Origin of the sequence: Larsenimonas rhizosphaerae (assembly GCF_023700005.1) — a bacterium.
In the GTDB taxonomy this organism is placed as follows: Bacteria; Pseudomonadota; Gammaproteobacteria; order Pseudomonadales; family Halomonadaceae; genus Larsenimonas; species Larsenimonas rhizosphaerae.
The window spans coordinates 1-57,671 of record NZ_JAMLJK010000005.1; the positions used below are offsets into that span (position 1 = coordinate 1).

Consider the following 57,671-nt stretch of genomic DNA (forward strand, 5'->3'; position numbering starts at 1 on the left):
CCTGTCAATGTTTTTCTTTTCGATCAATCCTGAAAATCAAAACCAAATCAGTAGGTTGCGCTACTTCAGCTGCCTGGCCGTTTGCGACGTCCCCGGCAGCGGATGCGTACTTTACGCTCGCACCGCCTTGAACACAACCCCTTCGATGAAAATTAATTACCCGAAAAGCAGGACCCCCGCTGTGAGTGGCTCACAGCGGGGGTCGGGCCCTACATATCGCCGTAAAAAGATTCAGATACTGTCTCTACGCCGAGAAATAGGCTCCATCTTCTGCTCGGCACGCTCAAGCGTCATGGCATAACGCTCAGCCACCAACTGCCGGGAAGCGGTAATGTGACGACGCATCAGGGTTTCGGCGAGCTCTTCATCACCTGCGGCAATCGCATCCACAATGCGGTGGTGCTCGACAAAGGCGCGCTGCGGCCTTGTTCCGGTAGCGCTGTACTGCGTGCGATAAAGACGAACCAGGTAATAAAGGTCATCACATAATGTTGTCATCAACATTCGGTTGTGACTGCCTCTGACAATATGGAAATGAAAGTCCAGATCCCCTTCTCGCTGCATGTAGGCTTCATCAGGCGGAAGGTCCTGCTGGCGTTCGTGTGTATCCAAAAGGCGGCGCAAGGCTTCAAGCTCTTCCTGCGTCATATGCCGCGCAGCAAGGCGTGCTGCCATGCTTTCAAGTGCTTCACGAATATCAAATAATTCCAGCAGCTCACGCATCGATAACTTGACGACACGTGCCCCTACATGCGGTACGCGCTCGATCAATCGATGCGTTTCCAGGCGACGCATCGCCTCACGCAGTGGCCCACGAGAAATACCATAGCTTTTGGCAAGCCCGGGCTCGGTAATACGACTGCCTGCAGGCAGATGACCACGCACGATGTCGTCCTGCAGTTTCTGGAAAACGCGTTCAGCGATCGTACGAACTTCAGTAGCGGACGAAGTAGTCATGGAAGCGTGAGTTCAACCTGCTTGAGTAACAACATGGCTCTAAAGTGACAAGCCTTCATGGAGACACCATAGCATCAAGGATTGTCGGCTGATATACGCCGCTCAATCAGCCCGGCCAGAAACCGTGGCTTCTGAAACGGCAGAGAGTGATCGGTATCAGGTAACTCATGAAAGGACCATCCAGTTCGAGTCTCAGCCAGATGATGGTGATAATCCTTCATGCTTTGAGGACTATTCCCCCCCACCACACTGATGACATCGTGCTGGCAGGACAGCAGCGTCTCCCGGCAGGTTGTTGAGATGGCGGCCGTCACACAGTCAAGCGCATGTGCAAAGCCTTCATGGCGGCGTGCAAGGCGGCGCACGGCAACCTCTTCCACACGCGAATCACGTGTTCGATGGGGTGAAATCAAATCAAGAAAATGCCCTACCCCTTCTACTGGCGACTCGCCTTCCCGGATAATCCGTGCCGCGGCGCTGTATTCATCACGAACCCTGATGGTCAAAGCCCGGTCCATCCGCTCAAGCAACGCTGGCTCGAGCAGGGTCATGTGATGTATTCGCTCACCTAGACGCGCTTTCAAAAGCATGGCCGCCAGCCCACCAAAGGAGTAACCCGCTATATCCATATCTGCTATCTGCTGCTGATCAAGCAGCTCGCTGATATCATCAATCACATCCGCCATAGAGAAGGGAACATCACGCCCCCCGGGATGCACTGTACGCCCTGCCCCGCGAAGATCGGGAATCAGCACGTCCCGGTAGCGGGAAAGATGAGGCAGCAGGCCACCCCAGCAGACAGCACCCGAGAGCCCGGCCCCATGAAGCAGCAACAGCGGCCGTGTCAGGTCACCTTCCGCTCTCACCAAGCGCTGCCAGTAAACGCATTGGTCTACGCGCGCCATCCTGCCATGTAATTGCTGCCAGCCTTTTGCCATACGGAGCGCTCTTCCAGTCCATGTTCGATACGCCAGGATGGTACCATCCAGCACTCGTTTCAAGCCCAGTGCGCCCGTTCAAAACGAAGACTGCCATGACACGCCAGATATTGACTACGCTGCCCTACGCAGAAACACCGCTTGATTACTTTGCAACCATCAAGGAATGCCCTGGTGCAATATTGCTCGATTCGGGAAGGCCCAAGGCTACCTCGGGGCGCTTTGACATTCTATCAAGCGACCCACGCTGCATCCTGACAGTAGACGATAGCGGCATTCACTGGAGCGGTGACGTTCCGGACGCGCTGCTGCAGGAAACAGATCCTCTGGTAGCCCAACAGGCCCTGCTGAAGCAGTTCGATATCACTACGCCGATAACCGACCTGCCCTTTACGGCGGGCCTGCTTGGCTTCTGGAGCTACGACGCCTCTCGCCTCGTCCAGCAGTCTCCTCGTCAGCAGACTCTCCCCGCCACTCCGCCCTGGGTTCGTGTGGGCTTCTATGACTGGGCACTTGTACTGGATCATGATCTGAAAAGCGCCACACTTGTCTGCAGTACAGAAGAAACCCCGGCGCGCGTTGCACAACTGACCAGAACAACGCCCCCACCTTCAGGCCCCTTTTATTGCCGAACCCCCTTTCAGGCACAGTGGCACCGAGAGCAATACGGGGAAGCCTTTCGACGCGTACAGGACTACCTTCGCGCCGGCGATTGCTACCAGATCAATCTGACCCAGCGGTTCAGCGCCCACGTGGAAGGAGACAGCTGGCGCGCCTACTGCCAACTTCGACATGCCACGCCCACTCCCTTTGCAGGCTATACAACATGGGAAAATGGCGCGCTGCTGTCCCTGTCCCCGGAGCGTTTTCTACAGTGCCATCACGGAGAGTTGATGGCACAGCCCATCAAGGGTACCCGCCCTCGCGGTGAGAGCCCCACCGATGATACGGCTCAGGCCAGCGCACTCATGGAAAGCCTCAAGGACCGGGCCGAGAATGTCATGATCGTGGACCTGCTTCGAAATGATCTAGGCCGGGTATGCACACCCGGTAGCGTGATGGTGCCTGAACTGATGGCACTACACTCGTTCCCGAATGTTCATCATCTTGTAAGCACCGTCACTGGCACCCTGGCCCCTGAACACACTCCACTGGACGCTCTGATGGCCGCCTTTCCCGGCGGCTCGATCACCGGCGCGCCAAAGCATCGGGCCGTCGAAATCATTGATGAACTCGAACCCGTGGCACGAACGCTCTACTGCGGATCGCTGGGTTATGTCGATGTACGGGGATCGATGGATACCTCCATCATGATTCGAACAGCCGTGATTGATGGCCAGCAGATGCACTTGTGGGGCGGCGGTGGCATTGTGGCGGACTCCGATGAACAGGAGGAGTTTGATGAATCGATCGCCAAGATCCGTCACTTGATGGCAGCCGTGGAAACATGTGCCATGGATGGAAAGCAATAAGCTTTGAACAGATCGATATTGGGAGAGGCCACACTGACTTTGATAGGCTCTATGCCATCAATGGGCGCTGCACGTGGCGGCGGGCAATCACTACCGTGAGGAAAACATGGATATAGACACTATCAACGAACGCTACGGCCAGGACGCTCAGGCGCTGGTCAAATGGGCCCTCGAACAAGGTGGCACCCCCATCGTGACCACCAATTTTCGCCCGTTCGAAGCCGTCATTCTGCACATGGTGGCGCAGGTCAAGCCAGATATCCCGGTAGTCTGGATGGATTCCGGCTACAACACCCCGGCGACCTATCAGTTTGCCGATGAAGTAACCACGGCTCTGAACCTGAACCGCGTTGTTTTTCAGCCTCGCCGCACCCGAGCGCACAGAGAAGCCATCGATGGCACTGTACCGGCGCTGGACGACCCGGCTCATGAAGCGTTCACTCATGAAGTAAAGCTGGAACCGTTCGAGCGCGCACTGCGTGAGATGGCACCCACCGTCTGGTTTACCGCTCTGCGGGCTTCAGATACCCAGCACCGAGCCAGCATGCAGCCGGTAAGCATCAACAGCGATGGCCTGATAAAGGTTGCCCCCCTGCTACACTGGTCATCAAAGGATCTCTACGAATACCTTGTGGCGCACGACCTGCCCAACAACTTTGATTATTTCGACCCGACCAAGGGCGAGGAGACAAGGGAGTGTGGCCTGCACCTCTCACATTGATATCCTGATCATGAGACACGAAAAAGCCCGGCTGCCAAGCCGGGCTTTTTCGTGAAGCTCAGACACGCTACCTGACGGGCAGTACCACTTGGTCAAACAGTGAAGCCTCGTGTCTCGGGCCGGCTTCCAGGGCGGCATCCACGCAGTCGCGGTCCAGATGACCGGCAAAGCGCTGAAGAAAGTCGTACATGTATCCACGCATGAACGTTCCACGTCGAATGCCAATGCGTGTAATCGAGCTTTCAAACAGATGCCCTGCATCAATCGGCACCAGATCGTGATCAGCAACCGGATCAACCGCCATGTGCGCCACGATTCCAACCCCCAAACCAAGGCGAACATACGTCTTGATCACATCAGCATCCGAAGCCGTCAGCACCACATTGGGCGACAGCCCCTTGCGCTTGAAGGCCTCGTCGAGTTGCGAGCGCCCGGTAAATCCAAAGGTATACGTGACAAGTGGATGTTCCGCCAGGGCATCAAGCGTCAGCGGCTGGCCAGCCAGCGGATGATCTCGTGGCACCAGCACACACCGGTTCCAGCGATAACACGGCAGCAGAATCAGATCGGAGAAATGCTCCAGCGCTTCGGTACAGATGGCAAAGTCAGCCTGCCCGTCAGACACCATCTGCGAAATCTGCCTGGGTGTGCCCTGCTGGATGTGCAGTGCCACATCCGGATAATGCTGACGAAATTCCTGAATGATCGAAGGCAGGGCATACCGCGCCTGCGTATGCGTTGTCGCCAGCGAAAGATGACCACGCTGCTCATCGCTGTGCTCCTGTGCCACCTGCTTGATATTGCCTACGGTGCACAACACCTGCCCGGCCAGATCAATGATGGCACGGCCGGCCGGAGTCACACGGGTCAGGTGCTTCCCACTACGTGCAAATATCTCGACGCCCAGCTCATCCTCAAGCAGGCGTATCTGCTTCGAAATACCTGGTTGCGATGTAAAAAGACTCTGCGCCGTGGCAGATACATTGAGGTTATGGCGGGAGACTTCCCATATATAGCGCAGCTGTTGGAGTTTCACGTAGCCCCCGGGCCCTGCGTAAAAGGATTTTTTTAATGCTATCAGGGAATAAAATAATGAACAATCATTCCTTTAAGGAATAAACGAGGCAGAGTAGGATACTCGGCTCGTATTGAATCCATGCCTGTTCCGGAGCCCGTTCCATGGATGTAATGGACCTGTTGATGTATATACTCGCCGGCGCTGGCGTTGGCTTTGCCGTGGGGTTGTCCGGAATTGGCGGCGGGTCATTGATGACACCGTTACTGCTGCTGTTCGGTTTTCCACCCAATGTGGCTGTTGGCACGGACCTCCTTTATGCTGCCCTGACAAAGTGCAGCGGCGCCTTCAGCCACCAGAAGCAGGGACATATTGACTGGAAGGTCGTAAAACGGCTGGCCATTTCAAGTCTGCCATCGGCCGTTCTGACGGTATGGATGCTGGATTACTTTTTCGACGGCAGCCACGCCTACGGCGACCTGATTACCAGCATGCTGGGCATCATGCTGATCGTGACGGCCGGTATCCTGATCTTCAAGACGCCCCTGCAACGCTTTGCCTCACGCCAGGATGGCTGGATACAACGTCACATTCCGGGACTGACGATTGCCTCGGGACTGATCCTTGGCGTTTGCGTAACCCTGTCCTCGGTAGGAGCCGGGGTATTCGGAACGGCCATCCTGATGCTGCTTTATCCGGGGTTTCGCTCCGGCCGCATCGTGGGCACGGACATTGCTCACGCGGTACCGCTGACCCTGATTGCCGGTACGGGACACCTCTTTCTGGGGAACGTGGACTTTGCACTGCTGGGCGCCCTGCTCATAGGGTCCATCCCGGCCATTCATCTCGGGGCACGTATGACACGCTTTCTTCCGGAAATGCTACTGCGCACCCTGTTGACCGGATTACTGCTGCTGCTGGGCATTCGTTACGCCTTTTTCTGAGCAGTAACCCTTGGGTTTTTGTTTAAAGCGCCCATTTACTACCTCCACAAGGGGATGTCATTTGCCACATTATCAGGCAACCGCTACCATCCCATGCAATACTGCGACGCAGTTGACTGATCTGGAGAATCTTATGAGTAATAATGTGGATGTAACTTCCGCCAACTTCGAGCAGGAAGTACTGAAATCCGACAAGCCTGTCATGCTGAAATTCTGGGCGCCGTGGTGCGGCCCCTGCAAGATGATGGCACCGGTCGTTGAAGAAGTCGCCGAAGAGAAATCCGACAGCGTCAAGGTGGTCAGCATCAATGTTGATGACGCACCCGATATTGCTGCAGAACAGGGTGTTCGCGGCGTACCGACGGTTGTCATGTTCAAGGAAGGCAATAAGGTTGCCTCTCTTGTAGGTGCTCAGTCCAAGCCGCAGCTGGTACAGTTCATCGAACAGAACGTGTAAGCCAGACGGTCGTTATAAAAAAACCCACCTTCCGGTGGGTTTTTTCATGGGCGCCCTATTCTGTCTGCGCTTCTCGTATTTTTTTTCGGCGCCGTCGCGTTGGCCCGATCATGACAGACAGCCACCGGGTATCCGGATGACTATCAAGGGCAATCTTGAGCGACATGGTCAGCGGTACTGACAGGAACATGCCTACCGGCCCCAGTATCCACCCCCAGACGACCAGAGACAGAAAGGCGACCAGCGTAGACATGCCCAGTGTCTGGCCCATCACTCGTGGCTCGACAAAGTTGCCCAGAATAAAGTTGATGCAGGCATAAGCTCCTCCCAGCATCGCCGCCTTGATAACCCCGCCTTCAGGCATCACCAGCGTCAGCAGTACCGCTGGAATCGCCGCCAGAATCGAGCCAATGTTGGGGATGTAGTTCAGCAGAAACGCCATGACTCCCCAAAGGAAAGCAAACTGAACCCCCAGTAACACACAAGCCAGTGAGACCAGCAGGCCGGTGACCAGGCTGATTACCGTCTTCACAACCAGATACCGCTGAAGTGTCAGTGAAAATTGCGTAAATCGCCGCATGCTTGCTTCAGGCTGGTCAAGTGCCAGCTCAAGCTTTTTGGGAAAATCGAGGGTTTCATAAAGCACAAAGACAATCAGCAGAAAAACGATCAATGTCTGTGAAAGCGCGCTGCCTACCCCACCCAGCAGCATGGGCATCAACCCGGTAATCTTGTCCGGATCAAAGAAGTTTTCAGCCGAATGTCTGCTGACCGGAAGTCCCACACCTGCAAGCCAGTCAAGCGTTGAACCATAATAGGACTTGAGCTTGACCTCCATGTCCGGCAACTGATCAATAAAGGCATTGAGGTGGGAGGCAATCAAGGTACCAAAGGCCGCCATCAGGATAGCCAGACAGGCCAGAACCAAACACACGGAAGGCGTTACCGGTAGCCCCTTGCCATGCAGCCAGCTGACAGGGCGAGAGCACAAAACGGCAATGAATACCGATAGCAGGACGGGAACAACAAGGTCAGCCCCCACCTTCAGGCCGGTGATGATGATCACCAGCGAGGCCAGTGTCACTACCAGGTGATAGGGATAGTGGCGTTCGGAGTGTTCTCTGTCTTCCATGACAAGGTCCTTGAAAGTATAAAAAGCAGGCGAAGGGTATCAGATGCCCAGGCTGCGCAAGGCGCCAACGAGCCGACAGGCCTTGTCATCGAAAAAAAAGTGGAGGGACGGCACCGCTTGCCGATTACTCAGCGAGAATAGCCTGCATCGAATCGTTGCAGTTCAAGAAGATCCACCAGAGGCTGAAACTCGTCGCGGTTACGGTCATTCATGTCCATTAACGTGCGGTGAGCATCAAGTATACGCTCACGAAGCCCCTCTTCGTCCACCTTCACAACCGGCAGATCATACAGCGGGCCAACATTGGGAGGCGGTGCCTCACTGAGCGTAACGTACTGCCCGAACCCCATGACCTCGAACATGCGAAGCACATCAGGATGGCTGGCAATGACCACCGGCTGACGGTTCAGGCGCGCCTTTATGGCAAGCGCGATCTTGGCCAGAAACCCGAGCGATGTCGAATCAAGATTAACGACATCGCGCAGATCGATAATCACATCCTCAAGATCCGTCAATCCCGCAAGCGCCGACACCTGCTGATCCAGAGTAGCGCACAGGGTCAGCCGAACGTCACCGGCCAGCTTGAGGATAAAGACATGATCTACATAGGCGGCTTGAATGCGTGCCTCAGTCATCGTGAAAACCACTCAGCATCATGATCGTCAAATCGTCAGGAAGAGCATCCCCGAGCACCAGTGACCCCTTGAGGTCGGCAATGGTCGCGGACTGTGCCACTCGCTGACGCAGCATTTCAACCTTTTCATCAAGAGTATCGGCATGAAGACAATCAAATACACCATCAGAGCATAACCAGAGACTGAACTCGCCTGCCAACTGGCGCTTGAAAACCGGGAAGTTGACACCGGGGAACAAACCGATGGGCGGCCCTTCTCCCTCCAGTACGCTGACCGATGCCTCTTCCTTTAGAAAGGGCATGGGCATCTGGGCACCAAGCGCGTAATACAGGGCATGATCTCGCCGGTCAATCATACCGACCAGCACGGAAGCATGCTTGCCAACCCCGGTCTCAAGGAGGTTGAAGTTCAGACTATCAAGCATCGCAGGCAGCAGGGCTTCAGGACGCTCACCATCCCAGGCAGCGATCGAACGCTGAATGAGCGACTTGATCAATACGGTCACAAACGCTGACGAGGCACCATGCCCAGAAACATCGATAAAGCTGAACAGACTGTAATGCTCACCCAGACGCCGATAATCAAGGAAGTCGCCGGACAGGTACAGTGACGGCGCCAGCCAGTAGCTGGCTGACACGCTATTGAGCTGCGCAGGCGACAACGGCAACAGTTTACGCTGGATCTGGCCGCCGGCGTACAGGTCTTCACGCAACAGGGTCAGGTGAGTCTGAAGCTGCTCGTTCAGTGTCTCAAGCCGGTCCCGATCGCGAACGCTGGCACGGCGAAGCTCGAGGTTATCCAGCGCACGCTGCACCAGACGCAGAAAAAGCGTCTGATTGGCCATGGGGTCAATCAGATAATCCTCCACGCCTGCATCAATGGCGGTCACCACATCGACGTGATCGTAATACCGCTCACTGACGGCAAGCGTTGGATAAAGCTGTGCAACTTCATCCCACTGACGCCCCTCCAGTGCCGTGACATGCACCACGATCAGGGACAGTCGTCGACTCAGGCCTGCCACATCATCCAGCGGAAGGGGCTCGAATCCCTCACGTATCAGCAACTCCACGAGCTGGTTACGCAAGGGGCCTGGACGGTCCACAACGCCGATCAACGGGCGGGATGCCATCATGAGTGTCCGGTACCGATGAACATGCGCAGCAACACTGAATTATTGAGAGAAATCATCATCACTGATATCCATGTTCCCGGAAGCAAACGGGTCTTCCGTCGCCTTGCCGTCATTGATGAGGAACTGACGGCGTTGCAGGTAGGCATCACGAATGAAGCTGTAGCGATCACCCTGCATCAGTTTTTCCTGCTCGAGGAGTGCCGCCCTGCCATTGACGACATCCACGGCTCGCAGGGAATAACGCACCTTGTCTTCCTCGACATGAGTCACAGGATCAAGATACCAGTTGACCGGGAAGCCGGCCGAATCACGCACCGTACTGGGCCCCAGAAATGGCCATACAATGTAGGGCCCCTGACCGACGCCCCAGGTGGCGAGCGTCTGACCGAAATCCTCGGGCTGCTGGTTCAGCCCCATTCGTGCGGCAGGATCCAGTATGCCGCCCAGTCCCAGCGTGGTATTCAACAGAAAACGTGATCCGGCCACGCCGGCATCGGTCAGCTTCCACTGCAGGACACTGTTGAACAGATTGCCCAGCTCGCCAAGGTTGGAAAAGAAGTTGCCCACACCATCACGCACCGGCTCGGGGGTCACATACTTGTACCCCTGAGCGACAGGCTTGAGCGCATACCGGTCGAGCGTGTCATTGAAGGAGAACACGGCCCGGTTGTAGCCCTCCCAGGGGTCAGCCGGGTTCGACTGACCACCGGTACCGGCACATCCGGTCATGACGGCACCGGCCATGACAACGGCAATAACTGCGTTACTGGATCCCATAATTATTCCTTCCACGTTGGTCCCGAGCAGGACCTGTCCCTTGTTCCCTGCGAAAATGCCAGGCGACACCCTCGAGGGCGACTACCTTACACCGCTCACCCGTCTGCTGCAGCATCGAGCTTGCACGATTTATCCTGCCTGACCTTCGGTAATCTCCTTCCAGCGCCGTTCAAGACGCTTCGCGGAGACCGGCTCAAGAGTGCCAAGCTGTTGCGCAAACAGCGAAACGCGCAATTCCTCGATCCACCAACCAAAGTCTACTAGCTCTGTATCCGGTACGCCCTGCTGGAGTGCGCGAGACTGGCGATTGGCCAGGCGCTGTTCAAACGCATTGATCTCGTCCATCGCCAGCTGATCACGACGCAGTTCACGCGGCGCTTTCTCGAGGCGAATCAAGGTCGCCTCCATATACCGAGGATAGTGTCGGAGCCATTCGCCTGAGTCGGTTATAAACCCACGGTAGACCAGTCGCGACATTTGCGCCTTGATATCGGCATACGTACGCGCCAGTTGAAGATTGACCTGGCCCTTTAGCTGCTTGCTGACCTGCAGGTGTCCCTTGAGCGCCGGCTCGAGCTCACGAAGCAGTGTTTCCGCGACAGGCACCACCTCACTACGGCCTGCCTCGATTCGCTCCCGCATGGCCTCGGCATCACGAGGCAGCGGATCGTATGCAAAAGCCTTGAGGAAGCTGGCATCGACCACATCGTTGATCAAATCCCGCCGTGAGCCGACATTGGCAAACAGCAACACACACCGCTCAAGTCCGGTCAGCGATTTTGACAGGTAACGCACCTGCTCCGGCAAGGCCAGCATGGCCGCACGCTTTATGCCATGACGATGATGATAATCGGCCTTGGCCGGATGATCGTAAAGACTGACGCCCAGACTCGCCTGCTCATCCACCAGCGCCGGATAAGCCTCCACGCGGATACCAGCCTGGTCCCGCACAAATGAAGCAGGCAGCGATTGCAGAGGGAAGGCATCGAGGCCGGTCTGTTCAAGATTATCACTGGCCAGTGCCCGGGTACTGAGCCGCGCCTGCTCGCTGAAACGACTTTCCAGCTCATCCGCGTCACGTCCCTCGCCCAGAAAGGAGCCATCGTGGGCTACTACCCGGATATTCATGATCAGGTGCGGTGGAAGCTGATCAGGCTGCCAGACATCCAGTGGCAGACGTACCCCGGTCTTTTGGCGCATGAATTCAGCCAGAGCGGCTGAAAGTGGCACATCCGCCGGCACCAGCGCTTCAAGCGCTGCATCTACCCAGTCGGGAATCGGTACAACCTGACGACGGTACTGCTTGGGGAGGGACTTCATCAGCGCGATCGCGCGATCCCGCAACAACCCAGGCACCAGCCACTCAAGCTGGGCTCGCGGCAACTGGGACAGCATGCTGGCCGGTACGGTAATGCTGACACCATCATCCACGGCACCAGGTTCGAAATGATAACTCAGCGGGTAACGTACGCCGCCCAGATTCAGCTCGTCCGGATAGCGCTGTTCGGTCACTTCCTCGGCGTTGCGCGCCAGCAGGTAGGCCTTGTCCAGCATCAGAACCTGCGGGTCCTGCTGTTCGGCGTGGCGGCGCCACTTCTCGAAACTCTTGCCGTCCACGACCTCCTCTGGCAGGCGGGCTTCGTAGAACTCGGCCAGTGTATCTTCGTCAACGAGAATATCGCGCTTGCGCGCTCGGTCCTCAAGGGCCTCCACTTCATCAATCAGGGCTCGATTGTGTTCGAAGAAAAGACCCCGCGTCTGATACTGCCCTTCCACCAGTGCATGGCGAATGAAAATGGCGCGGCACTCTTCCGGAGCGATGGGGCCGTAATTGATACGACGACGACTGACCACCGGCAGGCCAAACAGTGTGACCTGCTCCAGAGCAATCACCTGCGCCCGCTTCATTTCCCAGTGCGGGTCGCTGTAGCTTCGCTTGACCAGATGACCGGCCATGGGCTCAACCCATTCCGGCTTGATTGCGGCCACTTCACGTGCATAAAGGCGCGACGTTTCCATCAGTTCGCCAGCCATTACCCATTTCGGCGTCCGTTTGCCCAAACCGGAGCCTGGATGAATCACAAAACGCCGGTTGCGAGTTCCCTGGTACTCCCGCTGTTCATGCTTGAGACCAATATTGGACAGAAGGCCTGCCAATAGCGCCCGGTGCAGCTGCTCCCCCTCGGCAGGCGTCGCATCAAGCTCAAGCCCCATCTCACCGATCAGCTGACGCAGCTGTCGGAACGTATCGTGCCACTCGCGCAGCCGGATGTAATTCAGGTAGTTATCACGACACCATCGGCGCAATCCGCTGCCCGACCGCTCGGAACGCGCCTCGTCAAATCCCTTCCACAGATTGAGCCAGGCAACAAAGTCCGAGTCCGGGTCCTGCCACTGGCGGTGCTTTTGATCTGCCGCCTCACGCTTGTCAGCCGGGCGCTCCCGCGGGTCCTGCACGCTCAGGGCACTGACCACAATCAATGTTTCACGCACGCTACCCAGCGGGCCGGCCGCCACGATCATCGCAGCCAGACGCGGATCGATCGGCAGCCTGGCCAGTTGACGTCCCTGATCGGTCAATCGGTGACGTTCATCGACAGCCCCCAGCTCGAACAGCAGGCGAAAGCCATCGCTGATGAATCGCTGGCCGGGTGGATCCACAAACGGAAACTCGGCAATGTCTCCAAGTTTCAGGGCCAGCATCGACAGGATGACCGAGGCCAGGTTGGTTCGCTGGATTTCAGGCTCGGTAAATGCCGGCCGCGATAGAAAGTCCTCTTCACTGTAAAGACGTATGCATACACCATCGGCGATTCGGCCGCAGCGTCCCTTGCGCTGGTTGGCACTGGCCTGACTGACCGGCTCCACCGGCAGCCGCTGCACCTTGGCCCGGTAACTGTAGCGACTGATACGCACCAGCCCCGGATCAATGACATATCGGATGCCGGGTACGGTCAGTGACGTTTCGGCCACGTTGGTCGATAGCACAATGCGGCGGCCGGTATGCGAGGAAAAAACCCGGTTCTGCTCGCTGTTGGACAGCCGCGCATACAGCGGCAGGACTTCAGTATCACGCAGTCCGGCCCGCCTCAGCGTATCTGCGGTTTCCCGAATCTCTCGCTCCCCCGGCAGGAAGATCAGTATATCCCGGGGGCCGGTATACCAGTGGTTTGCCCGCTCGATGGTATCGATTTCTTCCACCGCCCGAACAATGCCCTGCTGAAGTGTCAGGTCATCCTCCCCCTCTTCATCACGTACCAGTGGCCTATACAGCGTCTCGACCGGGTAGGTTCGACCGGAGACTTCTACCACGGGAGCATCGTTGAAATGGCTGGAAAACCTTTCTACATCGATGGTCGCGGAGGTAATGATGACTTTCAGGTCCGGCCGGCGCGCGGTCAGACGCTTTAAATACCCCAGCAGGAAATCAATATTGAGGCTGCGTTCATGAGCTTCATCAATGATGATGGCCTCGTAACGGGACAACCAGGGGTCATGCCGGGTTTCTGCCAGCAGTATCCCATCGGTCATCAACTTGACCAGCGTGGTATCGGTGGTCGTATCCGTAAAGCGCACCTGATAGCCGACAGCACCGCCCAGCGGCACCTGAAGCTCTTCAGCCAGACGCGTCGCGACCGAGCGGGCTGCCAGCCGACGCGGCTGGGTATGACCGATCAGACCTCGCTGCCCAAGCCCGAGCTCAAGACACATCTTGGGCAGCTGCGTGGTCTTGCCGGAACCGGTTTCACCGGCAATCACCACCACCTGATGGTCGGCAATCGCCTGCCGAATGGTGTCCCGCTTTTCTGCCACCGGGAGCTCCGGCGGATAGTCGAGGACAAGGGGCTGTGCCTGACGACGCGCACGTTGCGAGGCGGACGCGTCTATCCGGCGCTCGATATCGTCAAGCGCCTGATCAATCGGCTTGCCTTCGGCCAGCCGGCGCTTGAGCCTATCGAGCCGACGCGCGAGGGCGCCGGCATCACTGCGCATGCAGTCATCGAGTTGACGAAGCAGAGCCTTCCGGCGTGCGGAGGCATCCTGTACAGGTGTAGTCAAAGGAGGTACCACGTATTGGGTAAGTCATGATGGCGCCTTCACCGGCACTCAGGTCGGAAGCGGCCAGAATAATGGGCGTATTGTAGCGGCTGTCAGGGCAGCGTCCACCCTGGCGGCAGACGCTACCCCAGGTCAGGCAGCCTGATCGTCGCGCAATTTGCGACGCAGCACCTTGCCGACGTTGCTCTTCGGAAGCTCATCGCGGAACTCGATCTGCCGCGGCGTCTTGTAGCTGGTGAGGTGCTTCTTGCACCATGCACGCAATGTGTCCTGATCAAGGGCGGGATTGCTGCTGACCACAAAGGCCTTGAGCATTTCGCCACTGTCTTCATGAGCCACGCCCACCACAGCGGCTTCCACGACATCGGGATGTGAGGCCAGTACTTCCTCCACTTCCGTCGGGTACACATTGAAACCGGATACGATCACCATATCCTTCTTGCGATCGACAATACGTACCACACCATCCTCTTCCAGTACGGCAATGTCGCCTGTCAGCACCCAGCCATCGCAGATGGTGCCGTCAGTCGCCTCGGCATTCTTCCAGTACCCCTTCATCACCTGCGGCCCTCTGACGCACAGCTCCCCCGGTGACTTGCGAGGCTGCGGCTGCCCCTCATCGTCAATCACCTTCAGGGAAGTACCGGCCACCGGCCGGCCAATGGAGCCCAATCGAACATCATCCGGAGGATTGACGCATACCACCGGGGACGTTTCCGTCATGCCATAGCCTTCCAGCACATCACAGCCGGTTATCTGCTTCCATTGGCCGGCTGTTTCCCGGGAAAGCGCCATGCCACCTGAAATGGTCAGTTTCAATGCTGAAAAATCCAGCGACCTGAATGCATCCTGTTTCAGCAGGCCTGAAAACAGGGTATTCAGCCCGACAAAAACACTGAATCGATGGCGCTTGAGCGTGGCGATGAACCCCTTCATGTCCCGCGGATTGGGAATAAACACACTGTGATTACCGGTCCAGCAACAGAACATGCAATTCACGGTAAAGGTGTAGATATGGTAGACCGGCAAGGGAGCAATCACGATCTCATTGCCTCGCCCGATCGCTCCCTTGAGCACTTGAGCCGTCTGCAGCATGTTGGCGATCAGATTGGTATGGGTCAGCATCGCGCCCTTGGGCTTGCCGGTCGTGCCTCCTGTATACTGCAGTACGGCCAGCTCATCTAGTGCGGGCTTGTGCCGCTCATAGGCAGGCGAGGTCGCCAGCACGTCACGCATCGATACGGCCTCCGGCAGGTGATAGTCAGGCACCAGCCGCTTCAGATAACGCGCCCCCAGATTATAAACCCATCGTCTGGGCGCATCATGCAGGTCAGCCACATCCGTTATCACGACCCGTGTAATACCGGTATGAGGCAGGGCCACGGCCACCCGATCAGCCATGTGAGACAGCACCAGCACCCCTTTCACACCGGCGTCATTGAACTGACTGACCATCTCCTCGGCGGTGTAGAGGGGGTTGGTATTGACCACGACCATCCCCGCCCGCATCGCCCCGAATACCGCCACCGGATACTGAAGCAGGTTGGGCAATACAATGGCAAAGCGATCACCGCGGTCCAGGCCACTGTGATGCACAAGCCAGGCGGCAAAGCGGTCAGCATATTCATCCAGCGCCTTGTAGCTGAGCGTTTGCCCCATGCAGGAAAAGGCTGTGCGGTCATGGTAACGCTCGCAGGCTTCATCAATGACGGCCAGCACCGAGTCATAACGTTCAAGGTGCTCCAGCGGCTCACCTTCCAGTAACCACGAGGGAGTATTCATGAATAGTTCCTTGTTCTGACCCGGGCCCGGTCATACGCGCCGGCGAATAAAAGGTATGCCATGCTATCACTATCGGTCGGCAGGCCTCGATATTTGCCTGCAAAAACACCACCTTGGTCGAGTACGCTGTCGTAGACAAGGCAGCGCAGCCCGGCATAGCAATCGCCTTCACCGCAGATTAGTCTGTGCTTACATTGATACGCCATAGGACACCCCTTGATGAGTGCTGTATATACGGACAACTCCCGGACCATCGGTCAGACACCCCTGGTCAAAATCAACCGGCTGACCAGCCACCCCAGACTGTTCGCCAAGATCGAAGCCAGAAATCCGGCCATGTCCGTCAAATGCCGTATTGGTGCCAGCATGGTGTGGGACGCCGAAAAACGTGGCGTACTACGCCCCGGCATGGAAATCATCGAGCCCACCTCGGGCAATACCGGTATTGCACTGGCCTTCGTCGGCGCGTCTCGTGGCTACCCGGTGACACTGACCATGCCCTCCTCGATGAGCATGGAACGTCGTCAGGTCCTGATGGCCCTGGGCGCCACCCTTGTGCTGACCGAGCCCGCCAAAGGCATGAAGGGCGCGGTGGATCGGGCAAGGGAAATTCACGATGCCGATCCCGAGCGCTACTTCATGCCGCAGCAGTTCAATAACCCGGCCAACCCGGCCATACATATCGAAACCACCGGGCCGGAACTCTGGGATGCCCTTGATGGCAACATTGACGCGCTTGTTGCTGGTGTTGGCACCGGCGGCACCCTGAGCGGCATTTCGCAATACTTCGAACACCATCGTCAGCATCCCCTGCACAGTGTAGCCGTGGAACCGGCCGAATCACCGATCATCACCCAGCACATGAACAGTGAGACCATCTCGCCGGCACCACACAAGATTCAGGGTATCGGGGCAAACTTTATTCCCGGCAATCTGGACATGTCGATTGTCGATCAGGTAGCAACCGTCAGCAGTGAAGATGCCATGGCCATGGCACGGCGCATCATGAAAGAGGAAGGTATTCTCTGCGGCATTTCCTGTGGGGCAGCCATGGTGGCTGCCCTGAGGCTCGCCGATGATCCGGCCTGGGCTGATCGCACCATCGTCGTCATCCTGCCGGACAGCGGGGAACGCTACCTTTCGAGCCCGATGTTTGAAGGCATGTTTGACGACGCCTGATACCTGACAGCCCCTTCAGATGACACAACGCGGCCCACGGGCCGCGTTGTGTCATCCAGCATCAGGCATCAGCTGTCTTCATCAGACCCCAGATGCGGCTCACGCCGCTGCGTCCGGCGACGGCGATTTACCGCAGCCCTGCGCCACAACAGCAACAGCAGTGCAGCAGCAGCCACTGCCCAGACCCAGGGCATGGCGGCATAATGCTTCAACACCGGTGCCAGGGTCTGCCATTTCTGCCCCGCCAGGGCCAGCCAGCCCTGCAGATTATCCGGAGTACCTGCATCGGCCTCGGGAGCACGCTCAGGCATGTCACTGGCCGTGATGTCCCCGCGAGACTGCGCATCGTTCAACGCGGAATCAGAATCCGGATTGAGCAGCACATCCGGCAAGTCAATGGTGCGCTGCGCATTGCCAATATCCACGGTTGCCTGCAGGTGTACCGGTACGGTCTGCGGCGGAATATCAGCCGGCAGCGTAACGCGCCATTCACGTGGAGCTGCAGGTGTTACCGTCAGGGGCTCACCCTGCAGACTGGCCATGACGCGCGCCGTATCATGATTCAGATCGGCCTTGACGGCCTGGACGCGAATAACCCCTTCACGCGCATCAAGTGAAGCGCTCAGGGCCGGCACGACATTGACACTCTTTACTCGCAGGCGTTGCAGGTCTTCCCCCTCTGCCAGCAGTCTCAGCCGGGCATTTCCCAGCTGACTCACACCGTCCAGTCGCCCCTGGTAGTGGCCATTATCATCGCGACTTTCGAGTTCGGTATTTGCCAGTACCTTGCCCTGATTACTGACCAGACTGGCACGCATCGACAGAGGAGCCACGCCGACATCACCGGCGCGTACCGTGTCACCGTTGCTTTCAAGCCAGGCATCCAGTGACCGCGGAAAATACTGGTACAGCGTAGGAGTCCCGGTATCGACCTGCAGTCGCAACCCGGAATCGATCATGATACGGCTGCCCGGGGCCAGACTACCCTCCACCTTCCACATACCGGGCATGGGAGATGGCAGAGTGACCAGGTCGAACCGGTCACTGGTCTGCCAAAGCGCCTCCCCGGGCGCATCCGCCGTCAACTGCTGCCCATCAGGGCCCACCAGCCGCAAGGGCGAAGCCCCTTCCTCATGAAAAAGCAGGGCGCGGACGCTATCCACGCGATTATCCAGCCGGAAGCGACCCTGCGTCAGCGGCACCTGCTGAAACGGAGCTACCTGGGAAAGTACATCAAGAAAGGAGCGGGTCAGAGCCGCCGAGGTATCTGCAACGCTTGCCAGCCCACCCGTCTGCTGGGACAGCGTGGTCAGCAGTGCTCGGTCGGTGTGATCCGACAGGGCAATGGTATCCACCACAATGCCACGACGCACGAATTCCGGTACAAGCTCGTTCAACAGCCGATCCCGGGACGCCTGGTCGCGGGCAGTCTTGTCACCGGTAGAAGGCGATGGCAGATCCACCATGCCGTCGGTCAGCAGAATCACGTGAACGGGCCCCTGCCCGGAGCGGGCGCCCTGCAGGGCATGGGAAAGCCCCTGCTCGATATCGGTAAACTGCTGATAGCGTGTCAGTGCGGGCAGCGCATCAATGACGGAAGCCCGCCATGCACTGTCGGCTGACGCCATCGGCACCGGATTGTCCACCCGGCTGCCGAAGGTCCAGAGCCCGCCGCGGGCATCAGCGGGCAGCAAGGCACTCCAGAGCATGATACCGCTGGCCCGAAGGTTACGCGGATCATTGGCCTTCATGCTGCCTGATACATCGACCAGCAACCGAACGGAGGGGGGACCGGGCGTGGAATCAGCCATCGCCGCCGGCCCCACGGTCAGCAGAAGCATCATCCCCAGCAGGACCATCGTCAATATGCCGGGGCTGCGCCTGTCTCGACGAATATTCATACATTCTCCCTGCATGGGTGGCGAGCTCTCACGTCTGACGAACAGTCGGCTCGCGCCGAGCCTCGGCCGTTCCTGTCGCTCGCCGTTTTGCCGGTGTGTCATTGTCATCGTCATTGCTGCGTGATGAGCCGACGCGGCGTGCCAGCAGCAGCGCCAATCCAAGCCCTGCCACCATCCCGATCACCATGACAAGGCCGGCACCGGACACCTGACCGCCGTCATGCTGCAGGATACCCACGACAAAAACGATCAGCGCAGGCGCCCAGCCGGAGTAGCCCAGCTGCTCCTCGGGCCCTGGAATGGAAAACATGCAGGGCGTCAAAAGCGCACCGGCCACCAGCCCGGTCACCACCAGACGCGGCAGGCGCGCCATGAAGCCGATGGCAAGGTAGCCTGTCACCAGCACCACCAGTGACAGGCCAAGATAGGTAAGCCACAACAGCGGCTGTGAATCTGAAATCAGCACAATGAAACCCCGGTTTACTCGATCTGCAACGGATCAGAGCGCACCCGACCCACGGGTATTCATACCGCGTCAGATACGGTCGCTCTGTGCTATGGTCGCGTTACTTGCACCACTCACGGCATGTTACACGACCTATTATGAAAGCACAGCCAGCGACTCGTTCCCCTGCACAGCTCTTTTATCGCTCCGACGACCCGGATTGGCACTGGCTTGAACAGCGCGATCACCCGGACGTGGAAGCCTTCCTTGTGGCCACCAACGCTGAAAGCGATGCCTGGTTCGAGCCGCTGGAAGCCACCGTCGATCACCTCTATCGGGGTCACCTTGCGCGCCGCGAACTGGCGGTCAAGGGCGTTCCCTCGCCTCTTGATACCCATGTCTACTGGAGCGATACGGCAGCAGATGCGGAGTATCCTGTCTGGTGGCGCCATCCCATCGGCGAACCGGATGCCTCCCAATGCCTGCTGGATCTGCCGGCGCTGGCACAGGGAGAAGACTTCATAGAACTCGGAGACATGGCCGTTTCCCCCAGCGAGCGTTACCTTGCCTGGACACTGGATACGCAGGGCAACGAGTACTTTGATCTGTATCTGCGCGATCTGGAAAGCGGAGAAACCCGCAGGCTCACAACGGATATCGGTCCCGAGGTGGTCTGGGCCGAAGATGATGACACGCTACTGTTTACCCGCTATGACGAAACCCAGCGGCCGGCAACGGTCTGGTGGCTAAGTCATGCCCGCAATGAAGAGCAGTGTCTGTTCGAGGAAAGTGATCCGGAATTCTGGGTAGGTATCGACAAGCTCCGTTCACGTCAGTGGCTGCTCATCGACACTGCGTCCAAGACGTCTTCGGAAACGTATCTGGTACCGGCAGGCGCACCGACCACCGCGCCGCGCTGCGTCAGACCACGCAGGCCAGGCGTCGAATACAGCCTCGATCATCGTCCCGGCCGGTTCTACATTCTTCACAACGAAGCCGCGCCCCACTTCGAGCTTGCCGTCGCCCCGGAAGCCGACCCGGCCGCCTGGACACCATTTATCGCTCACCGCGACGGTGTCACCCTTGACGGCATGGACTGCTTTGACTGGGGCATCATGCTGGCCGAACGTGACCATTCACAGGCTCAGGTCTATCTGCGGCGCATTGAACTGGATGACACGCATCAGACGCATCACGACAGCTACCTGGCCCTGCCCTCACCCCTGTGCCATCAATCACTGGCCGACATGCCCCACTTTGACAGCCGTGTGCTGCGCCTCAGGGAAGAGTCATTCACCATTGCGCCGCGCTGGATCAGTCTGGATCTGGACAGTGGTAAGCGTACCGTTCTGAAGACACAGACAGTACATGGCGACCTGCAACCGGACGACCTTCACTGCGAACGTGTCTGGGCCGAAGGCCACGACGGCGAACAGATTCCGGTGTCGGTCGTGATACGCAAGGACCTCGTCGGCAAGGGGCCTCTTCCTACCCTGCTGTACGGTTATGGTGCCTACGGTGAAGTACTGGACCCCTGGTTCTCGATTGCCCGACTGGAACTGCTGTCCCGTGGCATGGCCTTTGCCGTGGCCCATGTTCGTGGTGGCGGAGACCGGGGTGAACCCTGGTATCTGGCCGGCAAGCTCGAGCACAAGCAAAACAGTTTTCACGACTTCCTTGCCGCGCGCCATGCCCTCGTCAATCAAGGCATCAGCGACCCAACCCGCATCGCAGCCTATGGCGCCAGTGCCGGCGGGTTGCTGGTGGGTGCGAGTCTCAATATGGAACCGGAAGCATTCAGCGCTGCCGTGCTGGACGTGCCCTTTGTCGATGTGCTGAGGACCATGGAAAACCCGGCCCTGCCACTGACCACGGCAGAGTACAGTGAATGGGGCAATCCGGATGAGCCGGACGTCAGACAGCGCATTGAAGCCTACTCCCCGCTGGATAACATCGAGGATCTGCCGTACCCGCCGGTTTTCCTGCAGGGAAGCTGGCACGATACCCGAGTCCCCTACTGGGAACCGGCCAAGCTGTATGGCCGCCTCAATCATTTGAGCGCCCTGCGTGGCCCGGTCCTGCTGCGAACCGACATGACCTCGGGTCACGGCGGCGCGTCCGGCCGTTTTGCGGCATGGAAGGATGGTGCGCGCCAGGATGCCTTCATCCTGTGGGCACTCGGAATGGCCTCACGTCATGTGAGCGAATAACGTATCACGCAGGAAACAACAGCCACGGCGCCTGACGCCGCCGTGGCTATTCAATCGGCAGGATCTGAATGATGTGCTCGTCCAGTGCCTCTTCAGGCACATCCCGCTCGGACACGGCCCAGTCGCGGACACTTTTCCCCGTACGGTGCATACGCCGGTCGTTGCCGCTGATCAGTGGATGCCAGCCTGCCAGACGTCGCCCCTCCGCAAGGCGGCGATAGGCACAGCTGTGGGGCAGCCAGTTGAAGCGATCAATGGCATCACGCGTCAACCGGGTGCAGGCCGGTACGCGCTCGAATCGGTTGGGATAATCACTGCAACGGCAGCTGCCGATATTCAGAAGCTCGCAGGCCACGTTCAGCACGGCCACTTCCCCGGCATCCTCCAGCTTGATCAGGCAGCACTGACCACAGCCGTCACACAGGGCTTCCCATTCGGGGTCGGTCATCTCCTCGAGCGGGACGGTTTCCCAGAAACGCTCACGAAGCATCAGTACCGGCCTTCCGTCGGTGCCCGATACATGTCCAGCATGCCGGGCTCTTTCGCCGGCGGCATCTGCAGGTAAAAGCCCTGCTGACGTACTGATGTCATGACCTTGACTGCCGTTGTTCGTGCCATCGGCTTGTCAGGTATCAGCATGATCGGCATCACCATGATGGGCGGGCCGAATACCTCTCTCAATGCATCCGGCAGATCCTTGAGGGAGTCGCCCCTCACGACGTAGAGATACATCTCATCACGCCGTGAGCTTTTATAGATATCGCACAACAACCGATCAATCATGTCCGTGCTCCGTGTAGTACGTCTCCGCGACCGACTGAATGTCTTCCGCAAGCAACGTCTGGCGCCATCGGGTGACAATCTCGACAGGCTGACCGGCCAGAATCGACATGACCCACCCTTCAATGTCACGGCGGCTGCCCAGCAGTTCTGACGAGATGTTCAGCGCCTCGGCCCTGGCCGTAACCACAGCCTTGAGCGACTTGAACAACGGCTTGAAGGGCGGAACCTGTGGTGCCGGCAGCGATGGGGAAAGAGCCTCCGGCTCAATGGCCAGCACGTCCTTGATCATCGCAAGCAGGGTATCACCTTCCCGTTTCACAAACGGTGGGCGCACCTCATTGATCTGGGACAGTTCAAACCGATTCTTCGGCAGCGCCACGGCCAGATCAAACAGCAGCGTATCGGATGCCAGCCGCTTGCGCGGCATATCCCTCAGGCGAACTTCCTGCTCCCGCCACAGACAAAGGCGGCGAAACGCCTCCAGCTGCCGCGGCTCCAGCCGCCATGCCTGACGGTGACGAAGGTAACGATGCTCGTCATCGCGAGGCTGTTCTGCCCGACTGACCAGTGCATCACACTCCTCACGGAACCAGGACAGGCGCTGCGATGCTTCAAGAGATGCCTGCTGGCGCCGCCAGATGGGTTCCAGATACAGCACATCCACGGTGGCATAACGCTGCTGCGCCTCACTCAATGGCCGCATCAGCCAATCCGAGCGGGTCGCATCCTTGGGCACATGAACGTCCAGATAATGCTCTACCAGACGCTGATAGCTCATGGAGGTTTCACCTCCGGTAAAGGCTTCGGCCAGCTGGGTATCCGCCAGGGGCGCCGGAACGATTCCCAGCCACTGGCGCAGTACTTCCAGATCCTCGGAGCAGGCATGCAGAAGCTTCAACGGGCCATCGCGGCCCATCAACGAGACCAGCGCCTCATGGGTACCGTCAAGTGCCGCCATATCCACCAGAAATATCCGATCCGGTGTTCCCATCTGCAGCAGAGCCGGTACAGGATGAAAGGTGGTTTCCCGAAAGAATTCGGTGTCGATCGATAATACGTCGCAGGCCGCCAGACATTCACAGGCCGCAGCAAGGGCATCAGGCGTATCGACCCACTGGCCGGGCATCACTTCAGGAAGGGCATTAGTCATTGAAAGGTTGTCGTCCCATAAAGGCGCGGCTCAGCGTCCCGCCGTCCACGTATTCCAGTTCCCCGCCCATGGGTACACCATAGGCCAGCCGTGACAGTGTCACGCCCCGGGGCTTGAGTTGCTGCGCGAGGTAGTGGGCCGTGGCCTCTCCCTCGACGGTCGGGTTGGTGGCCAGAATCACCTCGTCCACCCCGGCCTGTTCCATCACGGCGTCCAGCGCATCAAGTCCGAGGTCATCCGGCCCGATGCCGTCCAGTGGTGAAAGGTGGCCATGCAGGACAAAATAGCGCCCCCGGAAGCCGCCGGCCTCTTCAATGGCCAGCATATCTCCCGGAGACTCGACGATGCACAGCAGCCGGTCTTCTCGACGCGGGCTTTCGCACAGCTCACAAAGCGGCTGTTCGGTCAGGGTTCGACAACGCTGGCAATACCCCACGTCTTCAGCGGCCTGCATCAGTACACGCGCCAGTTGACGACCGCCGTCCCTGTCGCGCTCCAGCAGATGCATGGCCATGCGCTGAGCCGTCTTGGGCCCGACACCCGGCAATACGCGCAAGGCATCCAGCAACTGGTCTACCAGCGGAGAAAACGCCATTAGAACGGCATCTTGAAACCGGGTGGCAGATTCATGCCCTCGGTGACTTCGGACATGCGTTTCTGAGAGGTTGTCTCGACCTTGCGTACCGCATCATTGACCGCAGCAGCCAGCAGGTCTTCCAGAAACTCCTTTTCCTCGGTCATGACTGACGGGTCAAGTTCGATACGCGTCACGTCATGACGGCCATTCATGGTGACCTTGACCATGCCGGCGCCGGACTCGCCATGCACTTCTTCCTTGGCGATGTCGTCCTTGGCTGCCTGCATCTTTTCCTGCATTTCCTGCGCCTGTTTCATCAGGCCACCCATGCCACCTTTAAACATGCCGACACTCCTTGTAATGATTGAAAGTAATCGCCGGTTCAAATATTCCGGCTGTTGGATCAGGCATCAGGCTCGAACGATACCACGGAGGTCTCGATCAAACGGCCTTCAAAAGCCTGCTCCAGTGATTGAATATGGGGATCACGACGCAGTGCATCAACGGCTCGGGCCTGGCGCTCTGCGGCCAATCGGTCCCGAAGGCGTTTGGGCGTTTCAATCGCGTTATCCACCGCCTCGACGTCAAAGATGACCCGGCGCGGCGTATTGACCGCGCTCAGGGCTCGCTCAAGTCGGTCGCGATGTACCTCCGACAGCATGGCGCTCTGGGAGGGATCGAGCAAGAGCGTCAGTGTATGGCCATCGTCCTGCCCCAGGGCACAGTGCGCGACCAGATTGGCTGTCAACCCACTCAGGGAGAGGTGCCGGAACAGCGCCAGCCAGGCAGCATGGTCCAGCACATTGCCCGATACCGTGGACACCTCATCAGATGATGGCGCCTCGTCGAGGGGGGCCGGACGCGGATCGGTAATCGGCGCCGGCTCAGGCGACGGCACCAGTGTCGCGTCGGCCACTGTGGCATCATCTTCCGACACTGCGGCATCATGCGCCGATGACGGGACGTCCTGCCAGTCCGGCGTATCATCATCAAGCGACCAGGGGGGCGGCTCGGGCACCTCACCGGCCGAAACGTCAGTCGTCTCGGCCGGGGGCGTAAAAGGGGAAGAAGTGCCTTCGGCCGCCTCCCGAGTGTCGGGTTCATCGAGCGGCGGAGCATTATCAAGGGCCGCGGCAGGCTCAGGGACATGCGATAAACGCCCGGCTTCACTGTGCTCTACCGGGGCCTGCGACGGTGCCGTGATCGGCAACGGCGTCTCTGCCGGGCGCGGCACTCCCTGCGGGCGAAATGCGAGCATGCGAAGCAGCGTCATTTCAAGAGCGGCACGCGGCTCAGGCGCCTGATTCATGTCAACACGGCCCTGCAGCGCCATCTGGTAATAAAGCTGCACATCCTCGGCAGTAAAACGCGTCGCCAGATCAATTACAGCCTCGCGATCACCATGGGCATTATCCACGGCATCCGGCACCATCTGAGCGATGGCCAGCCGGTGAAACAGCCCGGTCATTTCATCAAGCACACCACTGAAATCAGGGCCCTGCTCTGCCAGCTCGGCAATTTCAGCCAGCAGGCGGCGAGCATCCATGGCAGCCAGCGCTTCTGCCAAAGCCATGACGTGATGGTGGTCCAGCGTGCCGAGCATGGTCGCTACATCATGACCTTCTACCCGGCCGTGACCAAAGGCAATGGCCTGATCCGTCAATGACAGCGCATCGCGCATCGACCCGTTGGCAGCGCGGCCCAGCAGCCACAGGGCGCGCTCGTCAAAGCTCACCCCTTCCTGCCCGAGCACGTAAGTCAGGTGAGAGACGACCTTTTCCGGCGGCATGTGCTTGAGCGAAAACTGCAGACAGCGCGACAGTACCGTAACAGGCAGTTTCTGGGGGTCGGTGGTGGCGAGCAGGAACTTGACGTGGGGAGGCGGCTCTTCGAGGGTCTTGAGCAGCGCATTGAAACTGTGTGTCGACAACATGTGAACCTCGTCGACCAGGTAGACCTTGTAACGACCCTGGGTCGGCGCGTACTGGACGTTGTCGAGTAATTCACGGGTGTCTTCCACCCGGGTACGGGACGCAGCATCGACTTCGATCAGATCGACAAAGCGGCCCTCGTCGATCTCGCGGCAGGTTTCGCACACGCCACAGGGCGTGGAGGATACGCCCTGTTCGCAGTTGAGACACTTCGCCAGAATGCGCGCCAGCGTGGTCTTGCCGACGCCACGGGTACCGGTAAACAGATAGGCGTGGTGCAGCCGCTCCTGATCCAGGGCATTGATCAATGCACGCGATACATGTTCCTGTCCGACCAGTTCGTGAAAAGTGCGCGGCCGCCATTTACGGGCCAGAACCTGATAACTCATGAAGCACGCCTATCCTTGGGCAGAACCCGACACGAAACTCGGACGTTCATCGGGCAAAGCCGCTGTACGCCACCTGGGCCGTTCATTCTATAGAGTGCAGACGTTGAGGCAAGACAGAAGGCAAACGCGGCAGGTTTTACCCCGCAGAAATGGAGGCGGCCCCTCTCAGCCACATCCCGGCACACGACTCCATCACTACCGTTGCTCCCTTCCGGGCCTGGCGGGGTTCGCGATTTCACGTTGCGGGAGGACCAAAAGGAGCCACCATAACGCAGCAGGTAAAGGCGCAGTAAAATGCGTCTCTGCTGAATTGGGCGGCATCATAACAGCGCCCTGAACAGATCACAAGGCGCATTTCCCTGGCGCCGGCGCATCGACTCATTACGGCAATGATCGGCCCATTGCATATCGCAGGATGCGAGCACTCGCACAATGCGCGAAGATACTCTTCTCTGACGCAGGAGACCTGCCCGATGCCCATTTTACTTGTCGAAGATGATGTTCTGCTGGCCGAAACGCTGGTTGCCCTGCTGAAGCAGGCCGGCAACGCGGTGGAACATATTGCCGATGGCGCCCGCGCGCTGGACAGGGTCAGTTGTGATCCCCTGCCGGACTGGCAACTGGTGCTACTGGACCTGAACCTGCCAGGTGCCGGTGGACTTGACATACTGGCCCGCTTTCGCTGCCACAATACACACACACCTGTCATTATTCTGACCGCCCGCGGGGCCATTGCCGACAGGGTCAAGGGACTTGATCTCGGTGCGGACGACTATATTGCCAAGCCCTTTGCGCTGGATGAGCTGGAAGCCCGCATTCGTGTTCAGCTTCGTCGTCATGACAGCCGCAATGAGCTGTACCGGCTGGGGCCACTGGCCTTTGATGGCATCACCCAGCAGATCACCGTGGAAGATACTCCCCTGCCCCTGCCCCCCCGCGAACTGCGCTTGCTGGGATGTTTCCTGCGGCACGCCGGCAAGGTGGTGGACAAGGCCACCTTGCTGAAAGAGGCATTCGGTGATGACGAAGCCATCGCCGACAGTGCGCTGGATGTGTATATCCACCGCCTGCGACGTCGCCTGCCTGACGATGTCGTGTCACTTCGCACGGTACGCGGGCTGGGCTATATACTGGACAGGGCATGATGACCTCCACAAGCCTTGCACGGCGCTTGAGCCTGTGGCTGCTGATTCCGCTGGCCCTGTGCGGTGCGGTACTGCTTGTCACTGCCTGGAACAGCGCACGCCATACCGCTGATCGGTCCTATGACCGATTGCTGGACGCGGCGTCGCGCGCCATGGCAGAACAGGTAAGGTGGCAACATGGTCATCTCTGGTTTGACCTGCCGGCCTCGGCACTGGACATCCTGGCCCCGAGCGGGCAGGAACGAGTGTTTTATACGCTGGTGGACCGCACAGGCACTGCCCTCAGCGGCAATGCCCATTTGCCCACGATGGCCGGCCACGACCATCCGTCGGCTGACTTTTCGACCGCCACCCTGCCCTGGCACGGCATGATGATCAGGCTGGGAGTACGTCAGGTCACGCCGTCAGGCTGGGGCGAACCGTCACCGTTTGAAATCCGCGTTGCCCATACCCTGGAAGCCCGTGACCATCTGGCCAGAGAGCTGTTCATGGCCTCGGCATGGCGTCTGCTGGCCATGCTGATACTGGCGGCGCTGGTGGTGGTCTGGCTGATCCGACGCTCCCTGTCGCCCCTGAGGGTGATTCGTCGGGAGCTTCGACGCCGCAGTGCCAATGACCTGTCGCCACTGGCTCTGCCCACACCCCGTGAACTCAAGGAGCTGGTCAATGCCCTGAACGACCTGCTGGCACGCCAGCGTGGCGCTCATGCCGAACAGCAGCGATTCATCGGTGATGCGTCACACCAGCTGCGTACCCCTCTGGCCGGCTTGAGCGCCCGCGCCGAACTGGCGTTGCGTCAGGAAGATCCGGCCCAGTGGCACGCGGCGCTCAAGGTGCTGCACGTGACCAGTACGGATGCGGCACGCCTGGCCTCGCAACTCCTGTCCTGGACGCGCCTGCATCATCCCGAGTCAGGCCTTGAAAACGAGGCCCTGACCCTGTCGACCATCGCCAGACACGGCGTGGTGCGCGCCATGGAGCAGACCGGCTTTCGCCATATTGATGTAGGCCTTGATACCGAGCAGGGGGATGCCACGATTACCGGTGCCGGCTGGCAACTGGAAGAAGCCCTGGCCAACCTGCTGGATAATGCACGCCGCTACGGAGCAAGCTGCATTACCGTCGGCACCCGGGCAGACCCACCATCCCTGTGGGTTGAAGATGATGGCCCTGGCATCGAAGCACACGAACGTGCCGAGCTGATGAAGCCTTTCAGACGAGGCGGCCAGAACGGGCCGACCGGCAGCGGCCTTGGTCTGGCCATTGTCGATGGCATTGCCCGGGCGCATGGCGCCGACCTGACACTGACCACCCCTTCCCGGGGCGGGCTGCGTGTCACGCTAACCTTTCGGACACCATCATGAGCTTTCATTTGAAACACCGCCTGACTCACCGCGGACTGCAGACCGTCGCCCTGATCATTCTACTGGTCGGCAGTACCGCTCACGCCAGCGCTGCTCGTCCGCAAACGACCCTGACACTTGAGGCACAAACGCCTCAGCATGCTCAACTGCGGATTGATGGTGCGGTAGACGAACACATCATTGCTCCGGTACTGACCGCCTTTCAGGCCGCCAACCCGCATGTACGGGTGGTGTATCGCAACTTTTCCACTGAAGCGCTTTACCACCATTACGATCACCTGCCAGATCAGGACAGTGCGGATCTGGTCATTTCATCCGCCATGTCACGGCAATATGCCCTGGTCAACGAGGGGCATGCCCAGCCTCTGGGGGCCAGCATCAGTGATCACTGGCCACGCGACGCCCTGTGGCGCAATGAGCTGGTGGGACTGAGCTTCGAGCCGATCGTCATGGTGTTCCGCCAGGACCTGCTGAAGGATGCCCTGCCCCGCAGCCATGAAGCCCTGCTTGAGTATCTGACGACCCACAGGGAGGCCCTGCAGGACAAGGTCGTTACGTATAACCCTGCCAAAAGCGACACCGGATTCACGTTCACCGCTCAGGATGCCCAGCAGTCGCCGGGATACTGGTCACTGATCAATGCCCTTGGCGGGGTGCATGCCGTACAGCTTGACTCGACGCGCCCCATGCTTGAAGGGCTGGCTGCCGGGCGTTATGTGATCGGCTATAACCTGATCGGCTCCTACGCCTTTCAGGCCGCGCGGGACAATCCGGCACTGACGGTGGTGGTTCCCGAGGATTATGCCCTAGTGCTGCAGCGGCTGGCCTTCATACCGCGCTCTGCGCGACATCCAAACGCGGCGCGCCACTTTCTGGCCTTTTACACCAGTGAGGCCGGACAGCAGGTAGTGGCTACCCAGGCCATGCTGGGTGCCCTCCACCCGGCAACACGTGGCCCCGGGTCGGCCAGTGCCCTCAAGATGGGATTTGGCGGCAGTTTGCGCCCCATTCATTTAAGCCCCGGCCTGATGGCACTGGTGGACCCCCTCAAGCGTCAAAGCGTACTGAGCCGCTGGCAGCGCGAATTCACCCGCAACACGCCACCCCCGGATGACAGCATCCGCTGACCAGGGCATGCTTGCCCGCCGAAGATGCAAGGAGACTACCGCGATGGGAAATGTTCGCGCTGATCAGCTGCTGGTCAGCCAGGGGCTGGCACGCTCCCGCACACGGGCGCAACGATTGATCAGGCATGGCCGGGTACACATCGAGCGCCAGGGACGGCAGATCCTGCTGACGCGCCCGGGCGAAAAGTGCCCCGAAGGCAGCAGGTTCATCGTCACTCCGGACCCGGAAGATACTTACGTATCTCGGGCAGGTCTCAAGCTGGAGGCTCTGCTGACGCATACCGGTGTACCTCTGGAAGGGCTCGCCGTGCTCGATGTCGGCCAGTCCACGGGCGGCTTTACCGATTGCGCACTTGCCCACGGCGCCCGCCAGGTCATCGGAATCGATGTCGGCCACGAACAGCTTGACGATGAATTACGCAAGGATGCGCGGGTCATCTGCATCGAAGGCTGCAATGCCCGCACCCTGACGCTGGAAACGATTGCCGAATGGGCGCCTGAAGGGCCCGACGCTGTCGTGATGGATGTGTCCTTTATTTCCCAGACTCTGATTCTGCCGGCACTGGCGGCACTGATGCCTTCCGGGACGCCCCTGCTCTCGCTGGTCAAGCCACAGTTCGAGCTGAGCCCGGACGCGATCAACACCCGCGGCCTGGTCCGCTCGGCCGATGATTACGATACCGTTCGTACCCGGCTGGCCTCGTGCTGTGACACCGTGGGGCTCGACCTGCTGGCATGGATCGACAGCCCGATCACCGGTGGAGACGGCAATCGGGAGTTTCTGATGCATGCCCGTCGCCGCTGATCAGGGGGATGAAGGGTCAGGCGTTTGCCGTGTCTGCACGCAGGACGCCTGACCCTGCTGATTGTGGAGCCATACATCCATCTGCTGGAAGGCAATGCGAATACCGGCATCGCGGAACATGCGATCCACACACCGATTGATTTCATCAGTGACCGGCAGACGATCGCCGAGGTCACTGACATGTACCCGCACTTCAAAGTCAAAGGCATTGACGTTGTAGGCCATGCAGAACACCAATGGCTCCGGATCCCGCAACACACGTGCATTTTCCTGACACGCCTTTAAAAGCAGCGTGTGGACCTCATCGAGATTGGCCCCGTGTGCTACACCGAACTTCAGCACAACCCGCGTGATGTTATCCGACAGGGACCAGTTGATCAGCCGGTCCGTCACGAAGGTCTTGTTGGGAATGATGATTTCCTTGCGGTCAAAATCGGTCACGGTCGTGGCCCGGATCCGGATCCGGCTCACTGCGCCATGCAGTTCTCCCAGCGTAATGGTGTCGCCGATACGGATCGGGCGTTCAAACAGGATAATCAGGCCTGAAATGAAGTTGGCGAAGATTTCCTGAAGACCAAACCCCAGCCCGACACCCAGCGCCGCTACCAGCCACTGCAGCTTGGCCCAGGCGACACCCAGCGTACTCAGCGCATAGACGATCCCGCTGACCACGATGACATAAGACAACAGCGAGGTTACCGCATAGGCCGTGCCGGGCTTGAGTGACATCCGCGACAGCACCATGACTTCCAGCAAGCCGGGCAGGTTCCGCGCCATAACGCTCATCAGACCGAACGTTGCCAGAGCAATGAGCACATTGGCCAGCGATACCTGGGTCATCTCACCATCGGCGGCACTGGCCGCATGAATGGTCCAGACCGTGACCGTATCAAGATATGACAATACCGCCAGCAGATCGGCCCAGATAACGTAAAGCAGCGCACTGAACGACAGGATCAGGATCAGCTTGGACAGGCGCAGCGACTGCTGATTGACCTGCTCCATGTCCAACGGCGGCTCTTCGATGGTATCAAGCCCGCCCCCTTCTGCGCCCTCCTGGACCTGTGCCCGGCGACGCGCCACTGCACGGCGATAGGCAAGCCGACGCGCGGCAACGGCCAGCCCTCTCACGACACTGGCTTCCACGACGATCCAGAGGGCAAAGATATACAGCGTATTGATGAAGCGGCCGGTGAGCCGCAGCGCGGTATATTCGTAACCCAGACATACCAGCACACCCAGTATCAGCGGCACCATGGCCAGCACCAGCCCCAGCAGGAGCCGAAACAGCCGCACACCGATGTAGGGCGTATGTGCCAGTACCACCCGCACAAGAAAGACACTCATGGCGACCAGGCCAATCAGCAACAGCAACAGCCCGGCCGGATGGTCGGCCAGCTGGCTGTCTGCGTTTTCGGCGAGAGCGGTAATCATCAGGACAGGGATCATCGCCATGCCCAGCCACAGGAACAGGCTGCGCAAGCGGGCAACATAGCCCGGCGCCCAGTGAAAATGGCGCTCGGCTACGCCGTCACGCACCAGTAGGCGACGCATGAGGGCAAACACGCCCCAGGCCATTGACAGACGAAGCAGCCCTTTTCCCAGAGACAATGAAAACCCTTCTCCGCCATAGTGGAGCAGCCCCCCCAGAGCACCCAGCAGCAACGGGCCAGTGGAAGACAGAATCCAGTTCAACAAAATCGCCTTTGGCGTATGCAGCTGGCTATCCCGCTTGAGTCGTCCGACTTCATCATGCAGCATCAAAAGCCGTTTCTTGATGCGACGTCGGAAAAAGGCCACCAGCCCGGCAAGCCCCAGCGGTAGCAACATGACCAGGGCCCGCAGAGAAGGCACCTGCCACAGGCTGGCTACCGCATTCCCCCAGGAAGGGTCGTTCAGATCCCGCCACAACGATGACGGCAGTGCGCGCAGCCAGCCAACACCCAGGGGCTGCCCATTGGCCGCCCAGAACAGCTGTTCCTGAATGGTGTGATTGACACTGTCACTGATCGAGACCAGCTGCTGCTGATTGAGCTGTAAATCAATTGCCCTGCCCAACAGATTACCGTACTCGCGGTCGAGCTGATCCAGAAGGTCTCGCCGTGCTGCATAAAGCTGCATAAGACTGCTGCGCACCTGGTCGGAAACCTCGGCGACATTGGCCTCTTTCATTTGCTGACTCAGAAAGGTGTCGGGACTGGCCAGTGCGTCACGGGTCTGAGACAGATCAAACTGCTCGAGGCGCACCTGCCCGATTTCTTCCTTCAAGCCGCGATCCATTTTGACATCAGCAAGATCATCACGCTGCTGACGCAGGATGCGCGATAGCAACAGACTGCCTTTCACGGCATCAATCTGCTCACGCAAGGTGCGCTGCACCTGACGCACGTTATCAAGCTCCGTACTGGCTGAAATACTTTCACGGATCAGCGTATTGACGCGGTCCGTGGTATCCAGCAGCTTTCGGCTTAACGCCCGATTGCGATCGAGCGCCTGCTCGATCAGCGGTGAATCAAGGGTGGCTTCACCATCGGTTCGGGTGGCATCGGCAATTGCCTTTTCAGACTGATCACGGCGCTTTTGATTGATCAGGGACTGCAACACCAGAAGGTTGTTGTTTTCCTGATCGATCTGACGATCCAGCAATTCGCGATGCGCCAGTGCCACATCGCGCAGGGCGGTATTGTTTTCAAGCTGGCGCCGATTGTAGTCAATACGCTGATTCAGCAATGCCTTGCGTACCATCAGAGACTGCCGCATGACATCGGACAGGGGCTGGCCGCTCTCGTCTTCATTGCTGCCAAGGGTGGACTCGATCGCCTGCAGATCGTTTTGAGCATTACTGATCACCGACTGCGCGCGCTCAGGCAGTGTCTGGGCGTTGATCAGTGCCCGGTTGGTATCAGCCATGGTGGATTGACGCTGCTTGAGCAACTCGATGGATTTACCGGCCCGATCCACCAGTTCGCTCAGACTTTTTGTCTGCAGGGCATCGGTATCGGCACTGGCCGACTCATTGAGCGATCGAAGCGCCTCGCGGTAACGACGCTGGCGGGACGCTGCATGGTTGATCCTGTCATCAAGATCTTCCAACTGAGCGCGCAATGATGTTAATGCTGTCCGGTCATCAAGCGTCGCCTCCAGGGTTGCCAGCTCCCGCTTGTCATCGGCATTCGAAGACGCAGTGGAGGACAGGCGGGCAATCTGCTGCTCCAGAGTCGCTGCCTCCGGAATCGACGTATCCTGTGCCAGTGCCGCATCGCTTGCGATCCAAAGGCATGCCATCACCACCAGCGCCTTCAAGACGCCACACCATCCCTGCCCTGTCATTGTTTGCCTGCCATCCGTTGTTCATGCCCTGTGCGGCGCCATCATAATCCCCCCGGCGGCGGGTAAAAAGCGTGTCCCGATGAATGTGACACTTTCTCAACCGGCTTAAACGCTGATTAACAGCTCGAACACTTTTATTATCCGGATAGTGCCTTGTGTGGGGGAGCGATATACTGCGCCCACTTTTTGAGGCTGGCGCCGTATCCGTGCGGCCTTTCAATGTTCCTTCGCCTCGTACAGGTATCCATATGGCTCGCTTGATTCGCTGTTTGCTGCACTGGCCGTTACTGGCTCTTCCCCTGATTCCTGCATTGGTTCACGCAGCCGACCTCGGCGAATCGTCTACCTCGGATAATGAAAAAACACGGCAGGTGGCTGACCAGTCACAGCGGCGCACTGCCTTTGAACGTCACGCCGAAGCCAATCCGCTGGCGATTACAGTCTATCGGCGCAACTACCTGCTGCCGATGACGTACAACTTTAATCCCGATGAAGGCAATTTCCGGTACATCAGCGGAGAACCGGTCGATAACCGCGAAGTGCAGTTCCAGCTCAGCTTCAAGATCAAGCTGCTGGATGATGTCTGGAACGACAACGGAGATCTTTTCTTTGGCTATACCCAGCGCTCCTGGTGGCAGGCATATAACTCGGATGCCTCGGCCCCCTTCAGGGAAACCAATTATGAGCCGGAGGTGTTTGCGAGTTTTGACAACAGCCTGTCGCTACTGGGCTGGACCAACACCATTAACCGCCTGGGGGCAGTGCATCAGTCCAACGGCCGCTCGGATCCTCTTTCTCGCAGCTGGAATCGCCTGTATGCAGAAAGCATCTTCCAGAATGGCAACTGGTGGCTGAGCGTCAGACCATGGTGGCGCATTCCGGAAAGTGACAGTGATGATGACAACCCGGATATCGAAAATTATCTGGGCTATGGCGACATCATGCTGGGGTATGCTCGCAATAACCAGGAGTTGACCTGGTCCATCAAGGGCAATCCGGGCAAGGGCCACTATGGCAACCAGATCGACTATTCGTTTCCGCTCCACGACAAGCTTCGGGGGTTCGTCCAGTACTATAACGGCTATGGCGAAAGCCTGATCGATTATGATCATTACACGCGCCGCCTCGGCGTAGGCCTGAGCTTCAATGCCTTTTCGGCCGGCCTTCCCAGCGCACCGGACCATGCCCCTCTTCCAGTGGCAGCAGCCAACGGCAGTGATGCGCCGGATCCGTCGGAAACAGTCCGCATCCGCCGCACGCTGGAATCAAACATCGAAAACAACCCGCTGGCCATCTCGGCGTATCGCCGCAATTACATCCTGCCGGTGACCTACAACACGCGCCCCAATACCCGCTTTTTCGACCAGATCGGAGATGGTTCGAACGTCGACAATGCGGAAATCAAGTTTCAGTTGAGCCTCAAGGTCAAGGTCTGGGATGACCTGTTTGGCAGTAATGGGGATATCTATTTTGCCTATACGCAACGCTCATGGTGGCAGGCCTACAACGATGATGCCTCGGCCCCATTCCGTGAAACGAATTACGAGCCGGAAATCTTTGCAAGCTTTGATAACAGCCTGACCCTGCTGGGCTGGACCAACACACTGAACCGCATCGGGTTTGCCCACGAATCCAATGGTCGCTCGGACCCTCTTTCCCGTAGCTGGAATCGCATTTATGCCGATACCACCTTCCAGCGTGGCAACTGGTGGCTGACCGTCACACCGCACTGGCGCATTCCTGAAGGCGACCGGCAGGACAATAACCCCGACCTTGAAAACTATATCGGCTACACCGACATGATGCTGGGTTATGCACGCCATGGTCAGGAAATCACGTGGACGGCCAAGGGCAATACCGGCAAGGGCAATTACGGCAATCAAATCGACTATTCCTTCCCGCTGCACAACAAGTTGCGTGGCTTCATTCAGCTCTATGAAGGCTATGGTGAAAGCCTGATCGACTACGATCATTACAGCCGCCGCATCGGTCTTGGCTTCAGTTTCAACGCGTTTCAGGCCGGGATGCCCGGTTATATTGAAGACTAACCGATTACTGCTATGCTGGAGTTGAACACCCTAAATCACCGGAGGACGCTACATGGCCATGCAGCCTATTGAACCGCAGGATCAAGCTCGTAATGTGAGCAAGGAACAGCTTTATGATGATCTTCGCCAGCTTTCAAGCACCGTTGAAGAACTGATGCAGGCTACCGCGGATGATTCTCGAGAGAATGTTTCTCGCGTACGCGAGCAGGCTGAACAGCGCCTGGCAGCAGTCAAGAGTCGTCTGAGTGAAAAAGGCGAATACGTACGGGAACAGGCGCTCGAGAAATTCGACTGCGCTGATAACTATGTCCATGAAAATCCGTGGGCCAGCGTCGGTCTTGCTGCAGGCGCCGGTGTGGTTCTCGGGTTGCTGCTCGGACGTCGCTGATGCCACAGAATGACGGACCTTTCGAGCGCCTTTTCGGCGCATCGCGTAACGTCATAAGCTCGATGATCAACGCAGGCGAAACTCGCCTGCGTCTTTTCGTTGTAGAGCTTGAGGAAGAACGTTCACGCCTGATGCTGATGCTCATTCTGGCGGGCATCGCCATGCTGCTGATCGCATTCGGCATCGGTATGCTGATGCTGCTGATTGTGGTCATGTTCTGGGAAGATCACAGACTGATGGCCATGGGCATAGCCTCCGGCATTCTGATCGCTCTGGGCCTTCTACTGGCATGGCGCGTTCGAGCCATCGCACGACGCCCAAGCCTGCTGAAATCGACGCTGAGTCAGTTCAGCGAAGACCGACAGCATCTGGAGCAGCATCGTGAAACTTCGTGAGCTGGAAATTCGCCGTGCCCAACTGGAACACCAGGTCATCCAGGACCGGCTTGATATAAGCCACAGTGCACGGGACTGGCTGGAAGCGACAGCCCCGATGGACAGGGGATGGCAGAAGATAGCCCGCTACAAGGGTGTACTACTGACAGGGGCAAGCCTTGCGACTGCATGGCGGGCCCGACGCAACAGGCGTCATGAGCGAAAGGGTATCGCAAGGCATCTGCGCAAGGGTATTCTGGCTTACACCATGTTCAAGCGCGTCAAGGGGTTGCTGTCCCGCTAGGCGGGGCGCGCCTCTTTCAGGCCATGCGCCCGCCCCCTTATAAAGCCCGTCCGCAGGCGACACCACTGGCCCATGCCCACTGGAAGTTGTGACCTCCCAGCTGTCCGGTGACGTCCAGCACCTCACCTATGAAATAAAGCCCCGGCTGATTGACCGCTTCGAATGTCTTTGAGGATACCTCACGGGTATCCACACCGCCCAGCGTTACCTCTGCAGTACGCCACCCTTCCGTGCCCGACGGTTTGAGGTACATGGCCGAGAGGTGCTGACTGATCTGCAGGCACTGCGCATTGGAAAGGGCTGCCAGAGTGCCTCCCATGTCATACCAGTCACTGAACGCTGCTGCCAGCCGATGAGGCAAGAATGCCTTCAACCAGGTCTGAAGCTGCCGGCGAGGTGTCTCTGCTCGCGCCTGCTTTAGCAGCTCAAGAACATCCTGACCGGCAAACCAGTCGATGACAATGTCCTCTCCCTCACGCCAGTGCGTGGACAGCTTCAGCATGGAGGGACCGGAAAGCCCACGGTGAGTCATCAGCACCGGTTCCCGATAGCAGCCGTCACCACAACGAGCCTCAACAGGCACGGCCAATCCGGACAAGCCAGAGAAGCGCGTTTTCCACTCACCACTGAAAGTGAAGGGTACCAGGGCAGCCCGCACCGGCAGTACATTAACGCCAAACTGGCGCGCCAGGTCGTATCCAAATCCGGTCGCCCCCATCGTCGGGATCGACAAGCCGCCGGTTGCCACGACGACAGCATCAGCCTCGATGCTTCCGCGAGACGTTTCCAGCCGATAGCCGCCCTGCTCCCGAGCCATTACCGAGGCAATGGTGGTCGAGAGCGACAGGGTCACCCCTGCCCACTCACACTCGGTCAGTAACATGTTGGCAATATCCCTGCTCGACTCCTCGCAAAAAAGCTGACCAGGCTCTTTCTCGACATACGAAATACCATGGCGCTCTACCAGCTCCAGAAAGTCGCGTGGCGTATAGCGTTTCAAGGCCGAAATACAGAAATAGGGGTTGTCGGAAAAGAAATCTGCCGGCGTCGAATTCAGGTTGGTGAAATTACATCGACCGCCCCCGGACATCAGGATTTTTTTGGCCGCCTTGTTTGCATGGTCAAGCAGCTGCACATGATGCCCACGATAGGCCGCCGCCGCCGCACACATCAGCCCGGCCGCACCTGCGCCAATCACTATAATGTCGCGCGCTTCTGTCATGTCGTTATCGCTTTAACCATCACTGCCCGGCCTCATTACTTGAAAAAATACCGTCCTGATACAGCAGCGCCGCATCGTGTGCGGCGCTGCAACCTGCTTATCCGTTTATTTCTTCGGATCAGGCGGCGTCTCGACATGGCCACCAAACTGCTTGCGCATCGCTGACAACAGCTTTTCACCATACGTATTGTCGCTACGGGAACGGAACCGCGTGAATAGCGCCGCAGACAGCACATTGGCTGGTACTGCTTCCTCGATGGCCGCCTCGATGGTCCAGCGCCCTTCACCTGAATCGTTGACCTTGCCGCTATACCCTTCAAGGTCATTATCTTCGGCCAGCGCAATGGAGGTCAGATCCAGCAACCAGGATGAAATCACGCTGCCACGACGCCACAGCTCGGCAACATCCGCCAGCTCGATGTCGTAGCGCATGTTCTCGGGCAGCTCTTCCTTGTTACGGTTCTTCAGGATATCAAACCCTTCGGCAAACGCCTGCATCATGCCGTATTCAATGCCGTTGTGTACCATTTTGACGAAATGGCCCGAGCCATTCGGCCCGCAATACATATAGCCCTGCTCAACACGCGGATCGCGCGTGGCACGAGATGGGGTCTTGTCGATATCCCCCTTGCCAGGAGCCAGCGTTTCAAAGATCGGATCCAGCTTTTCAACGACCGGTTGTTCACCACCGATCATCAGGCAATAACCACGTTCTCGTCCCCATACGCCACCGGACACACCCACATCTACATAGTGGATACCCTGCTCGGCCAGTTTTTCGGCGCGACGCACATCATCCTTGAAGTTTGCATTGCCGCCGTCGATCAGGGTGTCATCGCTGCCAAGCTTGCCTCGCAGCGTCTCGACCGTCTGTTCCGTAATATCGCCGGCCGGCAGCATCAGCCAGATGACACGGGGCGCAGGCAACGCATCAATCAGCTCATCCAGAGATCCAACCCCCTGCGCACCTTCGTCAGACAATGTACTGACCGCCTCGGCACTGGCATCAAAGACGACACACTCATGGTCGGCATCCATCAAGCGACGGGCAATGTTTGCCCCCATTCGACCCAGCCCGATAATCCCTATTTTCACGAAAACGCTCCTTGCTTGCACAGCATGCATAATGGCTCAGACCAGAGGGCCCGGTAATCTGGGAAGGATTCTAGCAAAAAGAGCGAAATACCGGCTAATACCGAAGCAACTTTCTTTTACAGCAAAAAGGCAGGGATACTTTGAAAATGTAACTTTGAAAAATCTTAAGGTAACCAAATGAAATCACTTGAGCACAGCTTCAGTCGTCTTACTGCTTCATCCTCGACCCAAGTCAATCGTGACACAAGACAGTGATGAGAGGGACCGTACCATGGCAACACCATCCAGGGAGACATTTGTAGCGCTGGACTGGCTGCGCTTCGCACTGGCCATCTATCTGGTAATGTTTCATACGCTGAAAAATTATCCGGAAGTACAGGCGCTTCCCATGGTACATAGCCTGTTAAGCCTCGGCTTTTTCTCGACCAGTACATTTTTCGTGCTGTCGGGCTTTCTATTGACGCACGTATACCTGGGGCCGGGGCGACGCGCCGAGATCAATAAAAAGAGCTTTTTCATTAAACGGTTAAGCTCTCTCTACCCGATCCATATACTGGCCCTGCTGCTGGCCATCCCCCTGGCGCTCACAGCCTCGGGCTCGATGGGCACAGTGATGGTAGACCACAATGTCAACGGCTGGCACATGAATGCGCCCGAGACGCAGGCCTACGCCCTTGATGCAACAGGGTGGTTGGTCAACCTGGGGCTCAATCTCTCGCTGCTACAGGCATGGAATCCGCTATATACCGTCTTCAATCAGCCGGCATGGTCACTTTCCGCCCTGCTGTTCTTTTATATTACCTTTCCCTATCTGGCACCCAGGCTGCGCGCTACATATCGGCCGGCTCTGCTGCTGACCGTACTGTGCCTACTCTATCTGACCCCCTCGCTGTACATGTTTTTCAGCGACACCGTCACCCCCATCGCCCACGGCATGATGCATCGCAATCCGCTGCTGCGGCTGCCGGAATTTCTTGCAGGTATCGTGCTGTACCGGGTGTATGATCTGAAGCCCGCATGGCTGGCTGCCCTCACCGGACATACCGGCAAATGGTGGTCAATCGGATTCATCCTGCTGTGCCTTTGGGCCACGGCCATGCTGTACCAGTTCGTCGGCGGCCAGTGGTATTACCTGGTTCATAATGGCCTGTTACTGCCGGCTCAACTGCTGCTGGTCATGCTCTGTGCGCGCAGTCGACTTGACCCTCGCACATGGAGCGCAGGCGTTGCTGCCCGCCTGGGCATCGCCTCGCTGTCGATCTTTGCACTGCATATTCCGCTGTCCATGATGGCATCAAAAATTGAAAAGGCGAGCTACGCCCTGTTCGACATCATTACAACGGATGCCACTCTCGGCATGCTGCCCCATCTGGCAACTCAGGAAGAAAGAAGCCTATGGGTATACCCGATCTATCTGGCAGTGGTGATCGTAGCAAGCGCCCTGTTTCAGACGCGCCTGGTCAATCGAATGCGAGACAGGCTGCGTGCACGGTTCCTCAAACCAAAACGCGGTACCAGAACCACCTACTCCTCACAAGCCTGAAGTACACCCTCTGCCCCCGGCATCTGCCGGGGGCAGAGGGTTATCAACCCCGTGAATACTTCCACATCAATGCCAGCGCAACCTTTCAGGCAGACAGTCGTATTTCCGGACGCGTAACGAGCAACGTATCGACCGTCGTTCTCCCCACTCCGCCCCCCTGTCAAGTCGTCTATGCTTTGGAAACATTTACTCATCCGTCAAAGGATATGACGCATGACCGCACCTGCTCCTGATGTTCGACGTACCCTGCTGGCCGCCATACTACTGGGCATCGGTTTCATGGCGGCCATTGATGAAATCATCTTCCACCAGTTACTGGTCTGGCATCACTTCGTGGAAAGCGACAGCACCGTTGCAGCCATCATTTCGGATGGCGTGCTGCATACCATGGAGCTGGTATTGCTTGTAACCGGGGCGGCGATGATGCTCAGACTTCACGAAACCCACCATCATGCGCCTGGCTATCGTGGCCCGGGATTTCTGCTTGGCATGGGCGGCTTTCAGGTATTCGATGGCATTGTGGATCACAAGCTGCTGGGGCTGCATCAGGTACGCTACGTCGACAACCTGATTGTGTACGACCTGGCCTGGAACGGCGCAGGTATCGCCCTTCTGGCCGTCGGTTATGTGCTGCTTCAGCGAGCCCGGCGCGGGCAGGCCAGCACTCAGCTGTCATGATGGCACTGAGGTTGCTCACTGCGCTGGTGGGGTGCGCGTATGTGCTCGGTGTATGGCAACAAAAGCAGCGCGGACAGTCCTGGCCCGGTTATCGCACGGCCCTGTTCATTTCAGGCATTGTTCTGATCGAACTGGGCCTGTCGCCCATCGTGATGCATCTGGCTCACCATGATCTGCGGGCCCACATGATCCAGCATTTGATGATCGGCATGTATGCGCCTGTCGCGCTGGTGTTCGCCTGCCCCATGACATTGTTGCTCAAGACCCTGCCGACACGGGGCGCCCGAGGGCTCGTCGCCTTGCTTGGCCACCCTGCCGTCCGACTCTGGAGTCACCCGATAACCAGTGTAATATTCAATATCGGCGGTATGGCCATGCTGTACCTCACCGGCCTGTACGTGGCCCAGCTTCACTCACCGGCACTGGCACTTCTGGTTCATTTTCATTTTATGGCCGCCGGCTGCCTGTTTACCTGGGCCGTGGCCGGGCCGGACCCGGCACCCTATCGTCCCGCCCTTCCTGCTCGACTGATCGTTCTTGTCATCGCCATGGCATGCCATGCCGTACTGGGAAAATGGATGTACTTCATTCAGGCCCCGGCCATGCCAGGCGCCACGGTACAGGACATCACCCAGGCCGCCCAGTGGATGTTCTACGGCGGAGAACTGGCCGAAGCGATACTGGTGTTTGTACTGGTACGCCAGTGGCTGGCCCGCGAACGCCCTCCTCATACTACCCCGCGGGCCCTGTGGACAGGACCATGACGGCGAACCAAACGCCACCGGCTCGTTGAAAGGAGATCCTGTACCTCAACGGCGATTGAAACCCTCTGGCCTGACACGAAAAAACCAGCCATAAAAGGCTGGTTTTCATTAACTCTCAACAATACAGAAATATTGTCCTGAACACACTGCGAAGCCTGATATCGCCCCGGTAAACGGGGCGGACCTCAGCTTGGCAGGTACTCACGGCTCCAGCTTTCCGATACAACGCCGTCTTCAATCAAGCGGTCGATGTCATCAGCTGAGTGGCCGAGCTCCTCAAGGACACTTCGGGTCGACGCTCCGTACTTTTCAGAAGGCACCATGGGATAGATCCTTCCCCGCCTCGGGCGAATCGCATAGGGATCAAGCTGTGTAATCACATGCCCGCTGGGATGGTCCTCGTAGACAGAAAAGGAATAGCTGCCCCGATCGATGCCCGTGGCATGCTCATCTGCCGGATGGGCATTGTAGGAGCGAAGCGTTTCGAGGTTTTCACACACGGCCGCAGCGATATCGGCGGCCTGCAACCGCTCTACCCAGTCCAGGGCGCGCATGGTCACAAACCGGGGGGCCAGAAAAGCGGCGCGTTCGCTTGCCGGCACCTCGGCCAGCCCTTCCAGGCCCTCGACATTGGCGAACTTGTGCAGTTCCTGCTCATAGGCGCTGATCAGCAGGATGCCATCAGATGCTGAATAGAAACGTGACAGATCATCGTAGCCATTGACTTCCCGCCCTGCCGGCTCATCAAAGAGCCCGCGACGCTCATAGTCGTAACAGAATGGCATCTGAGCCAGACCGCTCAGGGCGGACAGCGAGGTCTTCACCCGATCCACCCTGCCGGTCTTGAGCTTTTGATACAGCGCTGTCGCTATACCGAGCGAAGCGCCGAAACCACACATGACATCAATGGTGCCAACGTGAGCGTGCTCTTCAGGCGTGTCCATGCTGCCGCCAAAGCGCAGCATGATGCCGGTGGTCGCCTGCACCAGATCGTCGTAACCGAGGTAATTGGTCCGTGGGCCGGGCAGTACACCGCTGAAACAGTCCAGTTGACAGAAAATGGCCTGGGGATTCAAACGCTTCATGCCTTCTTCGGTCAATCCCATGCGGCTCACCTGCTTGTCGGTGGCATTCCAGACCACCACATCGCTCTGGCGGATGAGCTCCTCGAGAATCTCGCGTCCTCGTGGCTGCGTGACATCGGTCAGCACGGATCGCTTGGAGCGCATGTGAGACAAACCGAAGATGACCGTGTTCCAGCAGTCATAAAAGGGCTTGGCTGGATCGATCTTGATGATTTCCGCTCCGAAGCGAGCCAGATAAGCCACGGAATGCGGCCCGGCGATCACGTTGCACAGATCAAGAACCCGAACCCCCTCAAGCCAGCCATCGCGAGCATTCTTGGCACGCACCCTTGGCAGTTTGGTCTCGATCCGAAGCAGAGCGTTCAACGCTTCCTGATAGTTGACCCAGCGGCGTGGTGCAGGCGACAGCATCTCCGCACCGCTGCCCTGCAACCACACCATGGGGCCAGGCTGGGTCATGACGCCGAATTCCGGGTCGTCCACCTCGACCATCAGGCCGGACGTTTCGGCATGGTCATCGTGGATCCACTCCTGCAACCAGCGCTGCGGAGCACCGGGAAACTTGCCGCGGCCAAAGATCTTTTCCCACTCCTTGGACGTTCGGGTAATGAAGACCTCTTTCATCCGGGCGGCGATATGATCGGCCCAATGCTTGGGCAGAGGGTAGACCCCCAGTGACATGTCGGATGCCCATTCGCTGACCGGACGATAGGTATCCGGTTCCTCGTTCATGCCCTCGGCAACCAGTTCATCATAGATACCCAGTACCTTCAGACAACGCTTGGCATGCTGATTGTGGCTTGGACAGACCACATAGAACATGCGCCCATCCTTGCACTTGTAGCTGCGATAAAAGGGGTCCAGCAGCTCCTGAAGCTCATCGTAGCTGAGGTTCATGGGCAGACCTTCGATGCGCCGGCGCTCGATCTCCTTCTCGCGCTGCGTCTTGTAGCGCTCCGGCAGGCCGTCGATCCTGATCGAGTTGTAGGTCAGGCCCTCCATAAGGGCGCAGACCAGCGGCACTTCGATTTCATCCCCCAGCCCCGTGCGTTCACGCGCCTGTAGCGCCAGTACCACCGAAGACGCCGCCAGCATGGTGCCGTAGGCAGAACCCAGCGGCAGCGGTGAAAATGACGGATTGATTCCCATCAGTACCCGGTTGAGCCCCATATCCGTGAAAACGCCGGAATTGGCCGCAATGACGCTTTCGAAGGCATGCCAGTCACGGCGCAGCTCATCATTGGAGGCAAAGCCGGGAATCGACAGGGTGATCAGCTCCGGGCGCTCCTCACGCAAGGCCGTGAAGTCGATGCCGAGACGCGCCATCACGCCGGGACGAAAACTCTCGATGACAATATCGGCTTCCTCGATCAACGCCAGAGCCTGCTCACGGCCCTCCTGTTGCTTGAGGTCGATGGACACGATCAGCTTGTTGCGATTGAGCGTCGCATTGGCAGGTGATGTCCAAAGCGGTCCCTTTGGGGGATCGACGTGGACGACCGTAGCACCCAGATCTGCCAGGATCATCGCCACCGCGGGGCCAGCAATGAACTGACCAAAGTCGATAACCTTGACATCTTTCAATGGCAGGTTTGAATGGGGATTTAATGCCATTATGAGTTTCCTTATCACGCCGATATGTTACTTGTTTGGAACATCAGGAGGCCTTACGGCCTCCTGACAGGATCAATTACTTGCGTTGATCGTCAATGACCAGATGAGGCTCCAGGACCTTCTTGGCGAAGTCCTGACGCAACCAGCGGATAAGCGACCAGGTCAGAATACCCAGCACCGGGATCATGGGCAGGGCCACCACGATGGTTGACGTCTGGACGGCCTTGAGACCACCCAGCTGAATCAGGGCTACCCCGACACCCGCAATCAGGAAGGCCCAGGTCAGGCGAATGGAGCGCCTGGGCTCCTGATAGCCGGATAGTTTACGAGACGTGACCGACGCCAGAACGTAGGCGGAGCTGTCCAGGGTAGTTGCCAGGAAGATGAAACAAAGCAGGATGAATAGCCCCGTGACCACCTGCGAGAAGGGCAGCGTATTGAGAATGGCCTCTACGGCTGCCGGTATACCGCCTTCATCGAGGATGCCTGCCACATTCAGGGCCCCACTGATCTGCAGTTCGAGCGCATAACCGCCCCAGATGGCGAAGAAGACCCAGCAACCCAGCGCACCGAATACCATTTCCGCAATGATGAGCTCACGTATGGTACGTCCTCGAGAGATACGAGCCACAAACAGACCCATCATGGGGGCGTAGGCAATCCACCAGGCCCAATAAAAGACCGTCCAGTCCTTCCAGAAGGTTGAACCGCCAACCGGATCGGTCCAGAGGCTCATTTCCACGAAGTGAGAGGTCATCTTGCCAAGACTGTTCACCCACCCTTCAATCATGAACAGCGAATCCCCGACGATGAAGGTGAATGCGAGCAGAAAGATGGCCAGCCAGACATTGATATCGGACAGGATACGAATGCCCTTCGCCAGCCCGAACCAGACACTGGCAGAGAAAATGGCGGTCCAGACCAGCAACACGCCGACATCGAGCATGAATGACGGTTCGACACCAAACAGCCCGCTGACCAGTCGAGACACCAGCGGTACCGCAAGACCCAGTGACGTACCTACACCACCGACGATACCGAACACGACAACTGCATCAAGAATCGATCCGATCCATCCATCGGAATGACGACCCAGAACGCCTCGGGAGGCCACGGACAGCCGGACGCCGGGGCGATTGTGGACATACATCGAATAGGCAATGGGAATGGCAGGCAGGCAATAAAATGCCCAGGGCGTGAATCCCCAGTGGAACTGACCGTAGGTAAGGGCCCATTCAGCCGCAGCATTACTTGAGGGCTCTATGTCAAAGGGCGGGCTTGTAAAGTAGTAAATGGGCTCGACCCATGCCCAGTTGACGATCGCAATACCGATGCCACCGGCAAAGATCATCGCCACCCAGCTGAAATACGAAAACTCAGGCGTGTCATCCGGCCCACCCAGACGCACATTGCCATACCGGCTGAACGCCAGCCCGACAAGAAATAGAACGACACTCAGCCCGGCGATCATGTAAAGCCAGCCGAATTTTCCGGTAGCAAATGCGAAGGCCGTATTGACCAGAGCAGTCCCCGATTCCGGGAACATGATCAGCGGGACTACCAGCCCCACAATAACCAGGACAGAGGGTATAAAGACCCTCAAGTCGAGGCTGTCATCCGATGTTGTTGGTGTGCTCATTGGGTAACCCTATTAGTTATTGAACTTTTTCTTTCAGGTTTAAGCGGTGGAAACTACAAGCGCCTTTATCTAGCGATGGCGAAAAACCGGCGCGCGCTTCTTGACGAAAGCGCTCATGCCCTCCTTCTGCCCCTCGGTGGCGAACGCCGCCTGAAACAGCAGACGCTCCTGACGCAACCCCTCGGCAAGGGGCGTCTCGAAGGCCGCATTGACGGCTACCTTGGCCATCTTCACGGCCGGTGCGTTATAGCCGGCAATGGTATGGGCTGCCTCGAGCGCGTGTTGCATCAGCTCCTCTTTCGGTACCACCCGGGCAACCAGACCGATTTCCTTCGCTTCCCGGGCACCGATATTGCGACCGGTCAGTACCAGATCCATCGTCATCGCCTTGCCGATCGAACGGGCCAGGCGCTGCGAGCCGCCAATGCCAGGCAAGATGCCCAGCTTGATTTCCGGCTGACCGAACTGAGCGTCATCCGAGGCGATGATCAGGTCACACAACAAGGCGAGCTCACACCCGCCACCAAGCGCAAACCCGCCGACCGCGGCAATGATCGGCTTTGAAATCTGACGCACCTGATCCCAGGGCGAAAGAAAGTCATCCATGTAAAAGTCGGTGAAGGGCTTCTCGGCCATCTCCTCGATATCCGCACCGGCCGCGAAGGCTCTCGGACTGCCGGTGATCACGATTGCACCAATATCCGGATCAGCGTCCATATCACGCAGCACGGCAAGTGTTTCCTCGGCCAGTTGCCGATTGAGCGCATTCAGATTCCGTGGACGATTCAGGATGATGAGCCCGACCCGCTCGCGCCGCTCAACGATGATCATCTCCGGGCCGGTATCGGCCTGCGCATCAGAAGAAGGGGACTCGTCGGGTTTCGATTGTGGCTGGCGTTCCGCTGTCTTGTTCATCTTCCAACTCCCGTTTATTCCTGGTAACCCACTGATTTTTTTCAGGCAGCTCCCTGGCTCAGGCGCCCATCCGGCAGGGAGCAGACATGCCTGCTTCCATGTGAACGTGCACTGATTCTCCCTGACGCCCTCTTTCACCGACCTGAGGAATCACGCCAGATCAAAACAGGCACGCTACTCGGTCGGATCGAGCTGTCGCGCAGCGGATGACGCCTGAGCCGCTGCCCCGGCCGCCCCTCCATCTGAACGTCTGGCGCCAGATTCAGGGGATCCCGCGGGATAAAATGTTTGCCATGAGAGATCCACATCAGGCGCCTGGAACGCCGCGTCACGCTCTTCCGACGTCGTTGGCAGGTGATAGGAACGCTTGCGTGCCATCAGTTCAGCCAGAATGGCTTCTCGATGTTGTCCGAGCCCCGGTGCCCTTGAGGGAACGTGACGGTCGAAATCCTCGCGCCCGGTCATCTTGATGGGATTACCCGCTGTCCTGAAGGGCTTGCCGGCGCTACCCTCAACCTGAACGATCATGTTGCGCGCCTGCAGTTGCGGATGATCGAACAGCTTGTCGATGGTATTGATTGGTGAACAGGGCACCCCCTCCTCGTTGAGCAGATCCACCCAATGCTGCACGGGCTGCTCCAGCAGGATCTTCTCCATTTCAGCGACCAGTTCGGGGCGATTCCGGCATCGCAGGTCGTTACTGAGGAAGCGGGGATCAAGGGCAAGTCTGGCCGCCCCGATGGCATCGGCCATCAGGAGGAACAGGGTATCGTTGCCGGCGGCGATAACGAGCTTGCCATCCTTGGAGTTGAAGCTTTCGAAGGGCGCCAGGGAGGGGTGGCTATCACCGGTCCGGTTCGGGACTTTCCCCTCAACGTCATAGCGAGCCAATGCGGTCTCCATCAATGCTGCCTGGCAATCAAGCATGCCGATATCGATGCGAGTGCCCTGAGCATCCCTGGTTCGGCTATAAAGAGCTGCAACGATACCGACCGCAGCAAAGAGCGCCGCACTCAGATCGCCAAAGCTGGTTCCCACCCGTGAGGGCTCGCCGTCGGGCCATCCTGTCAGGCTCATGATGCCGCCCATGGCCTGCACAACCATGTCGTAACCGGGCAACTCGCTGAAGGGGCCGGTATGACCGAACCCGGAGATCGAAGAATAGATCAGATGTGGGTGCGTCCTGGCGAGGCGCTCAGGCCCGTACCCCAGGCGATCCATCACGCCGGGCCGAAAGTTTTCCACCAGTACATCGGACTCGTCCAGCAAACGTTCCAGCAGCTCACGATCGCGAGGCGACTTGATATCCAGAACGATGCTTTCCTTGTTCCGGTTGAAGCAGCTGAAATACGCGCTTTCGCCTTCGACGAACGGTCCGAATTCCCGTGTATCATCACCGGTTCCGATTCTTTCGACCTTGATGACACGGGCTCCGAGATCGGCCAGCACCATGGTGCAATAGGGCCCGGCAAGCACCCGGGAAAAGTCAAGCACGGTAATCCCGTCAAGTGGACCCTTCTTGAGCTCCGTTTGCGCTGAGGTGACCATCGGTGTTCTCCCCAATTCCTGTAGAATTTAGTGTGACGCCAGAATCCAGCCTGCTGCCTTCTCGGCGATCATCAACGTCGGCGAGTTGGTGTTACCGCTGGTGATGGTCGGCATGATGCTGGCATCTACAACACGCAGGCCGGAGACGCCCCTGACTCGAAGGTGAGAATCCACCACCGCCATGGGATCATCGTCACGCCCCATTTTGGCAGTACCTACCGGATGGAAGATGGTGGTACCGATGTCCCCGGCCAGCCGGGTAAGATCATCATCGCTTTGATACTGAACCCCTGGCTTGAACTCCTCGGGTTCATATTTGGCGAAGGCCGGCTGAGAGGCGATGTGGCGCGTGACGCGCAGCGAGTCGGCAGCCACCTGGCGATCCTCGGGCGTGCTCAGGTAATTGGGAGAGATGGCTGGTGGCTGACGAGGGTCGCGGCTCTTGATACGTACCGTGCCCCGGCTGGTCGGGTTGAGGTTGCACACACTCGCCGTGATGGCCGGGAAATCATGCAAGGGCTGTCCGAAGGCCTCGAGGCTCAGCGGCTGAACGTGATATTCGAGATTGGGTTGCTCGTAGTCCTTTGAACTTCGAGTAAAGATACATAGCTGGGACGGTGCCATACTCATCGGCCCGGAGCGTTTCAACGCGTATTCCAGCCCGATTTTTGCCTTGCCCATCAGCGAGTTGGCCATGGTGTTGAGTGTCTTGGCGCCCTTGACCTTGTAGATCGAACGAATCTGCAGGTGGTCCTGCAGGTTTTCGCCCACGCCGGGCAAATCCGATACCACAGGAATATCGTGCTCAGCGAGCAGCGATGCTGGTCCAATACCGGAGACCTGCAGCAGTTGTGGCGACCCAATGGCACCGGCGGAGAGCACTACCTCACGGCGGGCCGTTACCACGACCTCCTTCCCGTCACGCTCGACCGTGGCACCAGAACAGCGGGGCTCCCCTCCCTCGTCCGATTCAAAATCGAGCTTGAGCACCTGGGTCGAGTGCCAGACCGTCAGATTATTGCGCTGCGTAACCCCCCGCAGGAATGCCTTGGAGGCATTCCACCGCCAGCCAGAGCGCTGATTGACTTCAAAAGCGTCCACCCCTTCGTTATCACCGCGATTGAAATCGCGGGTACGGGGAACGCCAGCCTCTACCGCGGCAGTGGCGAAGTCCGCCAGCACCTGCCACTTCAGGCGTTGCCTTTCGATGCGCCACTCACCACCATGACCATGGAATTTATGGTGATCGGCATCGGCATCACCCCCGTCATCCAGACGATAATGATCTTCGTGCTTCATGAAGTCCGGCAGGCAGTTGTCCCAGCGCCATGCATCATCACCGGTCATCTCGGCCCAGCCATTATAGTCCCGGGCCTGGCCACGCAGATAAAGCATGCCATTGATGCTGGAACAGCCACCGAGGATCTTGCCCCGCGGGTAGATCAGCGAGCGGCCATTCAGGCCGGGATCAGGCTCGGTACGGAATCGCCAGTCGGTCCGCGGGTTATTGATGCAGTACAGGTAACCCACCGGAATGTGAATCCAGTGATAATTGTCACGACCGCCAGCCTCGATCAGCAGCACCCGATTCACCGGGTTCGCACTGAGTCGATTGGCGAGCAGGCAGCCGGCGGTACCGGCGCCCACCACGATATAATCGAAGGCATGAGTAGTGTTGGTCTGATCAGCCATGGCGTGCTCTCGCGGGGTATGCCGGCGCGCCTGCCCCAAAGGCGTTCGTCGCAGCCGGCATATCCGTCAGTCAGTGGAAGGAGGAATTATTTGGCCGTTGGCATGGCGAACTCGGCGCCCGCATCAATGGAATCCGACCAGCGCTGCATGATCGACTTCTGCTTGGTGTAGAAACGCACCCCTTCTTCGCCATAGGCATGGGTATCGCCGAACATCGAACGCTTCCAGCCACCGAAGCCGTGCCAGGCCATGGGAACCGGGATCGGCACGTTGATACCCACCATGCCGACCTGAATACGCCGACCGAATTCGCGAGCCACGCTGCCGCTCTCGGTAAAGCAGCTGACGCCGTTACCGAACTCATGATCGTTGATCAGCTGAATGGCGGTGGCCACGTCCGGCACACGCACACAGGCCAGTACCGGCCCGAAGATCTCTTCCTGGTAAATGGTCATCTCGGGCGTCACATGATCGAACAGGGTACCGCCCATCCAGAAGCCCTCGGCGCATCCTTCGCCGGTAGTGGCCGTATCGAAATCGCGACCATCGACGATCATCTCGGCGCCTTCGGCCACACCCTTCTCGATGTAACCGGTAATGCGCTGATGCGCCTGAGCAGTAACGATGGGGCCCATCTCGGCATCAAGTTCCAAGCCATTCTTGACCTTCAGATCACGCGCCCGCTCAGCCAGCCGCGGCACGATCTTGTCGGCCACGTCGCCCACCAGCACCGCTACGCTGATCGCCATGCAGCGCTCGCCAGCGGAGCCATAAGCGGCACCAATCAAGGCGTCGACGGCCTTGTCCAGGTTGGCATCCGGCATCACGACCATGTGGTTCTTGGCGCCACCCAATGCCTGGACGCGCTTGCCATTGCGCGCGCCGCGTTCGTAGATTGAATTGGCGATGGGCGTGGAACCGACGAAAGACAACGCCATGACGTCAGGATGATCGATCAACGCTTCCACTGAATCCTTGTCGCCCTGGACTACGTTGAAGACGCCATCCGGCAAACCGGCCTGCTTGAGCAGATCAGCGATCATCAGCGATGCGCTGGGATCCAGCGGGCTCGGCTTGAGTACAAAGCTGTTGCCGGCAGCGATTGCAACCGGAACCATCCACATGGGTACCATCACCGGGAAATTGAACGGCGTAATACCTGCAACGACGCCCAGAGGCTGACGAGTTGTCCAGTTATCGATCCCTCGGCTGACCTGCTCGGTGTAGTCACCCTTGAGCAATTGCGGAATACCACAGGAGAACTCGACGATATCAATGCCACGCGCCACTTCACCCTGGGCATCGGTAAACACCTTGCCATGCTCACGGGTGATGGCCTCGGCCAGCTCGTCCTTGTGTGTATTCAGCAGCTCGAGAAACTTGAACATTACTCGCGCCCGGCGAATCGCCGGCGTATCGGCCCAGGAAGGAAAGGCAGCCTTGGCAGCGGCCACGGCACTGTCCACGTCCGCGTCGGAGGCCAGAGCCACCCGACCGGTCACCTGGCCTGTAGCCGGGTTGGTGACGTCCTGATACCGATCGGATTCGCCTTTAGTCTTATAGCCATTGATATAATGCTCGATGCTCTCGGTCGTCATGTCTGCCTCTCGCTTCATGTTGCACTGCACACTGAATCGCCCGTGCTGCCGGGCCTGGTAGCCAACAACCTAACTCAAGGCCGTGTGGAATCAATTGAGAAAGCCAAAAACACGATATAAGATTTACTAATATCCTGTCGGTTGCCGCCGTCATCATTCCAGAGGAGATAGCCATGCATGATCTGAAGGCCCTGCGCGCGTTTGTGGCCGTGGCCCACCAGGGCAGCGTGTCTCGGGCTGCCGAAGCGCTGCACCTGACTCAGCCGGCGGTCAGCCTCAAACTCAAGCAGTTGCAGGAAACCCTGAACCTCACGCTGTTCCAGCGCCATGCCCAGGGCCTCACGCTGACGTCCGACGGTCACGCCCTGCTTCCCTCTGCGGAAGCAGCGCTGGCGTCACTGCAGGCCTTCAAGATCAGCGCTCAGTCAATGCATCACACGCTACGCGGACGACTGCGCATCGGCACCATCGTGGATCCGGAATTCATTCGTCTGGGTGCCCTGCTGCACCGACTGGTACAGCGAATCCCCCAGGTAGAAACGGAATTGCATCACGGCACCAGCGGTTTTGTGCTCGACTCATTGCTGCGACGCGAACTGGATGTCGGCTTTTATCTGGAATCACCGGGCCAGATGCCGAACACAGGGGAAGGAGCACCGGTGGTGGAGATGATCGAGCTGACGCATTTCGACTACAACGTCATCGCGCCGGCCGGCTGGTCAACACGCCTGACACGAACCGACTGGCCTTCCCTGGCCGCCCTGCCCTGGATCGTGACCCCGCCCCGTTCCGTTCATTACAGGCTACTGACGCAACGAATGCTGGCACACGGCCTCACGCCGAATCGCGTGGCTCAGGTCGATCAGGAACCCTGCATGATTGATCTGGTACGGGCAGGTGTCGGTCTGGCTCTGGCGCGTGATTCCAATGCCCTGCAGGAACGCCAGGAACGGGGCCTCGTCATTGCCAAGGGGATTAGCCTGCCCTGTGCACTGAGTTTCGTATGGCTCAAGGAGCGACGCGATGAGCCGGTTATCGCTGCCACACGCGGCGTGCTGGGCGATATCTGGTCATCGTGAGCAATGTCATGACGGGATCAAGCTGGTCAACAGGCCAGTTTTCCATATCAGCACCATTTGACGCATGAAAACAAAGAAGACGGGAGGTTTGGAAAGTGGCTTGCGAGATGCGCAGCCCATTGGAGAAAATTGATAGTGAGGGGAGAAGGATATGTATGGCCGGAAACGAAAAAACCAGCCGTAAAGGCTGGTTTTCAGATTCGTGGCGGAGGGGGAGGGATTCGAACCCTCGAAGCCTTGCGACTTACACACTTTCCAGGCGTGCTCCTTCGACCACTCGGACACCCCTCCGCATTGTTCGCCTGAAGCGACTCGCGTCGTTCAGAACGGCGCACATAATATCGCCCAAACTTTTAAATTGCAAGGATAAATCCTGTCACCCCGGCCAGCGCTCGACAAAATCCATCGGGTCAGGATCGTCTACCGGCTTGATCGGCCCTGCAGGGTGGCCGATATACAAGAATCCGACGATTACGTCGTGTTCCCGCACGCCCAGACCGCGTCGTACGACAGGATGAGCAGCCATCGGGCCGGTACGCCATATCGCACCCAGCCCCTGGGCATGCGCGGCGTACAGCATGGCATGGGCCGCGCATCCTGCGGAGATGACCTGCTCCTGGTCCGGGATTTTTGGCTGGCCAGGCTGCACACGGGCCACCACGACCACGATCAGCGGCGCGCGGAGCGCCTTGGCACGGGTTCCTTCCAGCCGCCGAGGGGTAGCGTCGGGGGTATCGTGCTGCTCTGCGTCGGCAAACAGATCACCCAGCCGGCCACAGGCGCCCTCTCCCTTGATTTCAATAAAGTGCCAGGGCCGTAACGCGCCGTGATCCGGCGCACGCAGGGCAGCGCAGTACAGGGTACGGCACTGGGATTCGGAAGGCTCCGGCCCTTCCAGGCGGGAAACGGAACGGCGCGCGGACAAAAGCGTCAGGGCATCCATGAAATACTCCGCAGGTTACGCTGGGTTTGTGATTATGCCGAGGCGGTGGCCGATCATTGCCGCATCGTCCGGAGACTTTCCGGAGCAGCCTTGTCGGGCGTGGCTCGCCATGGGCTGATATCAAGGCCACCACGACGCACGTAGCGCGCCATGACCATCAGTGATTCCGGGGCCGCATAGGTCATCAGATCCATGAACAGGCTTTCCACACAGTGCTCGTGAAAATCCTGCTTCTGCCGGTAGGAAATCAGGTAAGCCAGAAGCCCCTCATGATCGATACGCGGCCCACGGTAATCGATGACCACGCTTCCCCAGTCAGGCTGGCCGGTCACCGGGCAGTTTGACTTGAGCAGGTGCGAGTGCAGGGTTTCCTCGACGATATCGCCACGAGTATGCAGAAGCGATGGATCCGGCGTGTAGGTGGCCACGTCAATGTCCAGATCGTCCAGGCACTCACCGGGTAGCGGCGATGGCGCCAGGAGCACATCCTCCACCCCGAACAGGGCCACACTGACCTCGGCCCCTGCGGCGTGGGAAAGGTCACGCATCAGACAGTCGCGCACCTCGACCGAGCTGCCGAAGCGGGTCTGATTGAAGCTGTTGAGATAAAGCTTCCAGGACTTGGACTCGATCAGGCGTGGTGACGCTGCGGGCACATTGAAGCGCGCAATGGCAACTATCGGCTTGCCCCGCGCATTCAGCCAGGACAGTTCAAAGGCCTGCCATTCATCTTCACCGACAAAGGGAAGTACATCCCTGTCGAGCCCCAGCGCTGCGCGATTGAGTATTCGCTCGATGGGAAACAAGAGGGTCGGGTCATACTGCTCGGGGTAGGCCGAGCTTCGTCCCAGCGGGGACGCCGTTACGGCATTCAAGTCGTCGGTCACGTTGAACTACTTCCTGTCATTGAATCAGCTGCGTATGCCCTGGCCGCGCTTGAGCAACCACAGCGCCAGCGCATAGAGCACTACGATAAAGGCCACAATGGCCACCATGGCTCCGCCTGCACTGATATCGGACACACCCAGAATGCCATAACGGAACGTATTCACCATGTACAGAATCGGGTTGATCATCGATACCATCTGCCAGAAGTCGGGGAGCATATGAATCGAATAAAACACCCCTCCCAGATACGTCAGCGGCGTTAAAACGAAAATCGGAACAATGGAAATATCATCGAACTTCTTGGCAAGCAGGGAGTTGATGAATCCACCAATGGAAAACAGGACGGCCGTAAGCACAACCACCAGCACGGTCAGCAACGGATGATGTACCTGCACATCGGTGAAAAACAGGGAAACGGCGGTTACGATTGCACCAACGGCCAGCCCACGGGCCACACCACCAATGACAAACCCAAGCAGGATAATCCAGTCCGGCATGGGTGATACCACCATTTCCTCGACGCTGCGCTGAAACTTGTTCGAGAAAAACGAAGAGGCCACGTTGGAATAGCTGTTGGTGATCACGGACATCATGATCAGACCCGGCACGATATAATCGATGTAGGGCACACCATCCATCTCGCCGACGCGCTGACCGATCAGATTGCCAAAGATAATGAAGTACATGGTCATCGTGATCGACGGCGGCAGCAGGGTCTGCGGCCAGATACGCATGAACCGACGGACTTCCTTGGTCACGATGGTCCAGAGTGCGATAAGCAGCTGACGTTGACTCATCAGCGGATTCCTCCCGTTTCAGCCTGTTGATCGTGCACCAGGCTTACAAACAATTCTTCCAGCCGGTTGGCCCGGTTACGCATTGACACCACATCGATGCCTTCACGACTCAATACAGTGAACACATCATTGAGCCTCTGACCCTTCTTGACCGACAGCATCAGCTGGGCATCATCCACACGGGTCAGCTCGATGCCCTCCACCCTGGGCACGGTGGTAATCGGGCTGGCCACATCCAGAATGAATGTTTCGGTATCCAGCTCGGTCAGCAGGGCACGCATGCTGGTGTTCTTCACGATCTGGCCATGATTGATGATGGCAATGTTGCGGCACAGGCTTTCGGCTTCTTCCAGATAGTGCGTCGTCAGGATGATGGTCGTCCCCTCCTCCTGATTGATACGACGCATGTATTCCCACATGCTACGGCGCAGCTCGATATCCACCCCGGCCGTGGGTTCATCCAGAATCAGCAGTCGCGGCCGGTGAATCAGGGCGCGAGCAATCATCAGTCGGCGCTTCATGCCTCCGGAAAGCATCCGGGCACCGTCATCGCGCTTGTCCCACAGCCCCAGATCCTCCAGTAACTGACGTGCCCGCGGCCTGGCTTCCTTCATGGGAATGCCATAATACCCGGCCTGGGTCAGCACGATATCGTAGACCTTCTCGAACTGATTGAAGTTGAACTCCTGAGGCACTACACCCAGGTGATATTTGGCCAGCGAGAAGTTGGTATCGATATCGGTACCGAACACCTTGACCTGACCGGCCGTCTTGTTGACCAGCGAGCAGACAATGCCGAGTGTGGTTGACTTGCCGGCCCCGTTCGGACCAAGCAGTGCAAAGAAGTCCCCTTCGGGAACATCAAGATCGATGCCTTTCAAGGCATGAAACTGATTGCCGTAGACCTTGGACAGGCCACGTATGGAGAGTGCCGGTTCTGGCATAACACATCCTGTAATTCAGACGGGCAAACGAAAGATACTTCAGGGCGCAACAGGCCCGGTCACGTGCAGGGTAGCCGCAAAAGCCCGTCGCCGTATCCGGCACGGGGATTTCATGACACTGAGCATGACATTCAGGATGACAAGGATAGCACG

At 58.4% G+C, this 57,671-nt stretch carries 48 protein-coding genes, 1 tRNA gene and 1 other RNA gene; 18 read left to right on the forward strand and 32 right to left on the reverse strand.

Annotation, left to right across the window (positions count from 1 at the left end):
• Positions 1-231: 231 nt before the first annotated feature.
• A complete protein-coding gene (locus NAT21_RS14055; protein ID WP_250939386.1) occupies positions 232-957 on the reverse strand; it encodes a GntR family transcriptional regulator in 726 nt (241 codons plus the stop codon).
• Between the two features lie 74 nt (positions 958-1,031).
• The gene (locus NAT21_RS14060) at positions 1,032-1,895 is read right to left on the reverse strand and encodes an alpha/beta fold hydrolase (protein ID WP_250939387.1); all 864 of its coding nucleotides are present in this window, start codon (positions 1,893-1,895) and stop codon (positions 1,032-1,034) included.
• A 95-nt stretch (positions 1,896-1,990) separates the two neighbouring features.
• On the opposite strand from NAT21_RS14060, the gene pabB reads away from it, so the two are divergent.
• On the forward strand, positions 1,991-3,367 hold the full coding sequence (gene pabB, locus NAT21_RS14065; RefSeq protein ID WP_250939388.1) for an aminodeoxychorismate synthase component I: 1,377 nt from the start codon (positions 1,991-1,993) through the stop codon (positions 3,365-3,367).
• A gap of 106 nt (positions 3,368-3,473) precedes the next feature.
• Positions 3,474-4,088 carry a phosphoadenosine phosphosulfate reductase domain-containing protein gene (locus NAT21_RS14070; RefSeq protein ID WP_250939390.1) on the forward strand — a complete coding sequence of 205 codons (615 nt, stop codon included), beginning with the start codon at positions 3,474-3,476 and terminating at the stop codon, positions 4,086-4,088.
• Positions 4,089-4,155: 67 nt separating this feature from the next.
• Here the strand turns inward: NAT21_RS14070 and cysB are convergent, their stop codons facing one another.
• Positions 4,156-5,124, reverse strand: a complete 969-nt coding sequence (cysB, locus tag NAT21_RS14075; protein WP_250939392.1) for an HTH-type transcriptional regulator CysB — start codon at positions 5,122-5,124, stop codon at positions 4,156-4,158.
• A gap of 143 nt (positions 5,125-5,267) precedes the next feature.
• Between cysB and NAT21_RS14080 the strand changes: the two genes are divergently transcribed.
• Positions 5,268-6,047 carry a sulfite exporter TauE/SafE family protein gene (locus tag NAT21_RS14080; protein ID WP_322974122.1) on the forward strand — a complete coding sequence of 260 codons (780 nt, stop codon included), beginning with the start codon at positions 5,268-5,270 and terminating at the stop codon, positions 6,045-6,047.
• Between the two features lie 133 nt (positions 6,048-6,180).
• Entirely contained in the window at positions 6,181-6,504 is a 324-nt protein-coding gene (gene trxA, locus NAT21_RS14085) for a thioredoxin (protein ID WP_250939395.1), read from the forward strand.
• A 55-nt stretch (positions 6,505-6,559) separates the two neighbouring features.
• Here trxA and NAT21_RS14090 read toward each other — a convergent pair whose 3' ends face one another.
• The 6 genes from NAT21_RS14090 to NAT21_RS14115 all read right to left on the reverse strand — a co-directional run bounded on the left by NAT21_RS14090 (position 6,560) and on the right by NAT21_RS14115 (position 16,024).
• The gene (locus tag NAT21_RS14090; protein WP_250939397.1) at positions 6,560-7,636 is read right to left on the reverse strand and encodes an AI-2E family transporter; all 1,077 of its coding nucleotides are present in this window, start codon (positions 7,634-7,636) and stop codon (positions 6,560-6,562) included.
• A 128-nt stretch (positions 7,637-7,764) separates the two neighbouring features.
• Positions 7,765-8,271, reverse strand: a complete 507-nt coding sequence (locus tag NAT21_RS14095; RefSeq protein ID WP_250939399.1) for an STAS domain-containing protein — start codon at positions 8,269-8,271, stop codon at positions 7,765-7,767.
• A complete protein-coding gene (locus NAT21_RS14100) occupies positions 8,264-9,406 on the reverse strand; it encodes a PP2C family protein-serine/threonine phosphatase (protein WP_250939401.1) in 1,143 nt (380 codons plus the stop codon). Before NAT21_RS14100 ends, NAT21_RS14095 begins: the two co-directional genes overlap by 8 nt.
• A gap of 39 nt (positions 9,407-9,445) precedes the next feature.
• Positions 9,446-10,183, reverse strand: coding sequence for an MlaA family lipoprotein (locus NAT21_RS14105; RefSeq protein WP_250939403.1), 738 nt, complete (start codon positions 10,181-10,183; stop codon positions 9,446-9,448).
• 129 nt (positions 10,184-10,312) lie between these two features.
• A complete protein-coding gene (gene hrpA / locus NAT21_RS14110) occupies positions 10,313-14,176 on the reverse strand; it encodes an ATP-dependent RNA helicase HrpA (RefSeq protein WP_250939591.1) in 3,864 nt (1,287 codons plus the stop codon).
• Positions 14,177-14,374: 198 nt separating this feature from the next.
• Positions 14,375-16,024: an AMP-binding protein gene (locus NAT21_RS14115; RefSeq protein ID WP_250939406.1), complete on the reverse strand. Its 1,650-nt coding sequence runs from the start codon at positions 16,022-16,024 to the stop codon at positions 14,375-14,377.
• A 219-nt stretch (positions 16,025-16,243) separates the two neighbouring features.
• On the opposite strand from NAT21_RS14115, the gene cysK reads away from it, so the two are divergent.
• On the forward strand, positions 16,244-17,203 hold the full coding sequence (gene cysK, locus NAT21_RS14120) for a cysteine synthase A (RefSeq protein WP_250939408.1): 960 nt from the start codon (positions 16,244-16,246) through the stop codon (positions 17,201-17,203).
• A 68-nt stretch (positions 17,204-17,271) separates the two neighbouring features.
• On the opposite strand, the gene NAT21_RS14125 is transcribed toward cysK, so the two are convergent.
• Both NAT21_RS14125 and NAT21_RS14130 read right to left on the reverse strand, forming a co-directional pair.
• Positions 17,272-19,104 (reverse strand): VWA domain-containing protein, encoded by a 1,833-nt coding sequence (locus NAT21_RS14125; protein WP_250939410.1) that lies wholly within the window; start codon positions 19,102-19,104, stop codon positions 17,272-17,274.
• Between the two features lie 28 nt (positions 19,105-19,132).
• Positions 19,133-19,570 carry a hypothetical protein gene (locus tag NAT21_RS14130; RefSeq protein ID WP_250939412.1) on the reverse strand — a complete coding sequence of 146 codons (438 nt, stop codon included), beginning with the start codon at positions 19,568-19,570 and terminating at the stop codon, positions 19,133-19,135.
• 137 nt (positions 19,571-19,707) lie between these two features.
• Between NAT21_RS14130 and NAT21_RS14135 the strand changes: the two genes are divergently transcribed.
• Positions 19,708-21,759 (forward strand): S9 family peptidase, encoded by a 2,052-nt coding sequence (locus NAT21_RS14135; RefSeq protein WP_250939415.1) that lies wholly within the window; start codon positions 19,708-19,710, stop codon positions 21,757-21,759.
• 46 nt (positions 21,760-21,805) lie between these two features.
• On the opposite strand, the gene NAT21_RS14140 is transcribed toward NAT21_RS14135, so the two are convergent.
• The 7 genes from NAT21_RS14140 to ffs all read right to left on the reverse strand — a co-directional run bounded on the left by NAT21_RS14140 (position 21,806) and on the right by ffs (position 26,846).
• Positions 21,806-22,249, reverse strand: coding sequence for a YcgN family cysteine cluster protein (locus tag NAT21_RS14140; RefSeq protein ID WP_250939417.1), 444 nt, complete (start codon positions 22,247-22,249; stop codon positions 21,806-21,808).
• Complete coding sequence (locus NAT21_RS14145) at positions 22,249-22,542, reverse strand: YcgL domain-containing protein (protein WP_250939419.1); 294 nt, start codon at positions 22,540-22,542, stop codon at positions 22,249-22,251. Before NAT21_RS14145 ends, NAT21_RS14140 begins: the two co-directional genes overlap by 1 nt.
• On the reverse strand, positions 22,535-23,692 hold the full coding sequence (rnd, locus tag NAT21_RS14150; protein WP_250939421.1) for a ribonuclease D: 1,158 nt from the start codon (positions 23,690-23,692) through the stop codon (positions 22,535-22,537). Before rnd ends, NAT21_RS14145 begins: the two co-directional genes overlap by 8 nt.
• Positions 23,685-24,287 (reverse strand): recombination mediator RecR, encoded by a 603-nt coding sequence (gene recR / locus NAT21_RS14155; protein ID WP_250939422.1) that lies wholly within the window; start codon positions 24,285-24,287, stop codon positions 23,685-23,687. Before recR ends, rnd begins: the two co-directional genes overlap by 8 nt.
• Positions 24,287-24,613, reverse strand: coding sequence for a YbaB/EbfC family nucleoid-associated protein (locus NAT21_RS14160; RefSeq protein WP_250939423.1), 327 nt, complete (start codon positions 24,611-24,613; stop codon positions 24,287-24,289). The genes recR and NAT21_RS14160 overlap by 1 nt, the downstream gene beginning before the upstream one ends.
• Before the next feature lie 59 nt (positions 24,614-24,672).
• Positions 24,673-26,589 (reverse strand): DNA polymerase III subunit gamma/tau, encoded by a 1,917-nt coding sequence (gene dnaX, locus NAT21_RS14165; protein ID WP_250939424.1) that lies wholly within the window; start codon positions 26,587-26,589, stop codon positions 24,673-24,675.
• A 160-nt stretch (positions 26,590-26,749) separates the two neighbouring features.
• Positions 26,750-26,846: signal recognition particle sRNA small type (ffs, locus tag NAT21_RS14170), an RNA gene on the reverse strand.
• A gap of 216 nt (positions 26,847-27,062) precedes the next feature.
• Between ffs and NAT21_RS14175 the strand changes: the two genes are divergently transcribed.
• From NAT21_RS14175 to NAT21_RS14190, 4 genes are read left to right on the forward strand one after another with little or no spacing between them, the layout of a single operon-like run.
• Entirely contained in the window at positions 27,063-27,734 is a 672-nt protein-coding gene (locus tag NAT21_RS14175; protein ID WP_250939425.1) for a response regulator transcription factor, read from the forward strand.
• Positions 27,731-29,098, forward strand: a complete 1,368-nt coding sequence (locus tag NAT21_RS14180; RefSeq protein WP_250939426.1) for a sensor histidine kinase — start codon at positions 27,731-27,733, stop codon at positions 29,096-29,098. Before NAT21_RS14175 ends, NAT21_RS14180 begins: the two co-directional genes overlap by 4 nt.
• Complete coding sequence (locus tag NAT21_RS14185) at positions 29,095-30,225, forward strand: ABC transporter substrate-binding protein (protein ID WP_250939427.1); 1,131 nt, start codon at positions 29,095-29,097, stop codon at positions 30,223-30,225. The genes NAT21_RS14180 and NAT21_RS14185 overlap by 4 nt, the downstream gene beginning before the upstream one ends.
• Positions 30,226-30,268: 43 nt before the next feature.
• A complete protein-coding gene (locus NAT21_RS14190; RefSeq protein ID WP_250939428.1) occupies positions 30,269-31,030 on the forward strand; it encodes a TlyA family RNA methyltransferase in 762 nt (253 codons plus the stop codon).
• Here NAT21_RS14190 and mscK read toward each other — a convergent pair whose 3' ends face one another.
• Positions 31,031-34,315 carry a mechanosensitive channel MscK gene (mscK, locus tag NAT21_RS14195; protein WP_250939593.1) on the reverse strand — a complete coding sequence of 1,095 codons (3,285 nt, stop codon included), beginning with the start codon at positions 34,313-34,315 and terminating at the stop codon, positions 31,031-31,033.
• Positions 34,316-34,608: 293 nt separating this feature from the next.
• On the opposite strand from mscK, the gene NAT21_RS14200 reads away from it, so the two are divergent.
• From NAT21_RS14200 to NAT21_RS14215, 4 genes are read left to right on the forward strand one after another with little or no spacing between them, the layout of a single operon-like run.
• The gene (locus tag NAT21_RS14200; protein WP_250939429.1) at positions 34,609-36,408 is read left to right on the forward strand and encodes a phospholipase A; all 1,800 of its coding nucleotides are present in this window, start codon (positions 34,609-34,611) and stop codon (positions 36,406-36,408) included.
• A 52-nt stretch (positions 36,409-36,460) separates the two neighbouring features.
• A complete protein-coding gene (locus NAT21_RS14205; protein ID WP_250939431.1) occupies positions 36,461-36,796 on the forward strand; it encodes an ElaB/YgaM/YqjD family protein in 336 nt (111 codons plus the stop codon).
• On the forward strand, positions 36,796-37,191 hold the full coding sequence (locus NAT21_RS14210) for a phage holin family protein (protein WP_250939433.1): 396 nt from the start codon (positions 36,796-36,798) through the stop codon (positions 37,189-37,191). Before NAT21_RS14205 ends, NAT21_RS14210 begins: the two co-directional genes overlap by 1 nt.
• Positions 37,178-37,474 carry a YqjK family protein gene (locus NAT21_RS14215; RefSeq protein ID WP_250939435.1) on the forward strand — a complete coding sequence of 99 codons (297 nt, stop codon included), beginning with the start codon at positions 37,178-37,180 and terminating at the stop codon, positions 37,472-37,474. Before NAT21_RS14210 ends, NAT21_RS14215 begins: the two co-directional genes overlap by 14 nt.
• A gap of 37 nt (positions 37,475-37,511) precedes the next feature.
• Here NAT21_RS14215 and NAT21_RS14220 read toward each other — a convergent pair whose 3' ends face one another.
• A complete protein-coding gene (locus NAT21_RS14220; protein WP_250939437.1) occupies positions 37,512-38,696 on the reverse strand; it encodes a BaiN/RdsA family NAD(P)/FAD-dependent oxidoreductase in 1,185 nt (394 codons plus the stop codon).
• Between the two features lie 105 nt (positions 38,697-38,801).
• Positions 38,802-39,791 (reverse strand): phosphogluconate dehydrogenase (NAD(+)-dependent, decarboxylating), encoded by a 990-nt coding sequence (gene gnd / locus NAT21_RS14225; RefSeq protein ID WP_250939439.1) that lies wholly within the window; start codon positions 39,789-39,791, stop codon positions 38,802-38,804.
• 271 nt (positions 39,792-40,062) lie between these two features.
• Between gnd and NAT21_RS14230 the strand changes: the two genes are divergently transcribed.
• From NAT21_RS14230 to NAT21_RS14240, 3 genes are all read left to right on the forward strand, one after another.
• The gene (locus NAT21_RS14230; RefSeq protein ID WP_250939441.1) at positions 40,063-41,334 is read left to right on the forward strand and encodes an acyltransferase family protein; all 1,272 of its coding nucleotides are present in this window, start codon (positions 40,063-40,065) and stop codon (positions 41,332-41,334) included.
• A gap of 213 nt (positions 41,335-41,547) precedes the next feature.
• On the forward strand, positions 41,548-42,012 hold the full coding sequence (locus tag NAT21_RS14235) for a DUF2243 domain-containing protein (protein WP_250939443.1): 465 nt from the start codon (positions 41,548-41,550) through the stop codon (positions 42,010-42,012).
• Positions 42,009-42,776, forward strand: coding sequence for a cytochrome c oxidase assembly protein (locus NAT21_RS14240; protein WP_250939445.1), 768 nt, complete (start codon positions 42,009-42,011; stop codon positions 42,774-42,776). The genes NAT21_RS14235 and NAT21_RS14240 overlap by 4 nt, the downstream gene beginning before the upstream one ends.
• A 185-nt stretch (positions 42,777-42,961) precedes the next feature.
• Here the strand turns inward: NAT21_RS14240 and NAT21_RS14245 are convergent, their stop codons facing one another.
• The 6 genes from NAT21_RS14245 to NAT21_RS14270 all read right to left on the reverse strand — a co-directional run bounded on the left by NAT21_RS14245 (position 42,962) and on the right by NAT21_RS14270 (position 52,867).
• Positions 42,962-45,475, reverse strand: a complete 2,514-nt coding sequence (locus NAT21_RS14245) for a CaiB/BaiF CoA-transferase family protein (RefSeq protein ID WP_250939447.1) — start codon at positions 45,473-45,475, stop codon at positions 42,962-42,964.
• A 76-nt stretch (positions 45,476-45,551) separates the two neighbouring features.
• Positions 45,552-47,114 carry a BCCT family transporter gene (locus NAT21_RS14250; RefSeq protein WP_250939449.1) on the reverse strand — a complete coding sequence of 521 codons (1,563 nt, stop codon included), beginning with the start codon at positions 47,112-47,114 and terminating at the stop codon, positions 45,552-45,554.
• A 69-nt stretch (positions 47,115-47,183) separates the two neighbouring features.
• On the reverse strand, positions 47,184-48,029 hold the full coding sequence (locus tag NAT21_RS14255; RefSeq protein ID WP_407658247.1) for an enoyl-CoA hydratase-related protein: 846 nt from the start codon (positions 48,027-48,029) through the stop codon (positions 47,184-47,186).
• 174 nt (positions 48,030-48,203) lie between these two features.
• The gene (locus tag NAT21_RS14260; RefSeq protein ID WP_250939451.1) at positions 48,204-49,577 is read right to left on the reverse strand and encodes a CaiB/BaiF CoA transferase family protein; all 1,374 of its coding nucleotides are present in this window, start codon (positions 49,575-49,577) and stop codon (positions 48,204-48,206) included.
• 27 nt (positions 49,578-49,604) lie between these two features.
• Positions 49,605-51,269 carry a GMC family oxidoreductase gene (locus tag NAT21_RS14265; protein WP_250939453.1) on the reverse strand — a complete coding sequence of 555 codons (1,665 nt, stop codon included), beginning with the start codon at positions 51,267-51,269 and terminating at the stop codon, positions 49,605-49,607.
• A gap of 86 nt (positions 51,270-51,355) precedes the next feature.
• Positions 51,356-52,867: a CoA-acylating methylmalonate-semialdehyde dehydrogenase gene (locus NAT21_RS14270; protein ID WP_250939455.1), complete on the reverse strand. Its 1,512-nt coding sequence runs from the start codon at positions 52,865-52,867 to the stop codon at positions 51,356-51,358.
• A 173-nt stretch (positions 52,868-53,040) separates the two neighbouring features.
• Here NAT21_RS14270 and NAT21_RS14275 point away from each other — a divergent pair, with 173 nt between their 5' ends.
• Positions 53,041-53,946, forward strand: a complete 906-nt coding sequence (locus tag NAT21_RS14275; RefSeq protein WP_250939457.1) for a LysR family transcriptional regulator — start codon at positions 53,041-53,043, stop codon at positions 53,944-53,946.
• A 203-nt stretch (positions 53,947-54,149) separates the two neighbouring features.
• Here the strand turns inward: NAT21_RS14275 and NAT21_RS14280 are convergent.
• The 5 genes from NAT21_RS14280 to NAT21_RS14300 all read right to left on the reverse strand — a co-directional run bounded on the left by NAT21_RS14280 (position 54,150) and on the right by NAT21_RS14300 (position 57,518).
• Positions 54,150-54,237: transfer RNA gene (locus tag NAT21_RS14280), tRNA-Ser, on the reverse strand.
• Between the two features lie 85 nt (positions 54,238-54,322).
• Positions 54,323-54,889, reverse strand: a complete 567-nt coding sequence (locus NAT21_RS14285; protein WP_250939459.1) for a nitroreductase family protein — start codon at positions 54,887-54,889, stop codon at positions 54,323-54,325.
• Positions 54,890-54,942: 53 nt separating this feature from the next.
• A complete protein-coding gene (gene queF, locus NAT21_RS14290) occupies positions 54,943-55,776 on the reverse strand; it encodes an NADPH-dependent 7-cyano-7-deazaguanine reductase QueF (protein WP_250939461.1) in 834 nt (277 codons plus the stop codon).
• A gap of 24 nt (positions 55,777-55,800) precedes the next feature.
• Entirely contained in the window at positions 55,801-56,574 is a 774-nt protein-coding gene (locus tag NAT21_RS14295; protein ID WP_250939462.1) for an ABC transporter permease, read from the reverse strand.
• Positions 56,574-57,518, reverse strand: a complete 945-nt coding sequence (locus NAT21_RS14300) for an ABC transporter ATP-binding protein (RefSeq protein WP_250939464.1) — start codon at positions 57,516-57,518, stop codon at positions 56,574-56,576. The genes NAT21_RS14295 and NAT21_RS14300 overlap by 1 nt, the downstream gene beginning before the upstream one ends.
• Between the last annotated feature and the right edge of the window lie 153 nt (positions 57,519-57,671).

Coding starts and splice junctions, on each gene's coding strand:
- NAT21_RS14055 (WP_250939386.1), bottom strand. CDS start 957: ATGACTACTTCGTCCGCTACTGAAGTTCGTACGATCGCTGAACGCGTT.
- NAT21_RS14060 (WP_250939387.1), bottom strand. CDS start 1,895: ATGGCAAAAGGCTGGCAGCAATTACATGGCAGGATGGCGCGCGTAGAC.
- pabB (WP_250939388.1), top strand. CDS start 1,991: ATGACACGCCAGATATTGACTACGCTGCCCTACGCAGAAACACCGCTT.
- NAT21_RS14070 (WP_250939390.1), top strand. CDS start 3,474: ATGGATATAGACACTATCAACGAACGCTACGGCCAGGACGCTCAGGCG.
- NAT21_RS14080 (WP_322974122.1), top strand. CDS start 5,268: ATGGATGTAATGGACCTGTTGATGTATATACTCGCCGGCGCTGGCGTT.
- trxA (WP_250939395.1), top strand. CDS start 6,181: ATGAGTAATAATGTGGATGTAACTTCCGCCAACTTCGAGCAGGAAGTA.
- NAT21_RS14090 (WP_250939397.1), bottom strand. CDS start 7,636: ATGGAAGACAGAGAACACTCCGAACGCCACTATCCCTATCACCTGGTA.
- NAT21_RS14095 (WP_250939399.1), bottom strand. CDS start 8,271: ATGACTGAGGCACGCATTCAAGCCGCCTATGTAGATCATGTCTTTATC.
- NAT21_RS14100 (WP_250939401.1), bottom strand. CDS start 9,406: ATGATGGCATCCCGCCCGTTGATCGGCGTTGTGGACCGTCCAGGCCCC.
- NAT21_RS14105 (WP_250939403.1), bottom strand. CDS start 10,183: ATGGGATCCAGTAACGCAGTTATTGCCGTTGTCATGGCCGGTGCCGTC.
- hrpA (WP_250939591.1), bottom strand. CDS start 14,176: ATGCGCAGTGATGCCGGCGCCCTCGCGCGTCGGCTCGATAGGCTCAAG.
- NAT21_RS14115 (WP_250939406.1), bottom strand. CDS start 16,024: ATGAATACTCCCTCGTGGTTACTGGAAGGTGAGCCGCTGGAGCACCTT.
- cysK (WP_250939408.1), top strand. CDS start 16,244: ATGAGTGCTGTATATACGGACAACTCCCGGACCATCGGTCAGACACCC.
- NAT21_RS14125 (WP_250939410.1), bottom strand. CDS start 19,104: ATGAATATTCGTCGAGACAGGCGCAGCCCCGGCATATTGACGATGGTC.
- NAT21_RS14135 (WP_250939415.1), top strand. CDS start 19,708: ATGAAAGCACAGCCAGCGACTCGTTCCCCTGCACAGCTCTTTTATCGC.
- NAT21_RS14140 (WP_250939417.1), bottom strand. CDS start 22,249: ATGCTTCGTGAGCGTTTCTGGGAAACCGTCCCGCTCGAGGAGATGACC.
- NAT21_RS14145 (WP_250939419.1), bottom strand. CDS start 22,542: ATGATTGATCGGTTGTTGTGCGATATCTATAAAAGCTCACGGCGTGAT.
- rnd (WP_250939421.1), bottom strand. CDS start 23,692: ATGACTAATGCCCTTCCTGAAGTGATGCCCGGCCAGTGGGTCGATACG.
- recR (WP_250939422.1), bottom strand. CDS start 24,287: ATGGCGTTTTCTCCGCTGGTAGACCAGTTGCTGGATGCCTTGCGCGTA.
- NAT21_RS14160 (WP_250939423.1), bottom strand. CDS start 24,613: ATGTTTAAAGGTGGCATGGGTGGCCTGATGAAACAGGCGCAGGAAATG.
- dnaX (WP_250939424.1), bottom strand. CDS start 26,589: ATGAGTTATCAGGTTCTGGCCCGTAAATGGCGGCCGCGCACTTTTCAC.
- NAT21_RS14175 (WP_250939425.1), top strand. CDS start 27,063: ATGCCCATTTTACTTGTCGAAGATGATGTTCTGCTGGCCGAAACGCTG.
- NAT21_RS14180 (WP_250939426.1), top strand. CDS start 27,731: ATGATGACCTCCACAAGCCTTGCACGGCGCTTGAGCCTGTGGCTGCTG.
- NAT21_RS14185 (WP_250939427.1), top strand. CDS start 29,095: ATGAGCTTTCATTTGAAACACCGCCTGACTCACCGCGGACTGCAGACC.
- NAT21_RS14190 (WP_250939428.1), top strand. CDS start 30,269: ATGGGAAATGTTCGCGCTGATCAGCTGCTGGTCAGCCAGGGGCTGGCA.
- mscK (WP_250939593.1), bottom strand. CDS start 34,315: ATGGCATGCCTTTGGATCGCAAGCGATGCGGCACTGGCACAGGATACG.
- NAT21_RS14200 (WP_250939429.1), top strand. CDS start 34,609: ATGGCTCGCTTGATTCGCTGTTTGCTGCACTGGCCGTTACTGGCTCTT.
- NAT21_RS14205 (WP_250939431.1), top strand. CDS start 36,461: ATGGCCATGCAGCCTATTGAACCGCAGGATCAAGCTCGTAATGTGAGC.
- NAT21_RS14210 (WP_250939433.1), top strand. CDS start 36,796: ATGCCACAGAATGACGGACCTTTCGAGCGCCTTTTCGGCGCATCGCGT.
- NAT21_RS14220 (WP_250939437.1), bottom strand. CDS start 38,696: ATGACAGAAGCGCGCGACATTATAGTGATTGGCGCAGGTGCGGCCGGG.
- NAT21_RS14230 (WP_250939441.1), top strand. CDS start 40,063: ATGGCAACACCATCCAGGGAGACATTTGTAGCGCTGGACTGGCTGCGC.
- NAT21_RS14235 (WP_250939443.1), top strand. CDS start 41,548: ATGACCGCACCTGCTCCTGATGTTCGACGTACCCTGCTGGCCGCCATA.
- NAT21_RS14240 (WP_250939445.1), top strand. CDS start 42,009: ATGATGGCACTGAGGTTGCTCACTGCGCTGGTGGGGTGCGCGTATGTG.
- NAT21_RS14245 (WP_250939447.1), bottom strand. CDS start 45,475: ATGGCATTAAATCCCCATTCAAACCTGCCATTGAAAGATGTCAAGGTT.
- NAT21_RS14250 (WP_250939449.1), bottom strand. CDS start 47,114: ATGAGCACACCAACAACATCGGATGACAGCCTCGACTTGAGGGTCTTT.
- NAT21_RS14255 (WP_407658247.1), bottom strand. CDS start 48,029: ATGAACAAGACAGCGGAACGCCAGCCACAATCGAAACCCGACGAGTCC.
- NAT21_RS14260 (WP_250939451.1), bottom strand. CDS start 49,577: ATGGTCACCTCAGCGCAAACGGAGCTCAAGAAGGGTCCACTTGACGGG.
- NAT21_RS14265 (WP_250939453.1), bottom strand. CDS start 51,269: ATGGCTGATCAGACCAACACTACTCATGCCTTCGATTATATCGTGGTG.
- NAT21_RS14270 (WP_250939455.1), bottom strand. CDS start 52,867: ATGACGACCGAGAGCATCGAGCATTATATCAATGGCTATAAGACTAAA.
- NAT21_RS14275 (WP_250939457.1), top strand. CDS start 53,041: ATGCATGATCTGAAGGCCCTGCGCGCGTTTGTGGCCGTGGCCCACCAG.
- NAT21_RS14285 (WP_250939459.1), bottom strand. CDS start 54,889: ATGGATGCCCTGACGCTTTTGTCCGCGCGCCGTTCCGTTTCCCGCCTG.
- NAT21_RS14295 (WP_250939462.1), bottom strand. CDS start 56,574: ATGAGTCAACGTCAGCTGCTTATCGCACTCTGGACCATCGTGACCAAG.
- NAT21_RS14300 (WP_250939464.1), bottom strand. CDS start 57,518: ATGCCAGAACCGGCACTCTCCATACGTGGCCTGTCCAAGGTCTACGGC.